The organism is Polaribacter filamentus, from assembly GCF_002943715.1.
Taxonomy (GTDB): domain Bacteria; phylum Bacteroidota; class Bacteroidia; order Flavobacteriales; family Flavobacteriaceae; genus Polaribacter; species Polaribacter filamentus.
In genome coordinates this window covers 2307501-2365171 of record NZ_MQUA01000013.1, presented here as the reverse complement: position 1 = coordinate 2365171, position 57671 = coordinate 2307501, and the positions used below count along the sequence as shown (strand labels likewise).

The window sequence follows — 57671 nt, the reverse complement described above, 5'->3', positions numbered from 1 at the left end:
CTGAAATCTTGTGGGTCCTGTATTCTTCTTTTATGACAATCGGAATTTGAGGAAGAAGTTCTTCTTCTTGGTTCTTCGTTTTTGCTTGTTCACTATTTGCCTTTTGCTTTTCGCTATTGGAAGTTTGTTCTTTGCCAAAGGCTAATGGCTTATTACTAATAGCCAACAATATTTCTTCACGAATCACTTTTCCAGAAGCACCTTTGCCAATAATAGCAATTACTTTACCTACAAGAATTCCTGCTTTTCCTTGGTTTCCTGCTTTAATATCGCTAGCAATTGATTCGTTTTCAACAATTACTTTTAGAACTGCATCTTTAATAGAATCTTCGGATATCGTATTATCGTCAAAATACTTTTTATAATCAAAAGTTCTGTCTTTTAAGTATGAAGTAATTCCGTTTTGAACCAAAACAGAAGTAATTTTATCATCTTTAAATAATTGAAAAATTTCAGTTAAATGTTTAATGCTATGAATATTTGCATATTCATCTGCGCCAATATTATTTACCAAAGTTTTGGCAACAAAAGAAGGATCATTAACTATAGTGTTAATAGCAATAAAAGTTTCAGAACGTAAAGAATCCGCAGTAAAAAACTTAGCATCTTGCGGTAAAACGCCACCTTTTATCAGAATAGATTCTACTGCAAAAGGCAAAGAACTTACATCAACTTTAATACTTTCTACAACTTGCTTAATGTTTACAAAAGGCAAATCTGGCTCAGAAATAAAACGATAATCCGCTTCAAATTCTTTTGTACGCATGGTTTTGGTTTGCTTTAAATCGGCATCCCATAAAACCGTTGTTTGCTCTGGTCTAAATTCTTTATGTGCTATGTAATAATTTAATTGTTTTTCAATTTCTTCCTTCAACGCATCCACCATAAACTTAAACGAATTCAGGTTTTTAATCTCTGTTCTCGGATTTAAATTATAAGTATGTTTTTTTCGAAGTGATACAGAAACATCCGATTTAAATTCCCCTTTTTCAAGATTTGCTTCGGATATTTTTAAGTTTTGAACAATTCTCTGAATATATTGTGCATAGGTTGATGCATCTTCGATATGACGAATACAAGGATCTGTTACAATTTCGATTAACGGCACACCTGCTTTGTTAAAATCGACCAAAGAAATTTTCTTTTCGTGCATCAATTTTGCCGCATCCTCTTCTATATGAACTTGCGTTAAACTCACTGTAAACTGCGAGCCATCATTTCTAAAACAAGAAACTTCACCATCCGGAATTACAGGATTATGAAACTGTGTAATCTGAATATTTTTAGGGTTATCCGGGTATTCGTAATGTTTACGATCCCAAGAAATTACCTCATTTGAAAAAGTAGATTTTACTGCTTTTCCAAAATAAATTGCCTTTGTAATCGCTTCTTTATTTATAGAAGGCAAAACACCCATTTGTCCTGTACAAACAGCACATATATTTTGATTAGGCTTTTCTATTTCTTGATTTGCGCAAGAACAGAATAACTTCGATTTTGTATTTAAACGAACGTGTGTTTCAAGACCTATAACTAATTCTAAATCGTGTTTTTTTAATAAATCATTTAAGTGCTCCAATTCCATTATATCGTATCTTTTAAGAAGTTAGCAAACTTCAAAACGAGTTCGTCATTATTTTTTGCAGCCGTAATTTGCAAGCCTGTTGCTGTTCCTTGCGGAATTGTTAACGTTGGTAATTGCCCTAAACTAAAACCAACGGTATATGCATCCGATAAATACATTGCTAAAGGATCTTTTAAACTATCGCCAATTTTAGGCGGTTTATTTGGGGTAACTGGCGATAAAATGATATCAACTTCTTTAAAGTCTTTTTCAAAATTCTCGGCAATTTGATTTCTTAAATTCAATCCTTTTAAATAGATTTCATCAGAAAAACCTTGCGATAACACTTGATTTCCACCAACAATTCTACGTTTTGTTTCTTCGGAAAAGTTTTCTGAACGCGTTATTGAATACGTGTCTTTTAAATTCTCACCTTCAATTCTTTGTCCGTAATTTGTACCATCTAATCTTGATAAATTAGAAGCAGTTTCTGCCATTGCCAGTGTGTAATAAGCAGAAACTAAGGTGTCAGCTTCAAAGAAATCGAGTTCTTTGACCTGAATTCCTGTCGCTTTTATTTTTTCGATGGATGCTAAAAAGTCTGATTTTATCTCAGGGTCAATTGCATCAGTTTCTATAAAGTTTTTAAAATATCCAACCGTTTTTATTTCATCCGCATTTAAAACAGCCGATGCTGAAATTGATTCTGATGAATAGCTAGTTTGATCTTTTACATCTTTGCCACTCATCACATTTAAGACAAGTCTAATATCTTCAATGGATGTTGTAATTGGGCCAACACAATCTGTTGAGGATGCATACGCCATTAAACCAAAACGAGAAACTCTTCCGTAAGTAGGTTTAAATCCGAAGACATTATTATATCCTGCAGGTTGACGAATTGAACCTCCTGTATCTCCACCAATTGAAAAAACGGTAAAGTCTTTTGCAACGTTTACAGCAGATCCTCCACTTGATCCACCTCCAACTAAATCGGTATTTGCAGCATTTTTTACAGCTCCGAAAATCGTGTTTTCAGAGGATGAACCGTGTCCAAAGCTATCGCAATTTTCTTTTACTAACGGAATTGCGCCAGCATCTAACAATTTTTGAATGGCAGTTGCTGTGTACGGAGATTTGTAGTTTTTTAGTAAATCTGAGCTTGCGGTAGCTAAAGTGCCTTGCAACATGTAGACATCTTTAATTCCGAAAGGAATTCCTTCTAGCAAACTAATATCTTCTCCGTTTTCAATTCTAGCATCCACTTTTTCAGCTAAGCCTAAAGCTAGTGTTTCTAAAAGTGAATTGACGGTATTGTGTGTGTTCGATTTTAATAAATCTAATCTGTCTTGTATCAATTTTGTACAAGTTATCTCTTTGTTCCTCAATTGCTGATGAATCTTGTGTATTTGCGACTCCATAACTATTCTTCTATAACCTTAGAAACAACTAAATAGCCATTTTTTTCTTTCGGAAAGTTTTCAATAATGAGTTGTTTTTCGACGATCGGACTATCAATAACAATATCTTCTCTTAAATCATCTAAAGAAACCGCATTACTATGATTTTTATTAAAAGAGTTACTATTTGTTGAATTGGCATTTTTAATTGCTTCAAATAATTTATTCACAGACTCAGATGGCTGCGCTCCTTTAATACTAGACAAAATGTCTACAGTCATAATTTTACTCATCCTTTTCTTGTTTTAGTTTACATCAAAACTTCAAGGGGGCAAAACTACAAAAGTTTTGACTCTGATTAAAGTACAATATAAAGAAAAAACACCAATAATTTAAGTTATAAATCATTGGTGCGTTAATTAATTCAGTAAATTCAAATCAAACAAATGTTTGTGCTACAAAAAAACGATTTTTTATTCTTTTTCGAAATAGAATTCGTTAAATATGTTATAGTTTATAACTAATTAATATAATTTAGTATGTAGATGTAATGTAAATTGGTTTTTTTTAGAAGATTTGTTTTTCATTGTAAATTAATATAAAAAAGTTAAAATAAATTTGTTCAAGTAGAATTTGCTTTCTACATTTGTAGCCAAATGAAAAAACAACTAAACATATGGTGGTGGAACTCTCTTAATTCATAAGTGAGAACTAAACCTATACGTAAAAAATATAAAAAAGGCTTATCTCACGATAAGCCTTTTTCAATTCTATAAAATGAAAAAAACACACTTTAAAACAATTTTTAAAACGAAAATAGCAGATACAGTGACACCTGTAGGCTTGTATTTGCGATTTAGAGATAAATTTGCAAATACACTTTTGTTAGAAAGTTCTGATTATCATAGTAAAGAAGAAAGTTTTTCTTTTATCGCTATTGAACCAATTGTAACCATGAAAGTTGACGATTATCAGTTTACGGTTTCTCATAAAGGAACACAAATCGATGCGCAACCAATCGATAAGAATTTTTATCAACTATTTGATAAATTTACAAATTCAATAGATTTAGAGTGTCCGGCGGAATTAAAATCATTTAATGGTTTATATGGATATACAACATTTGATTCTGTTCAATATTTTGAGAATATTAAATTCACAAATAAGAAAGCACCTTCTGCGATTCCGGAAATGCAATACAGTTTCTATCGATTTATTATCGCCATCAATCATTTTAATGATGAAATGACGTTGATAGAAAATATCGAAGAAGGCACAGAATCTCGTATTAACGAAGTTCAAACGATTATAGATGCGCAAGCATTTAATACACAGAAATTTGAAATTGTTGGCAAAGAAACGTCAAATGTAACCGGCGAAGAATTCAAAGAGTATGTGGTAAAAGCAAAATCGCATTGTAAAAGAGGTGATGTTTTTCAGTTGGTATTGTCACGCCAATTTCAGCAAAAATTTAAAGGAGATGAATTTAACGTCTACAGAGCATTGCGTTCTATAAATCCTTCGCCATATTTGTTTTATTTCGATTATGGTTCTTTTAAATTAATGGGTTCTTCACCAGAAGCACAGATTAAAATTTCTGAAGGAAAAGCAACGATCAATCCAATTGCTGGTACGTTTAGAAGAACGGGTGATATGGCAGAAGACAGAAAGTTGGGTAAAAAATTATCCGAAGATAAGAAGGAAACTGCAGAACACGTAATGTTGGTCGATTTGGCGAGAAACGATTTAAGTAAACATGCTGATAATGTTACCGTTGAGGTTTTTAAAGAAGTACAATATTTTAGTCATGTAATTCATTTAGTTTCTACGGTGAGAGGAAAAATTAAAGGAAATCCCATCGAAATTGTTGGTGATACTTTCCCAGCCGGAACCTTAAGTGGTGCGCCAAAATACAAAGCGATGGAACTAATTAACAAATATGAGAATCAAACACGAGGCTTTTACGGAGGCGCTGTTGGCATTATCGGTTTAGACGGTTCTGTGAATTTGGCAATTGCCATTCGTTCGTTTGTAAGTAAAAATAATGTATTGTATTCGCAAGCAGGTGCAGGAATTGTTATTCATTCTGATGAAGAAAAAGAATTACAAGAAGTAAATAATAAGTTAGCAGCGTTAAATAAAGCGTTAATTTTAGCAGAGAATATTTAGGGCGTTCAAGCGGGCTTTTCACTATATCTTTTTATTTTAAAAAGAAAATAAAAAGGATGCCGTTTCAATCCCTAACGCAAATTGAGATTTAAGTTATTACGAGGAGTTTTTCCGACGAAGTAATCTCTTAATTAATAAACAGATTGCCACAGCAAATGAAAAATTTGCTTCGCAATGACAATTAGAAAGAAATATGAAAATATTAATTTTAGACAATTACGATTCGTTTACCTATAATCTTGTTCACATGGTAGAAAAAATTACAGGAAATTATCCTGCAGTTTTTAGAAATGATGAAATCAGTATTGAAGATGTAAATAATTATGATGTAATTATGCTATCGCCAGGACCCGGAATTCCTGATGAAGCAGGAATTTTAAAGGACGTCATTAAAACCTACGCAGGCGTAAAACCAATATTTGGAGTTTGTTTAGGTTTACAAGCAATTACAGAAGTTTTTGGTGGGAAAATCATCAACCTAGATAATGTTTTTCACGGAGTTGCAACGGAAATGAGGGTCTCAGACCCTTCTGCCATTATTTTTAAAGATGTTCCAGAAACATTTTTAGCAGCACGGTATCATTCTTGGGCAGCAACAGACGAAAATTTTCCAGAAGAAATACAAGTAACAGCAAGGGATGAAGATGGATTAATTCAGGCAATTGAACATAAAATATTTCCAATTTCGGCAGTACAATTTCATCCAGAATCTATTTTAACAGATGTTGGTGAGCAGTTATTAAGAAACTTTATAAATAGTATTAAAAAGTAAGCAAACAAAACGTTGATAAACTTTAGAGGTAACTTTGCATAATAGTATTGGTGTCTTTAAATTTTTAGAATTCAATTTAAATGAAAGCAATTTTAAATAAATTATATAATCACGAAAGATTGTCCAAATCTGAAGCAAAGCAAGTGTTAATAGATATTGCTGCAGGGAACTATAATGATGCACATTTAGCGTCATTTATGACGGTTTTTATGATGCGCCCAATTACGGTTGATGAACTTTCTGGTTTTAGAAATGCACTAAAAGAGTTGGCCATAAAAGTAGATTTATCAGATTATAATACCATTGATATAGTTGGAACAGGTGGCGACGGAAAAGACACGTTCAACATCTCAACCTTAACTTCTTTTATCGTTGCAGGAACTGGTCAAAAAGTAGCAAAACACGGTAATTATTCGGTGTCTTCACAATCTGGTTCTTCGGATATGTTAGAAAGTTTTGGATACAATTTTACGAATGATGAAGGTATTTTGAGAGAACATTTAGAGAAAGCAAATATTTGTTTTTTACATGCTCCAAAATTTCATCCAGCAATGAAAGCGGTTAGTGCAACAAGAAAAGCATTGGCGTTAAAAACGTTCTTTAACATGTTAGGACCTTTGGTAAATCCGAGTTCGCCAAAAAATCATCTATTAGGAACTTTTAATTTGGAAATTGCGCGTTTGTACAATTACATTTTACAAGAAGAAGATATTAATTACGGAATTATTCATGCCTTAGACGGCTATGATGAAATATCCTTAACAAGCGGATTCAAGTTTTTCACTAAAAAAGGAGAACAAATTATAAACCCGGAAGATTTAGGACAAAAAAGAATTCAACAGGCAGAAATTTTTGGAGGAAATTCGGTTGCAGATGCTGCTAAAATTTTTAAATCAATTTTAGAAGGAAAAGGCACCGAAGCGCAAAATAATGTGGTGCTAACAAATGCTGCGTTTGCATTAACAATTGTAGATGAAACAAAGTCTTTTGAAACTGCTTTTGAAGAAGCAAAAGGGTCGCTTTTAGGATTGAAGGCAAAAGAGTGTTTATATAAATTAGTAAGTTTATAATTAAAACGTCATAACGAACGAGGTTAAGAGTGAAGTAATCTGTTAATTTAAAAAGATTGCTTCGTTTCTCGCAATGATAAAAAAAATGGCAAAGAAGAAAAATAATTTAATTCTAATTATTCCAGCTTTTCTATTGATGGGAATGGCACTAGGAATTCAGACTCAAAGTGTGTTAAAACAATCAATTATTGGTTTGATCGTGGGTATAGTTGTTTACTTTTTTTTGAGTTACAGAAATAAGAAAATAAATAGTAATAAATAAAACGTCATTCCGAAGGAAGCATGACTGAAGAAACCTTTCGATTAAAATGAACAGGTTGCTTCGTTCCTCGCAATGACAGAAGAAATAAGAAATGACAATACTAGATAAAATAATCGCATTCAAGAAAAAGGAAATTGCTAAGATAAAAGCAGAAGTTCCTGTTCAGAAATTAGTGCAAAGTCCTAGTTTTAGTAGAGCAACTTTTTCATTAAAAAAGTCTTTATTAGAAGTTGGTTCAACCGGAATTATCGCTGAATTTAAGCGTCAATCACCCTCCAAAGGAATCATCAATGACACAGCAACAATTGCTGAAGTTACCAATGGATATTTAGACGCAAATGTGGCAGCGCAATCTATTTTAACGGATACTTCTTTTTTTGGAGGAACGATGGCAGATTTGATGGAAGCTAGAGTGATCAATCAACAAAAACCAATTTTAAGAAAAGATTTTATTGTTGACGGATTTCAAATTGTGGAAGCGAAAGCAATAGGAGCAGATGTAATTTTATTGATTGCAGCTTGTTTAACATCCGCAGAATTAAAAAACTACGGAAACCTAGCAGCAGATTTAGGAATGGAAGTTTTATATGAAGTGCATACACAAGAAGAATTAGATAAAATTAACGATTTAGATAATAAAATTATAGGAATCAATAATAGAAATTTAAAGACTTTTGAAGTTGATTTAGAACATTCAATTAAGTTGGCAAGTCAGATTCCAGATTCATGTATTAAAATTTCAGAAAGCGGAATTTCTGATCCAAGAATTATTATGGGATTAAAAGAATATGGTTTTCAAGGATTTTTAATTGGTGAAACGTTTATGAAAACGGAGGACCCTGGTGGAGCTTGTATGGAATTTATTAGTCAGATTAGATAGAAAAAAGTGTACCTGTTTAATTGTTGAAAAGTAGCTTCAAAGAAAACACAATTTTAGAGTTTGAGTAAACACAATAATACAGTTAAACAAATAAAAGATTAAACAATATTCATAATGAAGTTAAAGGTTTGTGGAATGAAATACGCAGAAAATATCCAACAAGTTGCAGCATTGCAACCTGATTATCTGGGCTTTATTTTCTATGAAAAATCAAAAAGAAACTTTGAAGGTATTATTCCGGAACTCCCAAAATCAATAAAAAAAGTTGGTGTTTTTGTAAATGAGTATTTAGAAATTTTAGTTTCGTTGGTAGAAGAATATCAATTGGATGCGGTTCAATTACATGGCGATGAGTCTGTAGAATATGTAAAAGAACTACAAATTCAATTATCAGAAAGAAGAGCTCTATTTATTGAAGAAAATAAACATCAGAAAAAGGAAAAGAATAAACATTTTATTTCTGATGAAAAAGTGGAAATTATTAAAGTATTCGGAATTAAAGATGAATTTGATTTTGATGTTTTAAAACCGTATTTAGACTTTGTAGATTACTTTTTATTTGATACCAAAGGAAAAGAAAGAGGAGGAAATGGCGTACAATTCGATTGGAAAGTGTTAGAAAAATATCCTTTTGAAAAACCATTCTTTTTAAGTGGAGGTATCGGTTTAAGTGATATTGAAGAAGTTGAAAAAATAGTGAATTCAGATTTACCTATTTATGCATTGGATGTAAATAGTAAGTTTGAAAATGAACCAGGAGTTAAGAAAATAGAAGAAATAAAGAAATTTAAAAAAAGTTTAACGGTTTAATTGTTTGAGACGTTTAAACAAATCAATAGTTACACGATTACACAAATAGGAGAGATATGAAATCAAAATTTCAACCAGATGAAAACGGATATTTTGGACAATATGGAGGCGCATTTATTCCAGAATTACTGTATCCAAATGTAAAAGAATTAGCGGATAATTACGTGCAAATTATCCAGTCTGAGGAGTTTCAAAAAGAATACAAATCTTTATTAAAAGAGTATGTTGGTAGACCAACACCTTTGTATTTAGCAAAAAGATTATCTGAAAAGTATGGTGCTCACATTTATTTAAAACGTGAAGATTTATGTCATACAGGAGCTCATAAAGTGAACAATACGGTTGGGCAAATTTTAATAGCTCAGAAATTGGGGAAAACTAAAATTATTGCAGAAACAGGAGCAGGGCAGCATGGAGTTGCTACGGCAACAGTTTGTGCGTTAATGGGCCTAGAATGTACTGTTTTTATGGGCGAAAAAGACATTGTTCGTCAAGCACCAAACGTTGCTAGAATGAAAATGTTAGGTGCAAAAGTGGTTCCTGCTACAAGCGGAAGTAAAACCTTAAAAGATGCAACAAATGAGGCAATTCGCTATTGGATTCAGCATCCAGAAACGTTTTATTTAATAGGTTCTGTTGTTGGGCCAGCGCCGCATCCAGATATGGTAGCGCGTTTGCAAGCTATTATTTCTGAAGAAATGAAATGGCAATTAAAAGAGAAAACGGGTAAAGAAAATCCGGATACAATTATTGCCTGCGTTGGTGGTGGAAGTAATGCTGCGGGTGCTTTTTATCATTATTTAGATGATGAAGATGTAGAGTTAATTGCTGTGGAAGCAGCTGGTTTAGGAGTTTATTCGGGCGAAAGTGCTGCTACTTCTCAATTAGGACAAGTAGGAATTATTCATGGAAGTAAAACCATTTTAATGCAAGATGAATATGGGCAAATTGTAGAACCGTACTCTATTTCTGCAGGTTTAGATTATCCGGGAGTTGGGCCTTTACACGCTTTTTTATATGAAACTAAAAGAGCTAAATTTATGAGTGCTACAGACGACGAAGCACTAGAAGCTGCTTTTGAGTTAACTAAAATAGAAGGAATTATTCCTGCCTTAGAAACTGCACACGCCTTAGCTGTTTTATCAAAAATTAAGTTTAGAAAAGACCAAGTTGTAGTGGTGAATTTATCGGGTAGAGGAGATAAAGATTTAGAAATATATATAAAACATTTAAAAGAATAATGAACAGTAACTTAGTATATATTGAAAAAGAATTAGCCGGTTCAAGGAATGAATTAAAAAATCATTCTCTGTATAAAAAGTTGCATACTCTAGAAGATGTGCAAGTTTTTATGAGTCTTCACGTTTTTGCAGTTTGGGATTTTATGTCACTTTTAAAAGCATTACAAGTAAATTTAACCTGTGTATCCATTCCTTGGATGCCAGTTAAAAATGCGGAATTAGCTCGTTTTATAAATGAAATTACGGTAGCAGAAGAAAGTGATTTTGATGCCCATGGAGTAATTAAAAGTCATTTTGAAATGTATCTAACTGCTATGCAAGAAGTGAATGCAGACCCAGGTAAAATGAACGAATTTATAAAAGTGTTACAAGCAAACACTTCTGTTGAGAAAGCATTGGAAAATTTGGAGATTCCTAATGAAGTAAAAGAATTTGTTAATTTTACCTTTGATACCATAAAAACAAATAAAAGTCATTTAATTGCTTCTGCATTTACTTTTGGTAGAGAAGATGTAATTCCTGATATGTTTATTAATATTATAGAGAAAGCTTCTTTGGATAACAATAAATCCTATGACAGTTTTATGTATTATTTAAATAGACATATTGAATTGGATGGCGATGAACACGGACCTTTATCCTTAAAAATGATTACTGAATTATGTGGTAATGATGCACAAAAATGGACGGAAGTTTTAGAGACTGCAAAAAAAGCATTGCAATTAAGAATTAACTTGTGGAGTTCTATTGAACAACAAATAATAAATAGAAATTAAAATTATTGATATGAACTCAATACAAGAATTATTTCGAAAAAAAGATAAAAATTTATTATCTATTTATTTTACTTGTGGATATCCAAAATTAGATGATACTTTAAAAGTCATTTCAGGGTTAGAAAAAAGTGGAGTAGATTTCATTGAAGTTGGCTTGCCGTATTCTGATCCTTTAGCAGATGGGCCAACAATTCAAGAGAGTAGTCAAAAAGCCTTAGAAAACGGAGTTAATTTAGACATTATTTTTGACCAATTGTTAAGTATTAAAGAGACTAATAAAACACCTTTGGTTTTAATGGGGTATTTAAATCAATTGTTAAAATATGGCGAAGATAGATTCTGTAAAAAGATGATTGTATGTGGTATTGACACTTTAATTATTCCTGATTTACCCATGGTAGAGTTTGAAAATCACTATCAAGAATTATTTGATAAATACGGAATTACAAATATATTTTTAATCACTCCTCAAACATCCGAAGAAAGAATTAGAAAAATAGATGCTTATTCGAAAGCATTTATTTATGTAGTCGCATCCTCTTCTATTACTGGCGCAAAAGGAGAAATTTCGAGCAATCAAATAGCTTATTTTGAGAGAATTAAGGCAATGAATTTGCAAAGTAAATTAATTATTGGTTTTGGTATTTCTGATAAATCAACCTTTAATACAGCTTGTAACTATGCGCACGGAGCAATAATTGGTTCTGCATTTATTAAGAATTTGGGAATGAATGGAGTCGATAAAATTAATGATTTTATAAAGCCAATTATTTCGTAGACAAAAAAAAAGCGAAACTTCTAAGTTTCGCTTTTTTTTTATCTTAAATTTTTAGTTTACGCTAAATAGTTTGATATCAAAAATTAAAACTGCTCCGCCTGGAATTGTACCTCTTCCGTTAGCACCATAACCTAACTGATAAGGAACTATTAAAATTCCTTCTCCGCCTTCATTAAAAAGTTGCAAACCTTCTGTCCAACCTTTAATTACTTGATTTAAGTTCGCAGTAAATCCGTTGGGATTTTGGTCAAAAACAGCACCATCTAAAAAATAGCCTTTATAAGCAACAGTAACATTTGCACTGCTATTAGTTGGTCTTTTTCCTGTACCTTGTTTTGTAATTACATAATACAAACCAGTACTAGTTTTTTGAGCATTTAAATTATTATCCGCAATATATTTTATAATATCTTCTTCCGTTTGAAGTTCAAAGTTCGTGTCGTTTTTTGAACAGGATATAAACAGAAGTAACGAGAAAAATAAATAGCTATATGATTTCATGTGGGTCTTTATAATTTTAAGCGAATATAAAAGAAATACAAATCATTTTATAATTTTAAAAAAGAAAGTATTCACAATTTTATTTTATATTGTGGTATCAAATAAAAAAAACATGGAATTACCAAAAAGAGCTGGAGAAGGACCTTTGCCAGTTGAGTTAGAACAAGGAAAAAACTATGCTTGGTGCACTTGTGGATTGTCTGAAAACCAACCATTATGCGATGGGAAACATAGAGGTTCAGGAATGAGTCCAAATGTGTTTACAGCAGAAAAAACAGAAACAAAGTATTTATGCGCTTGTAAAGTAACTAAAAATCAACCTTTTTGTGACGGTTCTCATAAATAGAAAAGACGGTCATTCCTAATTTATTAGGAATGACAATTTCTTTATTTAGAATATACTTTTTCACCGTTTAAAAAAGTTGAGACAACGTTAGTTTTTGGAATTTTACCACCGTCAACGCTCATGATATCTTGATTTAGAATTACAAAGTCAGCAAATTTACCAACTTCAATAGAACCTTTTTCTTGTTCTTCAAAATTAGAAAATGCAGCCCAAATTGTCATTCCTCGCAAGGTTTCCTTTCTAGACAATGAATTTTCCATTTGAAAACCATCCTCAGGAAAATTATTCAAATCTTTTCTATAAGTCGCGGAATAAAATGTTAAAAACGGATTTACCTGCTCTACAGGGAAATCTGTACCCAAAGCAATTTTTCCGTATTTATTTAATAAAGTTTTATACGCATAAGCGCCTTTCATACGTTCTTTACCAATTCTAGCTTCTGCCCAATACATATCTGAAGTTGCATGAGTTGGTTGCACAGAAGGCAAAATATTATCAAAGTCCTGAAAATCTTTTGTTGATATAATTTGAGCATGTTCAATTCGCCAACGTCTATTTTTGGTATCCTTCAAAACTTCTTTATACGTTTTTAGCATCCAAGTATTTGCAGAATCGCCAATAGCGTGCGTATTCATTTGAAATTCTGATGCAGCAATTTGTCGCGCAATTTCTCGATATCTTTCTGGCGCATAAATTAAGGCTCCAAAATGATTTTCTCTATCGGTATATGATTTTCGCATTGCAGCTCCTCTAGATCCTAAAGCGCCATCGCCATAAATTTTAAAAGAACGCACATTTAAACGATCCGTTTTTGTAATTCCTTTTTTGATATAGTAGTCAATTTGTTCTTGTTTATCTCCAGAAATCATTGCATAAATACGCATTTTTAATTTGTTTGATTTTTGCAAATCATCAATTAACTCAATTGTATTTCTATCTAACCCTGCATCATCAACAGTCGTTAATCCGTAAGAAAAAGCTATTTTTTGAGCGTCTAATAAACCTTGAATTGCTTCTTTATTCGAAGTTTCAGGAAACTTGATAAAATCCATAGCAGCATCAATTAAAACACCTGTCATTTTGCCGTTTTGGATAATAATTTCGCCCCCAGTAACTTTCGTGTCTGTTGTAATTCCGGATAAATCAATGGCAGCCTGATTTACCAACAAAGCGTGACCGTCAACTCTACGAACAGCTATCGGAGTTGTTGGAAATAATTTATCTAACTTTTCTTTTGTAGGAAATTCTTTTACATCCCAATCATTTTGATCCCAACCTCTACCAGAGATAAAAGTTGCATTTTTTTCTTTTTGAAAAGCAACAATTTTGTCTAAAACTTCGTCATAACTTTTAGTACCCGTTAAATCTACCTTTTGTTGTTGCAAACCCAATCCATAAAAATGGCAATGCGCATCAATAAGACCGGGAACAATGGTTTGATTTTTCGCATCAACTACATTGTCTGATTTGTAGTTTTCTTGAATTTCTTTAGTCGTACTAATTGCAATAAATTTACCGTCTTTAACGGCAAATGCTTCGGCGTTTTCAAATTTCTCATTAACTAGATATGTGTTAGAATTTATTACGATTAAATCCACTTTTTCTTTTTGACAAGAAACTAGTATTGCAGAGAATATAAAAAGAATAAAGATTTTTTTCATGTGTTGATTTATTAATTTAGGTACATTAAATAAGATAAATACATCAATAAAAATTGAATAGGTATTCGGATAATTGCTAATTTCTTAGAACCAATGGCTGGTTTTTCTTTTAATAAGTCCCAAATATGAATAGGAAGAAATAATGTCATTAATATAAAAATGCCTAATGCCGCATTTTTAAATGTTTGGTCAAAAAACAAACTAATTCCTAAGAGAAACTCTATGGCTCCAAAAACATAATTAACCATTCGTTTTGGTAAAAAATTTGGAATAAACTTGTTAAAGAATTTCGGTTTTTTGAAATGCATAAATCCTGCGTAGCAGAAAAAAGCACCAAAAATAATTTTAAGAATTAGCATAGAAACGTCCATTACATTAAGGTTTTAAAGCCGTATTGCTGTATAAATATTTGTCCATTAAATAAATAATACTTGCCATAGAAGCACTTCCTAATTCAAGTTCACGTTTGTTTACTTTATCAAAAGTATCATTACTTGTATGATGATAATCGAAATAGCGTTGAGAATCTGGTTTGTAACCAACTAAGGTTACGTTTTCTTCTTTTAATGGGCTAATATCGGCACCAGAACCACCTTTGTCTAAATCATGCAATCCATACGGCGATAATAATTTTTTCCAGCTTTGTAATAATTGGGTGTTTACTGTATTTCCATCAATAGAAAAACCTCTTGGAGTATGACCTCCAAAATCAGATTCTAAGCCAGCAATATGGTTTTCTTTGTTCATTTTTGATAATGCTGCATATTCTTTTGCACCTCTCGTTCCGTTTTCTTCATTCATAAAAAACACAATTCTTAGCGTATTTTTTGGTTTGATGTTATTTTTTTTGAACAAATAAGCAACTTCTAAAGATTGTACAATTCCGGTTCCGTCATCATGAGCGCCTTCACCTAAATCCCAAGAATCTAAATGACCACCTACAACCACGAAGTTTTCTGGAGTTTCGATTCCTTTAATTTCACCAACAACATTAAAGGAAGGTGCATCTGGCAATGTTTCACAACTTTGCTTAAAATAGAACTGTAAACTAGGGTTTTCTTTTAAATCTTTACTTAAAATATTCGCAGCTTTGCTGCTAATTGCAGCAGTAGGAATGTACTTTTCAATTGGTAAATCGCCATAACTCATGGTTCCTGTATGCGGAAAATCGTCAATAGAATTTGTCATAGAACGCACAATTACACCTTTTGCACCAAATTCTCCACAAACTGCAGCCCCATTTACTCGTTGATCTACACAACCACCGTAAGCGCTTGATGTGTTTATTAAAGTGTCATCAAATGGACGATTGAAAAACACAATTTTTCCTTCCATTTTGTTTCCTAAAGCTTTGGCTTCCTCTAAACTTTTTACTTCAATTACCTCTGCTAAAATTCCGGATTCTGGTGTGGCAATAGAAAAACCTAGAGCACAAATCGGTACATTTTTTTGCATTCCGTTTAACGTGTAAGTAGCAATTTCTTTTTCACCTCGCACCCAATGAGGAACCATAACAGGTTGCAACCAAACGGAATCTAAACCGACTTCCCTCATGATTTTTTCTCCCCAAATAACGCTTTTTGCTGCGCCTTCCGAGCCCGATAAACGCTGACCAATATTCTGAGTTAAATCTCGCAACCATTCATATGATTTTCCATCAGTTAAAGCGGAGTTGAATAAGGTTTTAATATTTGTAGAATCAATTATCTCTTCGGATGAAAGTACATCAGAATTTATTGTTCTTTCTTGCTTTTGGGCGCAAGAAAATAGAAGGATTGACAAAGAAGATAGAAATATAAGTCTTTTCATTATGTGGTTCGTTTTTTGAAAGTATAAAGCTACAAAAATCTAATGAGAAACTGGTGAATTTAAAAATGAAGGTGATCATCATGTCTGACTGAGCTACGTCCATGAAAACGTATTTTAGAATTATTTAAGTGTACTCTATTTTTTAAATGAGGTTCCATAAAGACCATACCTAAAGTAGCATTCGATAAGGTTTTGTTGATTAATGTTTTTGCTGCTGGTTTAGAGAATCTTGAATCTTTAGAATTAGAGCCAAGATTGAGGTGTTTTGTAAAATTATATTGCCAAAAACCGTCTTGCTTGCAAGTTAAGGATTCATTTGTTTCTCCTTTTCTTGGTTTTAATAAAATACCTTAACCACTTATTGACGGTTTTAAATTTGAGATTTTTTTATCTTTATCCTCATATATAAATGAAATGTCTATTTTTTTCATCACTGTAACTTAAATGGGGCAACGAAGGAAATCCATCAAAAAAAGGAAAATTAGCATCTAAATAAATAAGGCTAATATCTGATAATTCTTTAGAAACCTTTATAGAAATATCATTTAAAACAGACTGCATTTTTTGGGGTTACATAGTTTCTATTAAAAAGTAGGGTTATAAAACTATGCGCTTTAATTCTGTTAGAATCTTCAATTTTTATGCGGCCAAAAAAAGGAGTAATATTTGGACCAATTAAAAAAGTAAAGGAGACCTATAAAGTAAGAAAGAAAAACATCCTTTTAAGTCTATATTTCGATCTTTTATTTGATACAACTAAAAAAGAAACAACATAAATAATTCTACCAATCTAACTTAAAATAGTTAGTGAGATCAAAAGTAGTAAATGAATAATGACCTTTATTACAACTTTAAATTTCATTTAAAATCTTGCCAACTTCAGCTAAAATAACATTGTATTTTCTTTTATTTTGCGAGGTCATCGCTGTTATTTCGGATGCCATTTCTGTTAAGATTTCTTTAGCGTTTTCCTTTTTATTTCTTCTGATTAAAAATTTAGACAATTCTAATCTTTCTGCGTAATTCGAGTACCTTTTATCAACTTTTTTTAGCTGAATTTCAGCATCATCGAACAGATCTTTTTTCTCTAAAGCCAAACCATAATAATAAATAGATTCTCTAAATTCTTTATTGATGTCTATTTTGTTGGCATATGAAATAACTTTATCAAAATTAGCTGTTTCAAAATAACAATGTACCAATTTATTTATAGTGTACGGGTCGTCTTTAAAATTTCCTTCTAGTGCTTTTTCGTAATATAAAATAGCATTTTTATGATCTTTATTTTCAAGATAAGCGTTCGCTAAATTTATTTTGGATTGAAAGGTATCCGAAAACTCCAGTTCCTTGGCTAGATCTTTAATCTTTTTTGTAGGATTTATAATCGTAGTAATTTCTTCTGTAATAGCAGTTACATCTTGTTTGTTAATAACTTGAGTGAATATATAAATAATACACCCAATTAAAGGAAGAAAAAAGATGATAAAGTACCAATAATAAGGACTCCTGTTTTTATAAGCATGATAAATGCAAAAAATTTGGAAACCAATGGTTAAATAATATATAAACATTTTACAAAGATAATAAAGTTGTTTTATGAAAAGAATTAAAAATCAAACTTATATGCAATGCCACCTAATGCTTGGAAACCCTGTACATCAAAGTTTGCAAAACGCTGGTAATTGTTGTTTAAAACATTGTTTAATTTTAGGAAAGCAGAAAACGTATCATTAAAATGATAACCACCATTTAAATTCACATCAATAAAAGAAGACAAAGTTTGCAAACCATTTGCACTAGAAGGATACGCTGCGCTGTATAAAAGATCTTTTCTTTCGTTTATATAAAAAATATTGGAAGTCGCATACCAATTATTGGTTTTATATTTAACTACAAATGAAGTTTGAAAGGTTGGTAAATTCCATGCTTTTGTTTGATTTGTCATCGAAAAATTATCAAATTGAATGTTCGTGGCAAACGTAATTTTCTTTGTATAATCGTACTCTAATTCAGCAAAAATTGAAGTTGTTCTTACATCATCATATACCACATTAAAAGAGTTTCCATATTCATACCCTCGCAAAGGAACCCCATTTGAAGTAGTATTTATGCCGTCTGATTTTGAGTTATTTCTCAAAAACAAAGGTTTATCATCTTCCTCTTTCAAACTTGCAGAAACATTAAAATTGATGTCGTTATTTAGATTTCCGTTTAAACCAACAAACGCCTTGTATTTCTCTGAAGTTTGCGTCATAAACAACGTAGGAGATATGTAAGGATTTTGTTCGGAAAACTGTTTGTATGTGTTTGTTTTTAAATCGCCAGTAATTCCTCCATAAATAGTTAAAAACTCCTCAATTATAGGTTTTTGAATGTGAACATCTGGATAAATTAAAAAGTTATTTACACTATTTTCTGTATCAAAAGAACCGAATATTTTCGCCCCTAATTTTAGAGAAAACCCACTAAAAGTTGCTTTATATTCAGGGTTTATTTTTGCAGTAAAAATAGAATACTTTAATTCATTTTGAGTTGCATAGTTATTTTTGAACTTTCCCTTTAAGAGTTCTAAACCCGTTTTTACGGTAAGATTATTTAGCTGATTATAAATAATATTTAAAGGCAAATCTAAATTCGTGTCAAAATTAAGTACTACTTCGCTGCTGTTTAAAGCATCAGAAAAATAGGAGATAGAGAGGGTGCTTTTATCTAAATAAGCATCTAAAAAATTAATTTCACCCAAAACATTAAAATAATTATAGGTCTGTTTGGCATCAATCAGATCAATCGTATTTTGAGCAAAATTATTGTTTGGTAAACCATACCAATTGTATTGATTTCTTTCTGAGTTTAAACGCACTTTCCAATCAAAGTAACGCTCTTCTTTTTTATAAAAAACAGTTGCTAAAAAATTTGAAAAATCACTATCTAAAAGTGTGTTTTCAATATTATCAAAAGATGCAACATACTTTGTATAGAAACCAAATTCACTTTCAAAACGAGTGCTACTATTTATGTATGCTTCAAAATAAGGCGATGTATAATTACCAAAACCTGCCGCAATATAATTGTTAAAAAGTCGCTCTTTTACACCAACATCGACACCCTTTACAACGCCCGTTTTGGGAATAAAAGTAGAGGCAACAGGAGCAGAGAAAATGTTATAAGTCAACTTTTTCTTTTTACTCTTATCTAATAATTGTAAGATTGGGTTTTTTTTAATTTTACTAGCATCTGAAATCTTAGGATTGTATTTCGTTTCTACTTCAACAACCTCAGTTTTAACCGTATCTCTCTTTACAGGTTGTACTTTTTCTGTGGTTCTTTTTTGGGCAGAAAGATTTAAAATGCCGAATAAAAATAAAAGTATAAGACAGCCTTTTTTCATTTTTTAATTTTTTGGGATGATTGAATTGTTAGTTTTGGCTTCGTTTTCTTTTATTTTGGTCAACTCAATTTGAGCCTCTTTTACAATATCTTTATATTGAGAAAAGTTTTTAATTACATTCTCTAAGATAAAAGTAGCTTGATAAGCATCTTCTAAACTGTAGTAATTTTTACCCATAATTACATAACTTTTTACGCCCCAATATTTGTAAGCAGAGTAATCTGCAATTAATTCTTGAATAACTTTGTTAGACGCTTCATACTTTTGTTGCTGATTTTTAAAGAATGAATTGTAGTATAACGTTTCTGCTTTTAACTCGCCAGTTGCATTTTTTTCAATTACACTATAATATTCTTGGGCAGTAACAAAATCTTCCGTTTTAATAGAAGAACGGGCAATAATTGTTTTTGCATCTTCTATTAAATAATTTTTATCCTTATTTATAGACAATACTTTTTTGGCATAAGAAATTGCTTTCGCATATCCCTTGGTTTCATAATACCCTTTCATTAAATTACTTTGTGCAAACTGTACGTTTTCAACAGCATAAGCTTCTTGTTCTAATCTTTCTAACAAAGGAATTGCATCCTCAAAATTTTGTTTTTCTAAATAAATTTGCGATAGTTTTGCCAAAGCATCTTCGCTATATTCTGATACGCCAGCTTTTAAAACTACTTTATAATTTAGAACTGCGGCCTCAAATTGTTTGTCTTTGAATAATAAGTCTGCTAAATAATAGTTAGCTTTTAAACTGTGAGTTCCTTTCGGGTATTTATCTAGGTATTTGTTTAGGGTAACAATAATTCCGGAAGTATTTTTACCTTCAAAATATTTTCTTTCCGCAATTACAAAAGTTGAGTTATCTAAATCATCTTCAGATACGTTGATAAAATCTAATTTTTTAACCCAAGCAACATATTCATCTAAATTATCTTCATCTAAATAAATATTTTTCGCATTATTTACGGCTTGAAGTGCATCTGGAGTATTTGGGAATTTTTGCACCGTAAGTTTAAATTTATCAAGTGCTTTTTTATTCTGAGTATCGCTGTAATACAACAAACCTTGTCTCACTAAAGCTTTTGGTAAGAAAGAACTTTTAGGATGATTGGCTAATAAACGCTCATACGCTTGATGCGCCTTTTCATTGTTTTTAATTTTGATATATGTATTTGCCAATTGAAACAATGCGTCATCCTTTAAAGAAGAGGATTTAAAATCATTTACAACACTTGTTAGGGCTTTTATTTTTTCATCACTTTCATCTCTAAAACCATGACTCATTCCTATTTGATACTGAGCATAATCTGCATCTGTACCTAAGCTTTTAACAACAATTTGATACGAATTGATAGCGTCTGCATAATTTCTTGTAGCAAAATAACTATCTCCTAAGCGGACGAAGGTATCCTCATTTATCATTTTATCCGATGGCTTATCAGCTAAAAATTGATTAAACGAACTAATTGCTTTGGTATATTCTTTTAATTTAAAATAGCTGTAACCAAGATTGTAATCAATCAAATAAAATTCTTTTTTATTCGATTTTAAAAGTCTTTTTGTGGATGTAAATTTAGTGATTGCCTCCTCGTAATTTTCTAATCGAAATAAAGTTTCAGCTTCCCAATAATGCCCTTTTTCATAAATTTCTACATCTTTAGATTCTTTACTTTTTACAAAATAAGAAAGTGACTCCTGGTATTTACTATCATTAAATAATTGAGTTCCTCGGTACAAAGAAACTTCGGAAGTTAAAGCTATATTTTCAATAGAATTTTTCTTTTTCAAATAATCTAAAGCGCCTTGATAATCTTGCTGATGTATAAATGCAGAAACAACTAATTCATTTATTTCTTTATAGGCTGATGAGTTTGGATATTTCTTTAAATAATCTTGTAAAACATCAGAAACATTTTGAAAAGGATTACCAGCTTCATAACTTAATTTCGCATAATTTAAAGCGGCATCTTCTTGGACTTCAAGATTAAAAGACATTTCACTCGCCGTTTTAAAAGCATTTAAAGCTTCTGTTTTTTTATCAATATTTAGATAACATTCTGCTAAATGATAATAGGCATTTTGTGAAACCGCATTTTTTTCGTCTATAATTTTGTTAAAATAAGTAATGGCATTTGCGAAATCATTTTGTTTGTAAAAAACATATCCTAATTGATAATAATCAGTATTCGTCCATTTTCCACTTTGGCCGGTGTAGGCTTTTAAATAAGGAATTGCTTCCGAATATCTTTTAAGGTTAAAATAACTTTCACCAACAATTTTAGAAATTTCAGAAATATCTTTTTTCCGAGATGTTTTTAAAAGTTTTGGTCCAACTTCTATACAACGTTCAAATTTTCCCATTTTAAAACTGATGTCTAATAGGTAATAAGAGATTTCCGCCTTGTAAGATGCATTATCAGCAATTTCTTTTAAAGTAGATTCTGCAATTCCGTAATCTTCTAATTTATAAGCAATAAATCCAAAATAATACCTTGAGTCATTGCCATATTTAGCATCATTTATTAAAGGTGAAAACTTGCTTTTGGCCAATGATAAGTTATCAGTTACTAATAAACTGTACCCCATTTTAAAGTTTAATTCCTTTTGATTGTCTTCAGAAAGTAAATCAACATTTACTTTATCATACCATTTTAAAGCATAAGAAGCTTTTTTGTTTGCGAAATAATAGTTGGCAACATTAAAAAAGGCTTTGTTTTTTTTGTTGCTTGTTGGGTTTTCGGCAACAAAATCTAATACTTTTTGATCTGCATTTGTTTGATTCAACTTTACTGCACACATGGCGTCATAATAAGAAGCATCCGCCTTTAGGCTTGAGCTTGTGGCTGCATCTACTTTTGTTTTTTCAAATATTTTTTGAGCAGCAGCGTACGCTTTGTTATTATATAAAATTAAAGCATCATTAAAATCTGCAGTAAAATTTACATCTGCAATAGTCTGCTGAGAAAAGACAGTAAAAGCCGTTAAAAAACAGCATACCATTAAGAAATGTTTTTTCACAAAACGAATTTTCATACAATTGAATTTGTTATAGTCTAATTAACGAATATTTTTTAAATTTGTTTGATTAAAAGGATAAATATTCAATAATAGTTTACATCAAATGTAAGAATACTTATAATTTATTGCTATAAAATCAACAGAAACTTATAAGTTTGTACAAAGAATTATTTTTATGGAAAAACCAGTTTTACATTTAGAAAATGCAGATATTTATCAAAGAGATAATTTGGTTATATCCAATGTGAATTTGACTATTAATAAAGGAGATTTCTATTATTTAATTGGTAAAACCGGAAGCGGAAAAAGTAGTTTAATGAAAACTTTGTACGGAGATATTCGATTGCAAAGTGGCACAGGAATGATTGTAGATTTTGATTTAAAAGATTTAAAGGATAAAGAAATTCCGTTTTTAAGAAGAAAAATCGGAATTGTTTTCCAAGATTTTAAATTATTGAACGATACAACCGTATTTGGAAATTTAGAATTTGTTTTAAAAGCTACAGGCTGGAAAAATAAAGTAGAAATAAAACAAAAAATTAATGAGGTCTTAGAGAAAGTTGGTATGCAATCTCAATATTACAAAATGGCTTTTGAACTTTCTGGTGGTGAGCAACAAAGAGTAGCCATTGCAAGAGCTTTGTTAAATGATCCTGAATTAATTTTGGCTGATGAACCTACTGGTAATTTAGATCCAAAAACATCTTTAGAAGTAATGCACCTTTTAAATGAAATTCATAAAAGTGGCAAAACAATATTAATGGCAACGCATGATTATCAGCTAATTGTGAAGTTTAAACACAAAACGCTAAAAGTAGAAGCCGGAGAGTTATTTGAAGTTTCACAGCAAGTTAAGTCTGAATGATTTCAGTTTTAATACCAACATATAATTACAATGCTTACAATTTAGTAGCAGAAATTCATCAACAACTTATAAAATCAAACATTAATTTTGAGATTATTTGTTTGGATGATGGTTCGAATTGGCAACACAATAATTTGAATGAGAAAATAAACACCTTATCATATTCAAAATTTGAAATACTACCAAATAATATTGGTAGAAGTGCCATCAGAAATCTACTAGCAAAAAAAGCAACGCATGATTGGCTATTGTTTTTAGATGCTGACGTAATTCCGGTTAAAAGTGATTTTATAGCGACCTATTATAGACAGATTTCGAAAAATGGTTCTGTTTTTTGTGGAGGAATTGCCTATGAAGATCACTCAAAAAACAAAAGTTTTCTTCGCTATAAATATGGTAAAAAACATGAAGAAGTAGCTTTGGAAAAGAGGATAAAAGAGCCTGATAAATACTTTTTTACAGGAAATTTTTTTATCAAAAAGATAGTTTTTGATAATGTTCAGTTTGAAGAAAAATTGATAGAATATGGTCGTGAAGATTTATTGTTTTCAATAGGTTTATTAGAAGATAAGTTTGCAATAGCGCATTTAAATAATGAAGTCTATCATTTAGGTTTAGATGAAAATAACGTTTTTATAGCGAAAACAAAAAAAGCAATGGAGAATGTCATTTTCTTAGAAAAAGAAGGGTTTTTAGAAAATGAAAAACAGAAATTATTGAAAATTGTTCAATTATTGACATTCCTAAAAATGAATTTCCTTTTGATAAAATGGTATCCTATTTTCGAGAGAAAAGCAGAAAAGTTATCTTCTGTATGGTATTTGAATCTTTTAAAGGTTAGTTATGTCTGTTATTTGAAAAAGAAGGCAAATGGATAGAAAAGAAATTTCGAGTTTAATTTATCAGAATTTAGTTCAAAATAAGGAAGAAATTCGTCAGCAATTTTTAAGCAATAAGGAACAGATTGGGTTCTTTTATGTGGATGATTTACTTCCAAAAGAAGTAGCGTTAAAAATACATGCTTGTTTTCCGAAAACTAGTGAAACTATCCAAAGAAAAAGCTTACGTGAACAGAAGTTTACTGCTTTTCAAATGAATATATATGATGCTTTATTGGAAGAAGTTATCTACGCTTTTCAAGAACCTGAAATTGTAACATTCATCTCCGGAATTTTTGATTTAGAGGCTGTTTATCCTGATGAAAATTTATATGCAGGCGGACTTTCTTTAATGAAAAAAGATAATTTTTTAAATCCGCATTTAGATAATTCTCATGACAAAGACAGAAATAAATGGCGAGTTTTAAACCTTTTATATTATGTAACGCCAGATTGGAAATTAGAAAATGGTGGTAATTTAGAGGTCTGGCCAGACGGATTAAAAGAGAAGCAAATTACTATAGAAAGTAAGTTTAACAGACTTGTGGTAATGGCGACACATCAAAAATCTTGGCATTCTGTGAGTAAAGTTGAAATAGAAAATACAAGATGTTGTGTTTCTAATTATTATTTTTCTGATTCCCCTTTGCTTGCTTCAGACTCTTTTCATGTTACTACCTTTAGGGGAAGACCAAATGAGAAAGTGAAAGATGCTATTTTAAAAATTGATAATAATTTGAGATCTATGGTGCGTACAGTTTTTAAAAAAGGTATTAGAGAAAATCCACATAAATATAAAAATAATCATTTTAAATTTTTGAAAATATTTTGGAGCGTTATTTTTTCATGATCCCAAGTTAATTCTTGTTTTGCTTTTAAGATGGACTCGGAATACTCATTTTTCAGCATCGTCTGTATTTGGTAAGCAAGGGCTTGTGGAGTTCTTAATTTTATAATTTCACCAACCTTATATTTTATTACAATTTGTTTCATTTCAGGTAAATTAGAAACTAGAATTGGAATTTCTGCTTGTATATAATCAAAGATTTTATTAGGCAAAGCATATCTGTAATTTAAGCCTAAATCTTCTTCTAAACTCAAACCAATATCCGCCAAGGGCGTAATTTTCTGCAACTCACTAGGTAGTAATTTGCCTAAAAAATGGACTTTATTTTCTGTTAATTTATTTTTACTTCTTTCTTTTAAATTGGTGTAAATATCTCCATTACCAGCAATAATTAGTAGGTGATTTTCTAAATATTCCATAGCGTCGATCATCAATTCTAAACCACGACCAATATTTAAAGCTCCTTGATAAATTATGATTTTTTTGTCATCCATAGAAAAAGGTAATTTGCCAACTTCAACTTTCTTAAAGGTTGGTAAATTTCTTACAATCTTAAAATTAGTAGCATATCTTTCGTTATAATAATCAGCAATACTTTTACAAACAGTATAGGTGTTTTTAAGTTTTGGGAGTAGTAATTTTTCTAAAGAAGACCAGAATTTTTTCACAAAAGGACGATGAACTAACTCCGGAATTTCAGGAAATAATTCGTGACTATCATAAACCAGTTTCTTGTTTTGAAGCACACTAACGGCATAATTTGCAAAAAGAGAATCTAAATCATTTGAAAGTAAAATATCTTTTTTTGAAAAAAAAAGGAGTAAAAAAATTCTAAAATTATATTCAGCATAAAACAAAAAACCTTGATTAAAAAGTAGTTGTATTCTTTTGGTTTTATAATCTCTACTTATCGGAATGCTGTTTTTTAACTTTCTACCAATTAAAAGGACCCTATAACCATCATTTAACAAAGTAGTACAGACTTTATCTACTCTTTGATCTGTAGATAAATCATTCGTTACGGTTACAAGAACTCTTTTCAAATTAAATATTTTCTTGCAATAGTAAAAATAAAAACCCATTCTTCAAAGAGAAGTGGGAAATTGCTTTAAAAAAGAATGATAAGACGAATCCTATCAAAGTTACGGTCGTTTAGTTTTTAAATAGCTTACAAAATTTAAAGACTAATTTTTGGATATTTTAATAGAGCTGGTAATAGTAAAATAAAGCAATAAAAAGAAAAATTAGTTAAGCGTTTTTATAGTGGAGCAAAAGGGAGTAAAGTCGAACTTTTTTGGGGAAGATTTAATAAAGTTAGAATTTTAAGCCTAATGTTTTGGAAAGTCTTTGCGAATAAAGTAGATTAATAAAATTATAACTACGATTTCGTGTGTCTTGTGTTATGATGTTTAAATAAAAGCCATTCTAAATTGTTCAAAGTCATTAAGAAATAATTAGCATCTATTAAAAATTCCAGAATTAATCAATATTTTTTATTTTTTATAAATTTAAAGATATTTCCATTGTGGAACTAATAAAGTTAAAGTGTAATTTTTTTTCATTTTTAATTGTAATTTCCAATATTAAAACTAAATAAGTGTTTGAAAACTGAATAAATAAGTCTAAAGGCTGACCAATGCACATTACATATGCATTAACTAATGATTACAAACCGACAAAGTCATTATCTGCAAAAAGAAAATCTGAATAACTGCAAGAAACGGCCAAAAAGCACTATGAGTTGAAGCCTATGAACAAATTCTTGCTCGATAATTTTAAAGTTAACCATTATTTATTTGACAAACTTTACATTAATAGAATTGAAGATGATTAGTACACCAAAAATTCGTATCCGTTAGTTTTATCTTATATGGTTTAAGAATATTTATAGCTTATATGTGCGAGTCGACGAGTGCTTAAGTAGAATATTGATATTTATTCCATACTGAAAAGAAAATACTTAAATGCGTATATATCATCTCAAGTAAAAATTTTAATAAATCAGAAGCTAATCAGAAAACAAATGATTTCATTTTTTATGAATCTGTAAATTATTTTTACACAGATTAAAGAGTATTAAAATCCATCACCAGGCTTTGTTGGAGAAGAAGCTTGTGCTTTTTGAGGGTTTAATACTAAATAGGTTCCAAGTGCAGTTAAAGCAGCATACTTGCTGTAAGATCCAATCTTTTTTAAAGCATCTTTACGTGAAATATCTTGAGAATTATTCTCTATTTTTTTTTCAATGTGATTTGAATTATAAAATGTATAATGGGTTATTCTAAAATTATTTTCTTATTTAATGTACCTTCTACTGTTTCTAACTGAACAATGTAAATGCCTTTTGCTAATCTTGGTAAAGAAATATCTTGCATACCATTAGATTCAAAAGCAGAATTTAAAACTTGTTTTCCAAGTAGATTAAATAATTTAACAGAAGCTTTCCCTTGCTGTAAACCAACTATTCTTAAAGAATTATGTACTGTAAAAACACTTACATTATCTAAAGTAGCATCAGCAATACTAAGCACACTTTTAGCTGTATGAAGATAAAAACGTCCAACACCATTTATAATTGATGTTGTAGTAATTTTATAAGATGCATTTAACGCGTCTAAGCGTGTAAATGTATTTTCTTCTTTGTCTTCTAAGAATACTTTAATGTCTTCTGGTAAATTTTCTAATCTTGCAGAGAACTCTAAAGCACTGCCAGGTTCAGCAATTACTCCTACAGGTACAATCATGTTCTCAAAATTGTTATCTGGTAAAGACTGAGTTCCTAAGTTTCTTCCAGAACCATTTGCAACCACTTGTGTGAATATTGAAAATTTATTAGCGAAACCTCCAAAGATAGAACTGTCATATCCATTGTCAAAACCTGTTGTAGCCCCATCAATATAAAAGATAGATGCTGTTCTACTTAGCTCTCCGTTACTTAAGGTAAGCGCTACTTCTGGTCTAATAGTTGTTTTTTGGAAAGTATCTGAACTATGACTTTGCATACTCTCGTTAATACTAAAACTACCTGTTTGTGCTGCCGAGACAAAAAAGGCTTGACCTGGCGCAATTTCTAAGTCGTTTAGTAGGTTTTTTTCAATATAAGATTCTGATAATAGATCCCATAACCATACCGTTTTTTCCGAGAGTAAGGTTTCAATGTTAACTTCTTCTAACATTTCTTTTACTGATACAGATGCCAAATAAGGATTCCCGATCAAGTTTAAGCCATTGGTATTATAAGACAAAGTAAAACGCGCATCAGCATCATTAAAAGCTCCTGTAAAAACGACATCTCCTGCTGTATTTAATTTTACTGCATGACCTTCTCCTGATACAAAGTTTCCTGTTCCACTTGCGCCAGATTGGTAGTAAGACCAAGCTTTTGTACTATTATCGTAATCAGCAAAACCAACATTATTTTCAGTACCTGTTGCTAGATTTGAAGCAGTTACAAAAGCATCCTTATCTTGACCAACTACTGGTGAAGAAATTAAGTACCAGTTAGTGGTACGGATCGTTCTTGTATAACTAATTAAGCCAGTAATAGTTCCATCAGAAATGAGAGAAGCACCATCCGTAATAGACATACTATTAACATTTAAATCACCCGAAATATCTATCGCTGCACCTGGAGGAATTATAATATCATTAGTTGCATTAGGGACCGTATTAGAAGACCAGTTTGCAGGGTTGTTATAGTTATTGTCAACAGCTCCCGACCATGTAGGGGGTGAATATTTTTTGATCATCGGAAGATATCTTCCTGATGTTATGTTCCATTCAGTCCAGGCGGCTGTAGCCCCCCGTTTCCATCAACAGAAATGTCTGGATGGATTGCATTTACCCCCAAGGTTGACAATGTCATTACTGCCGACCAAGAAGCTGTTGTAGGGCTGTATAATTTGGACTGGATTCTTTGATGTAAACCATCTGTTCTTTGCCAAACCACTGCTATAGTTCCTTTATCATCCATGGCTATTGATGAAAGATCAGCACTTTTACCAGGAGTTGTTAAGGCTGTGGAATTCCATGTGGTTTTATCCACCATTATGGACGCGTATATAACATTGTGATTCTCATTTACACCCCACCAAGTTACAGCAGCATTTTCACCTTTAAAAACCACACGAGGCGCTGTCAGTTCTGTAGAAGCATTTAGTGAGTCTTCTCCAGGGGGAGATAAATTGACCGTACTTTCAAGAGATCCATCCAAATTTCTGTAACGGGCTTTGAGGGCTCCTATGGCGCTTTGAGTTTGATCTGACACAAATGCACCTGAAGCTTGTCTCCAATACACGATCACATCACCGTTGTCGTTGATAGCTACTTGAGAAAATCCGGAATGATTAGACAAATCAGTGTAGGTTTCTAAATTACTAAAGGAAGCATCACTACCATTTCTAAATTTTCCAACAACATCAAATCGCCCAGAGTCGTCGATATCCCATTCTTGCCAAGAGATAATAACATCGTTATTATTATTGTAGTCTATAGAAGGGAGTTCCTTGATTTGAGCAGAGTCTGAAATATTAATTTCACCAACCCACGTCCCATCAACACGCTCATTAAATTTAATAATTCTATCATTATTATTATTAATCTCTAACCATACTACAGCCACATCTCCAGCGTCATTTATTACTGTATTTGGCCTCGTAGCGTATTTTTCTGAATTCCCAATAATTTGCGGTGAAGACCACTCATTATCATTATAGTTTTTATAAATCGCTGTAAGATTATTGCTGTACCAAGGCTCAATAATTATAATGGCGTCTCCTCTATCATTCATATCAACTTTATGGCTTCCAACACTTGTTTGATAAATACTTTGACTCCATGAATTATCAGTTTGTCGCGATCCATAATATAATTTTGACATTCCTGAGTTTGCGTATGCATAAGCGGCATGGTTGTTTTCAGAACTTTCTGAGGAAGCAATCGCACTAAAAACAGCTTGAGCATCTGTAGTTATGGCCCCACATTAGTCCATTCGTTAGCTGCCGTAGTTGGAATATCATTTCCTTCATAACCTGTTGTTGGAGCCTCTGAAATAATGTATTCATTTGTAATTAGCCAACTTCTAAACCCTTCAGAAAATAAATCTCCGTATGAGGGTGTTTTTAGTGAGGCTGGCTGACTTGTTAGGTACAAACTGAGGTAGGGTTGGTATTGAACTGTATATGACTCCCATGTACTCATGTACGAGTTTTCTGGTCTCGAAATATAATTTGTAACATATCCCATCGTGGTGTCTTGCAGATTTAATGAATGTTTTTGAGGTGGCCAAGTTCCTGCAATATGATTCATCCCAATAACATGTCCCATTTCATGAATTAAGACCCCAGATCCTGCTTTATCATCCAAAACGATGGAAGCACCAGTGGACTGCGTTGTATTACTGTACAAATATGTGGTTCCTACAATCCCTGTCTGATCCCTGTCTATATCTGTAATAATTAAATTGAGGTAATTTTGCTTAGCAACAGGACCACTTCCTATTTCTGCAAGCACCGTATGGGGCGACCCTGTTATAGCATGATCAGGATTGTAAAATTTTGTAATTCCTGCAAGCTCGAACCCTGGCCAATTTTCAGTATCATAAAGTTCTGAATAGGAAGCGTTTAAATCAGCTATCAATGTTTCGACATAAGTAGTGCTAACGGGCATTAGTTCTAAAGTCTCATCGTTTGTTAGTAAAATAGCATTTATTTTTATAGCCTCGGGATTGCTTAATTCGATGGCCTCAAATGTAAAAGGTAAATTTGAAGTAGATTCAATTTTTAAATTATAATAAGTGATTCCAGTGGTTCCTAAATCCCAATTATCAGCTTGATGCTCTAAATTTAAATTCCAATTGCTAGATTTAAATTTCCCATAGTTAGTTGCAATTACTTTATAGTCACCAGTAGAAGGTACAGTATAATAGATTCGTGCATTTTTATTATTTCCTCCGTCATCGTTGGTCATAATAAGATTGTCGTTTGCATCTAACAAGTAAAGTTTTGTGTCTAGGGCATCCCAAAAAGTCAGATTTGGGCTAAATTTGCAAGCATAGGGTTCTATGTTATAGAGATCAATAGTTAAATTCTCACCCTCAAGTAGTTTTAAATTCCATTCATGGACATCATTACCCACACTAAAGCTTTCTGATTTAGTATTCGTCCATTCAGTAGCCGCTGTGTCATTAAAATCATGTGTCTCGGTATACGCTGGGAAAGAGGTGTCTTCCAAGATTGTTAAATACTCATTATTAGACAAGCTTTTTAAAGTATATCCTCCTGTATCGTTTTTAAATACACCCACTTCAATTTTGTATTCTCCGTTTGGGCTGTCTGCGGGAATCGTATAAAAACTCTCAGACGGAGTGTGATTTTCATGATTTTCAACTAAATAACTACCGTCAGGTCTTTTTATGTTTACCAATGTATAAGATAATACGTTACTTTGACTAGCGGCCCCAACAGATGCTGGAGAGGTTTCTATAATTATCGAAGAATTAGTTGATTTATTGATTACCCAAGAATCAACCCCGTATGCCTTAAGATAAGAACTTACTTCAGTATCAGAAAATTGTGTTTTCGCTTGATAAGATGTTCTTTCTTGCTTAATACTATTAAGTTGATTATCCTCAGAATGAAGAATAACACCACATTGCTTTTCAGAACCGTGCATTGTAAAACCACATTGCATTGAATTTAGTTGGTGATTTTGAGCATTTAGAAAACTTGATACTAAAATAATACTACACCACAACTTTGATATATTTTTTGAACTTACTAGTGCCATTTAGATTTAAATTAATTAAATATCAAAACTAAGGAATATACTTATATAATTAACTCTAAATTTTACAAAATTCTTACTAATGTTGGATTTCATTAATTTAATCGATAGAATTCTCCGAGGCTCTGCCTCGGTGGTCAAGAGGAAAGTTTGAAAACCTGAGGTTTTCATCAAACTAAAAATTAAAGTTTTTTCCGCTTGATACCTCAATGGCTCGGCCTCGAGGTCAATGTCATTAAGTTAAGGGATTTTCATATGCTATCTTTTTGATTTTTAGTAACTTTCGGTTTCTCTCTTCTAACATATTTCCTTATATTTCTTTGATAATATCTATTGGGTCTTATAGGGACTAGTTCTTGTTTGAACAGTATTTTAATTTGCTCCACAATAGCTTCCATATCTGTATTAGAGAAAAATAAGGATACTATTTTATTCTTCAAAAAGCCATAAGATAAATTGGTGTTTATTTTATAAGTTAACTTTCTGTTTTTTGTTTGCTCTATTATTTCATCTTCTAAATCGCTGACGATTAGTGTCTGTACGTTACTAATGAATATAGCTGCATTGAAGTCTTGTAAAATACTTTGGTTGGAATAGCCTGAAAAATGCGCTACTTTTAATTTGTTTTTCAATTCATCGTAAAAAATTTCTACACCCCATCTTTTAAAATATAGTTCCTTGAATATTTTATTAGGATACTTCTTGCTATCTAATAAAGAGGTGATTAATAATTCTGTTTCTCCGCTGGGTAATTTCACACGAAGTAATCTCACTTTTATCGGGGTATTTCTATCATATTGTTTATCAGATACAACAGCGTTTTTACTTGGGAAAATTTCTACAATTTGACTTGTTTTATTACTGGCTATAAAAGTTTTAGTAACGCCACTAAAACTTGTTTTAATTCGCATCAAATAATCGATGTTTTTTATGCACTGCGTATTTATAAAATCATAAGAGGGATATCCTCTGTCATAAATAATCAAGTCGCGTGCTTTAGTTTTTACCAAATGTAGCAATCCTAAGGCCCTTTCTCCCTCTTTTTTTGGTGATAATTGACTATCTAAAACATACTTATTTAAAACATCATAGAGTACAGAAACCCTTGCTTGAACGACGCCTGTATCTGTTTGATTTTTTACAAGACCGTAAATACCTTTCAACTCATCTGTAAAGGGAAGCGTAATGGAAGAACCGTCAACTGCTAAAACTCTAAATCCATTCCATAATTTTATTCCTAGTTCATTATCGGTATAAAATTCATCAATGAGCATCTCACTTAATTTTTTAAAAACTCCTGGTTGTATTTTTTTACGACATTGCACGAAAGCACTTTTTGTAAAAGATTTTAAACTTAATAGACCGCAGTCTCGTCTTAAATGATTTACAAAGTTTTCTATTTCTATAGAAAGGCTTTTTGTTAAAAAATTCATCATAAGTAATAAGGTTGTAGAAAAGGATTGTTTTCTTGTTCTTGTAAAATCTTTTTCTGAAACTCTAAAGCTTTCTTTTAAGTTGACTACTAAAAATTTCTTTACCGATCTTTTTAAAAATAAAAATAGGTGTTTTTTTTCATCTTACATCTAATTGATTATCAGTTAAATATACGAAATTAATTTGAATATAATTAATTTAATTACCTGAATATCAGTTATTTAAATCGTTAACTTAATGACATTGGCCTCGAGGTAGTTCATTTTTCTGTTCACATAAAAATTACGGTTCAAGAAAATTTACCCAGTTTGTATGGAAATTCGTTGAGATTTAGGCAGGTCTTTCAAAATTTAATTCAAAATGCCATAAAAGATAGTGATAAAAAAAAGAAGTAATTAAGATTGGAGTAATTGAAAAAGATGAATATTTTGAGTTTTTTGTAAAAGACTATGGAATAGTAATTAAGTCAGACTATTTCGATAAGATATTTAAAGTATTTACAAAATTAGAAAGCACTAGTGCTTCATCCGGAATTGGACTTTATATTGTTAAAAAAATTGTTACGTATTACAGGAGTTCTATTTGGTTGGAGAGCAAAGAAAGTGTAGGAACTACGTTTTATTTTTCATTGCCAAAACAACAATTTACTTTCCCATTATTTAAAGAGATCTAAGTTTATCTATAAATCTTAAAAGACACCATTTTAATTTCTGCATCTTTTTAATGCGGATGCTAAAGTTCTTGTTGAAGTAGTGACTTTAGATTCTGATTTTCATCAGAATAAGAAATTTGTTACTAATAGTAGTTTAATTTTTTTGAATAGTAAATTAAAATATTTTTTATAAAAATAAAATTATTTGTTAACTTTTACGTGTTGATAAGTTATTAAAATACTGTTATTAAAAGTGTTGTGTATTTTTTTTGTAAACTTTATTCTAATTATTATTATTTAAGTTGTATATTTGAAGTATATTTAAATCTTCAAAAATAAATTTAATTACCTAAAATACAATGAAATCTCAAACTATAATTGCCCCACAAAAAATATACTCTAGAGATGAAGCTTTAAAAGCAGCACTTCAGTACTTTAAAGGCGATGAATTAGCTGCAAGTGTGTGGTTAAATAAATATGCTTTAAAAGATTCTGCGGATAACATTTATGAAAGTACTCCTAATGAAATGCATCAAAGAATTGCTTCAGAAATTGCAAGAGTTGAGCAGAAATACAAAAATCCATTAACAGAATCAGAAATATTTGAAGTGATTAAAAACTTCAAATATATAGTTCCTCAAGGAAGTCCGATGGCAGGAATTGGAAACCCCTTTCAAATTGCTTCTTTGTCCAATTGTTTTGTAATTGGTAATAATGGCGAATCTGATTCTTACGGAGGAATCATGAAAATAGACCAAGAACAAGTTCAGTTAATGAAACGCAGAGGTGGCGTTGGCCATGATTTATCGCACATTCGCCCTAAAGGTTCTCCGGTAAAGAATTCGGCATTAACATCTACAGGAATTGTTCCTTTTATGGAACGCTATTCAAACTCAACAAGAGAAGTTGCACAAGATGGTAGAAGAGGCGCTTTGATGTTGTCTGTTTCTATCAATCATCCAGATGCCGAAGATTTTATCGACGCGAAGTTAGAACAAGGAAAAGTTACGGGAGCAAATGTTTCTGTGAGAATTGATGATGCCTTTATGAAAGCTGTAAAGGCAAATGAAAAGTACACACAGAAATATCCAGTAAACAGTAAGGATCCTGTATTTACGAAAGAAATAGAAGCAACGAAAATTTGGAGTAAGATTGTACACAATGCATGGAAATCTGCAGAACCAGGAATTTTATTTTGGGATACAATTATTAACGAATCTGTTCCTGATTGTTATGCAGATTTAGGTTATAAAACAGTTTCTACAAATCCTTGTGGTGAGATTCCTTTGTGTCCTTATGATTCTTGCAGATTGTTGGCAATAAATTTGTTTTCGTATGTAGAACATCCGTTTACGAAAAACGCTGAATTTAATTTCGAATTATTCAAAAAACATATCATAATAGCTCAAAGAATGATGGATGATATCATTGACTTAGAGTTAGAAAAAATTGACGGAATTTTGGCGAAGATAGATGCAGATCCAGAGGAAGATGATGTAAAAGCAACAGAAAAGAACCTATGGCTAAACATCAGACAAAAAGCGTACGAAGGCAGAAGAACTGGCATTGGCATTACTGCAGAAGGAGATATGTTAGCAGCTTTAGGAATTCGTTATGGAAGTGAAGAGGGTAATAGTTTTTCTACAGAAGTTCATAAAGTATTAGGTATAGAAACATATAGAGCATCGGTTAATTTAGCAAAAGAAAGAGGTGCATTTTCTATTTTTGATGCAGAAAGAGAAAAAGAGAATCCGTTTATATTAAGAATAAAAGAAGCAGATAGCAAATTGTATTACGAAATGCTAGAACACGGGCGTAGAAATATCGCTTTGTTAACCATCGCTCCTACAGGAACAACCAGTTTAATGACGCAAACTTCATCTGGTATTGAGCCGGTATTTATGCCAGTTTATAAGCGTAGAAAAAAAGTGAATCCTAATGATAAAGGTTCAAGAGTAGATTTTGTAGATGAATTAGGAGATTCTTGGGAAGAATATGTTGTTTTTCATCATCGTTTTAAGCAATGGATGGAAGTGAACGGGATAGATTCTAATAAGAATTTTTCGCAAGAAGAGTTAAACGAATTGGTAAAAAAATCTCCATATTATAAAGCCACTTCTAATGATATTGATTGGGACAGTAAGGTGAAAATGCAGGGCGCAATTCAGAAATGGGTAGATCATTCCATTAGTGTTACCGTTAATTTACCGAATGACGCCACAGAAGAATTAGTTGGCAAATTGTATTTAAAAGCCTGGGAGGTTGGTTGCAAAGGAGTAACTGTTTATAGAGATGGTTCTCGTTCTGGGGTTTTAATTTCTGCGGATGAAAAGAAAGAGAGTAAAACGGCAACTTCTAGTTTCTCTAAGAAGCGTCCGCAAACATTAGAAGCAGATGTTGTTCGTTTTCAAAATCAAAAAGAAAAATGGATTGCTTTTGTTGGTTTGGTAGATGGCAGACCTTATGAAATTTTTACAGGTTTGGCTGATGATGAAGATGGAATTTTAATTCCGCGTTGGGTAGAAGACGGACTCATTATTAAAAATAGAAATGAAGACGGAACGTCTCGTTACGATTTTCAATACAAGAATAAAAGAGGTTATAAAACAACTATTGAGGGATTATCACATAAGTTTAATCCAGAATTCTGGAACTATGCAAAATTGATTTCAGGAACGTTACGTCATGGAATGCCAATTGATAAAATTGTAGAATTAATACAAAGTTTACAATTTGATTCAGAGTCTATAAGTACCTGGAAAAACGGTGTACAACGTGCGTTAAAACGTTATGTTGAAGATGGCACAGAAGTAAACGGGCATGCCTGCGAAAACTGCGATTCTGGTAATTTAATTTATCAAGAAGGATGTTTAACTTGTAAAGATTGTGGTTCTTCTAAGTGCGGATAAACGTTACTTTAAAACTTCAATAAAAAAACTCCAAATACTTTTACAAGGTATTTGGAGTTTTTTTATTGAAAGTAATTTACAAGGTTTTATCTTTTTTTATTTCGGATAAAATAAGATGCGTCATCGTATCTCCATAATTAATCAAGGTATCAATAAATTGTTGCAAATGAAGTTGGTCTTTTAAAACAGCCCTAATATGTATGTTTTGAGAACCTGTAATTCTGTATGCCTCTTTTATTTCTGAAAACTGATTAACATCTGCAATAAATAATTTAATTTTTCCGCTAAATAACTTTAGGATGATGATAACCTCTAATCCGAAACCGAGTTTAGAATAATCGACATGTAAAGAGTACGCCTTAATAACTTTTGCATCCTCTAACTTTTGAATACGTTCTCTTACGGAAGACGGAGAAAGATGAATTTTTCTACCAATATCAGCAAAAGAAGCTCTGGAGTTTTGTTTTAATTCATTGATTATTTTGTTGTCAATACTATCTATCATCGATTCGAGTGTTTTCTATGTAAAAATACATTTTATTGTTAAAATTAATGCAAGTTATTAATTGAATCAATTTCATAAACCGCAAATCTATGGATAATTTTGAATCCTTAATGAATACAAATTTCTTTAAATGAGTCTTTCAATTCTATTGGTTATTGGTTTAGGTATTTTCCTCGGATTTTTCTTTCAAACGGTTACGGGTTTTGCCGGTGCTTTAATTGCTTTACCTATCTTATTACTTGTTCTTGGTCTGCAAGATGCAATCGCTTATATTTCTATATTTTATCTTTTCTCGAGTGTGTATTTAGTTTCTCAAGAATGGAAAAATATTGACAAGAAAATTATTCTTAAGCTTAGTATCGCTACAATTATAGGAGTTGGTATCGGCATTTGGGTTTTGACTCATGGAAAACCTTTTTTTCTAAAAAAAGGGTTAGGTATTTTCATCTTATTATATGTACTATATACAATGTATGCAAAAGATAAAGTATTTAAAAAACCGAAATTAGAATTTTTAATTGGACTTGCGGGCGGTTTTTTTTCAGGGTTATTTTCAACCGGTGGACCGTTGTATGTTATTGTTGTTAAAAATTCATCGACAACAATGAAATCCTTTAGAGCTACAATGTTTGGCGTATTAGGTTTAATTACTGTTATTAGAATACCCACGTTGTATACCGCAGGTATTTTAAATATGGAACAAGTGCATTATTCTTTGTATATAATGCCGTTTTTTATACTTGCAATCTACTTAGGGAAAAAGGCATACGCTAAATTAAACGAAGTAGTTTTAAAGAATGGTGTTTTAGCATTGCTCTTTTTATCTGGTGTTATGCTGCTAATTAGGTAATATAACTTTCTAAAAAACAAAATGAATGCTACAATAAAATTAAAAACTCAGTTTGAATTCGAGTGCAAAGTTTTTTGATGGCATTGAATAATTTTATTCTGATGAAAATCAGAAACTAACACAGAAAATATAATAAAAAGTGAGTTTGGTGTTTTTAAGTAACAAAATTACCATTCAACTCTAAAAACAAAATTAGTTATTCGTTTTAGCGCGTAATTGAGTAATTGTGTCATTTTCATTTTTTGGATTTTCACAAATAAAAGAGGTGCCGGTTTGTTGTGTAAACTTATAGAATGTAGGAGTTTTAGGCGCGCCTGTAACTTTTAAATAGTGCGTGTCTTTTATAGTTACAATACTTTATTTTCTTCAAAAGAAGTTTTTTGTCCTTGTTTTGTGTAATCAATTCCTGTAAAATTATTTTACCAAGTGTAATAAGCTTGCTACTTTCTTTGTCATTTAAATGAATTCAATTTCCTACTAGAAAGGAAGGTTTTCACTTCTATTGCTTAGATCCTGTTAAGATATCACCAGAAAAAAACAAAAAGAAAAGAGTGGCAATCTCATAAAATATTTTTTGGTTTCTTAAAATATACCTATAAAAAGTGTAAATTCGCAGTCAAGAAAAGAGTAGAAGATGTTAGATAAACTAAGAATTGTTAAACAACGTTATGATGAGGTTTCTGATTTGATTATTCAGCCAGATATCATCATGGATCAAAAGCGTTATGTGCAATTAAGCAAAGAGTATAAAGATTTAGGAAGTGTTGTAGAGAAAGGGAATGAATACCAGTCTTTATTAAACAATATAGTGGAAGCAAAAGAAATTATTTCTGATGGCTCTGATGCTGAAATGACAGAGATGGCTAAGATGGAAATGGAAGAAGCCAACACTAGAATTCCTCAATTAGAGGAAGAAATAAAAGTTTTACTGATACCAAAAGACCCAGAAGATTTTAAAAATGCTGTGGTAGAATTACGTGCAGGAACGGGTGGGGATGAAGCAAGTATTTTTGCAGGAGATTTATTTAGAATGTATTCTAAATATTGTGAAAGCAAAGGATGGAAAGTTGCTACGGTAGATTATTCCGAAGGAACAAACGGGGGTTTTAAAGAAATTCAGTTTGAAGTAAATGGCGCAGATGTGTATGGAACTTTAAAATTTGAAGCAGGCGTTCATCGTGTGCAAAGAGTTCCGCAAACAGAAACGCAAGGTCGTGTGCATACTTCTGCAGCAACCTGTATGGTTTTTCCAGAAGCCGAAGAGTTTGATGTTGAGATTAACCCGAAAGATGTAAGAATTGATTTTTTCTGTTCATCAGGTCCTGGAGGTCAATCTGTAAATACCACGTATTCGGCAGTTCGTTTAACGCACCTTCCAACAGGTTTAGTGGCGCAATGTCAGGATCAAAAATCACAACATAAGAATAAAGAGAAAGCATTTAAAGTTTTACGTTCTCGTTTGTATGACATGGAATTAGCGAAAAAAAATGCAGAAGATGCATTAAAGCGTGGTTCGATGGTTTCTTCGGGTGATAGAAGTGCAAAGATTAGAACTTATAATTATGCACAAGGTAGAGTTACAGATCACAGAATTGGTTTGTCTTTATATGATTTGCCTAATATATTAAATGGTGATATTCAGCGTATTATTGATGAATTAATGATGGCAGAAAACACAGAAAAATTAAAAAGTTTAAGTGACGGATTCTAATAGATTACAATTTATATTTTACAATAAAAAAACCTCAAAATAATATTTTGAGGTTTTTTTTGAAATAATTTGGGGATAATGGGGGTATTTGAAAATAAATGTGAGTTAAATTTTAGTAAAACTTTTAATCTTAATAATAATTAAATTAATGTCGGGGGAAACATAAACTCTTTTCAAATTTAAGAAATATACAAGTACCGTACAATCCACATTTAAGATGAAATTTTAGATTCCCTATAAACAGAGAGAAGCCTCCCCAGAAATGGGGAGGCTTCTCTTTTATTTAACTTCTTTTTTAAGCTTAGTTTCCTATTAAATGTAACTCGGTAAACTCTTTATCTACAATAATAGATTGAAATACTGTAGTGTTAGATTTATCTACATCGACTACAACATTGTCAATTTGGACAGATGTAATTTTGAAAGGTAAATTGTGAAATACAATATTAAAGTTATTATAGTCAGCGTCAAACTTACCTTGTTTGTGTTGTTGTAGGATTAATTCGTTCTTTTTCCCTGTAACTTTAAACGTTCGTAAACTATATCTTCCTTTCTTGTAATCATACCCATCATGGGCGTCATCAAATAATTGAGATTTTTCTTTACCTATTTTAAAATAAACATCTAAAGTAATTTCATTAAATTTCTTTTCATCAACATATTGTTGAACAGGATATTTAGGTATTACAGCTCCTTCTTTAATAAAGATTGGCATGCTGTCTAAATCTGCATCTACCCAAACTTCTCTTCCTCCTTCAACTACTTCATCTGTCCAGAAATTATACCAATTTCCTCTAGGGATATACATTCTTCTTCCTTTAGAGTTTGGTTCTAATATTGGGCAAACAAGAATACTGTCGCCAAAAATAAATTCATCACTTCTGTAATGCGTTGCTACATCTTCTTGATCATATAAAACTAACGATTTTAAAATCGGAGTTCCGTGATTTATGTGATTCCAGAAAGCAGTATATAAATAAGGTAAAAGTTGGTATCTAATTTCTACAAACTTTCTAACGATATTTGTAATTTCAGCACCAAAAACCCAAGGTTCTTGATCTCCATGATCTCCAGAAGAATGAACTCTGCAAAATGCGTGAAAAACGCCTAACTGAATCCATCTTGCAAAAAGTTCACCTTGCGGCTGTTCAGCAAATCCGCCAATATCAGATCCAGCAAAAGAGAAACCAGACATTGCCATTCTTTGGGCTTGGTTATTCGCAATTGCTAAATGTTCCCAAGTTGCAACGTTATCGCCCATCCAAGTAGAGGTATACCTTTGTGCACCAGAATACGCAGATCTTGTAATTACAAAGGGTCTTTTTGGATATGCATATTTTTTTAAGCCATGATAGGTTGCACGCGCCATTTGCGTACCGTAAATATTGTGTGCTTTTCTATGAGAACAAGGATTGCCGTCATAATCATGACGAACATCATCTGGAAAAGATTTGTTAGGAACATCCATTACTGCAGGTTCGTTCATATCATTCCAGACACCTTTAACACCAATGTCTTCAATTAATTCTTGAAATAAACCAGACCACCATTCTCTAACTTCTGGTTTTGTGTAATCTGGAAAATAACATTCTCCAGGCCAAACTTTACCTTTCATATAGGGTCCGTCTGCACGTTTACAGAAATAATCTTTATCTAAAGCCTCTTTAAAAACATCGTATTCTAAATCGATTTTAATTCCTGGATCTATGATAACAACAGTTTTAAAACCGTCTTCTTCGAGTTCTCTTACCATCCTTTTCGGGTCAGGAAAGTGTTTTTTATCCCAAGTAAAACAACGAAAACCATCCATATAATCGATATCTAAATAAATAGCATCACAAGGAATTTTTAAGTCTCTAAATGTTTTTGTAACTTCTTTTACATTACTTTCTGGGTAATAGCTCCATTTACATTGATGAAATCCTAACGCCCATAAAGGAGGTAATGTATGAGGTTTACCAGTTAAATCTGTATAATTGGCAACTACATCTTCCATTTTTGGACCGTAGATAAAGTAGTAATTCATTTCACCACCTTGCGCCCAAAAACTAGTTACATTTCTTCTTTCGTGAGCAAAATCAAAATGTGTTTTAAAGGTATTATCAAAAAAGATACCATACGATTTGTTATCTTGTATAGCTGTATAAAAAGGAATTGCTTTGTATATTGGATCTGTATTTTTACCAAAAGCGTAAGAATCCGTTGCCCAGTTTTCAAATCGCTTGCCCTTCATATTTACTTCTACAGGCTTATCACCTAAACCGTAAAAACTTTCTGCTTTTTGACAAGTCTTGCTCATTTTTACGACATCTCCACCATATTCATAACTTTCTTCCCAATGAAAACCTATTTCATCCTCGTTGATTAGCTTTAAATCGATGGCATCATATAAACTTATTTGTAAACTTAGTTTTTCTACTTTACAAATTAATTTTGAAGTTGTAATTATATAATGAGTTTTCTCTTCGGATACTTTTAAAAAGCCGTAACCTCTAGAGGCGTGAACTGTAACTCCGTATGAAAAATCTTTTTCAAATTTTCCTGTGGTCGAATATCTAAATCTAATAACACTGTCTCTAACTACAGTTACTTGTAAAATAACATTGTTATCGGTTGTAAAATGCAGCGTATCTACATCTTTTGTGTATTTTATTATTTTTGATGGAAATAAATTTCCTTTTTGTTCTAGTTCTGTATTAACAATCATAAATATTTGATTTTTTTGACTTGTGAAAATCGTAAAACTTTGTAAAACAAGAGGTTTAATTATTTTTTTTACGAATATTTTTCAGCGTAAATGTATAACTAATGTCTAAAAAAAAATAAGTAATACTTATAGCATTTTGCTTGTTTGAAAATAATTTAGGATACTCTAGAAAAGGTCTTTATTATTTAGAAATGTAAAAAAAAACGCACCTTTTTTTAAGAATATACTATCTTTAAAGGGTGCGTTTTAATTTTATTTGTATTTAAAAGCCAACATACCCAAAGGCGGTAAGTTTAATTCTATAGAATTTTTTCTATTATTCCACTCTTTTTCATCGGATTTTAAACTTTTATTATTGAAGTCACCCGTTCCATTATAGTTTTTAGCATCACTGTTAAAAATTTCTTTCAAGGTTCCTGCTTTTGGTAACCCAATTCTATAGCACTCTCTCGGAACTGGAGTTAGATTTAAAATAACAATAACATTGTCTTTCTCATCATTTCCTTTTCGAATATAAGACATCACAGAATTTTGATGATCTCCATGATCTATCCATTCAAAACCTTCATGCGAAAATTGTTTCTGATGCAATGCAGGTTCTTTTTTGTACAATTTATTTAAATCTCTTACTAAAGATTGTGCACCTTTATGAACATCATATTCTAATAAATGCCAATCTAAACTTCCGTTAAAATTCCATTCGCTTGTTTGGCCAAATTCACCGCCTTGAAACAATAATTTTGTTCCTGGATGTGTGTACATTAAACTGTACATTAATCTTAAATTACCAAATTTTTGCCATTCATCACCAGGCATTTTACTTACAATAGATTTTTTGCCATATACAACTTCATCATGAGAGAGAGGTAGCATAAAATTTTCTGTAAACGCATAATTTAAACTAAAAGTTAAATCGTTTTGATGGTGTTTTCTATACACTGGTTCTTTTGCAAAATAATCTAAAGTATCATGCATCCACCCCATCATCCATTTCATTCCAAAACCTAAACCACCGTCATAAATTGGTCTAGAAACTTTAGGAAATGAAGTAGATTCTTCGGCAATGGTCTGTACGTCAGGAAAAGCTTCATACACAGCAGCATTCATTTCTTTGATAAAATCGATTGCTTCTAAATATTCATTTCCTCCAAACATATTTGGTTCCCATTCGCCTTCTTCTCTAGAATAATCTAAAAATAACATAGATGCCACTGCATCAACTCTTAAACCATCTGCATGATATTGGTCTAACCAAAAAATGGCATTACTAATTAAAAATGCTTTAATTTCATTTCTTCCGTAGTTGAAAATTAAACTTTTCCAATCTTGATGATATCCTTTTCTTCTGTCTGGATGCTCGTATAAATGAGAGCCATCAAAATATCCTAAACCGTGATCATCTGAAGGGAAGTGCGAAGGAACCCAATCTAAAAGTACTCCAATTCCTTTTTCGTGAAATTTATCAACCAAAAATTTAAATTCATCAGGATACCCAAAACGCGATGTTGGTGCAAAATATCCTGTTAATTGATATCCCCAACTTGGATCATACGGATATTCCATAATTGGCATAAACTCTACGTGGGTAAAATTCATGTCAGCAACATAATTCACTAATTCTTCGGCCAATTCATTGTAACTTAAAAATCGATTTTCTTCAATTTGTTTTTTCCACGAACCTAAATGCACTTCATAAACAGAAAAAGGAGCATCTAATGCATTGTTTTTCTTTCTGTTTTTCATCCACTTTTTATCTTGCCACGTATACTCATCTTCCCAAACCACAGACGCAGTTTTAGGCGGATGCTCGCATCTTCTGGCAAAAGGATCTGCTTTTTCTGTGATCACATCGTTCTCAGAACTCTGAATTTTATATTTGTAGACACTACCTTTTTTTACATTTGGTATAAATCCTTCCCAAATGCCACTGCCGTCCCAACGAACATTTAAATGATGATCGCCTTCTAACCAGAAATTAAAATCGCCAGTAACAGAAACTGCTTTTGCGCTTGGCGCCCAAACTGCAAAATAGGTTCCTTCTTCACCGTCTAAAGTTGTAATATGCGAACCAAATTTTTCGTATAAACGATAGTGTTTTCCTGCTTTGAATAAATTAATATCAAAATCTGTGAAAAGACTGAATGCTTTTGTTTTTGTCATAATTTTATGGGTTCAATATGTTAGCAATACCTTTTAACGGAATAATTGTCCATTTTGGTCTTGAATTGAGTTCGTACCCTAACTCGTAAATTGCTTTTTCTGGTAAGCAGTATTTTAATAAAAATATTCTTTCGTTTCTGTAACCTATATGTAGGTTTGCATTTTTTGTAGTTTCTACATACGTTTTCATAAAGATAGAAACCATGTATTTGTATAATAATTCACCAAATTGAAAAAGTTCTTCTTGAGTTTTTTTATATTCATCTTGATAATTAAATATCGTTGAATAAATAGCGTAATGAAAATACCGAAACAAACCTGCAACATTTCTTAATGGTGGTTGTTTTATCTTTCGATCTCTAATAGTATTTTTTGGTTCGCCTTCAAAATCTAAAACACAAAAATTATCATCTTGCATTAAACCAATGGTAATATTGGTGTTATCTGAGTCTATAATATTGATACTTCCTAAAAAAAGTGGCGTATGCTTGAACTCTTTTCTGTGTGATAAAAAACGACTCATTTCATAGTCAGGATTTTTATCAGCGTAAATTCTTCTAAAAAATTTTAAGATAAAAGCATCATTATAAATGATAGAAGTATTGCTCTGCTCAACCCCCATACCCTTTGATGTCTTGTGTTCTGGGAGTTCATAACCTTCTGTTTTATGATATTGAACCGGAGTTTTATCTACGGGTAAGGCAGAACTTATTCTTTCATACACAACTTTTCTAAAGTCTTCTAAATGAATTGCATCTATAATATAGCCTGTTTTATTTTTTATAGGTACAATCCTGTTTTTTTTAGAGACACTTTCATCCGCAACAAATGCAATTGGTAAAAAATAATGATGATAAAAAGCCTCTATAAAATTAACTTCTAGAATTAAGCCAAAATAGACTTCCTCATCTTGCTGAATTTTAAAGTATTCGGTTAATTTTATATATTTTATTTGACTAGATTTCCCTCCAAACCAGGGTTGTTTTTGTATGTATTCCTCTAAAACATCCAATAAAAAAACAGACACAAAATCTTTATCAGCTATAATTTCTTCCCAATTATTTGAGGATGAAAATATAGTAGCTTTGGAAATTGTATTTGCTTCTATGGTCATTTATTATTTGTTAATTTTAAAAATATGAAAGGGTAATGTTATATGCAATTGCACATAATTACTTTCATTATACCAATTGTAAGAATTTCTGGTAACCAAATCTATCACTTCTACTTTATGTCCATAATTTACACCTAAATCATGAAGGGGTAATTTTACAGAACCAGATTGTGAATTGCAAGCATCCAAACTGATGACTGTTAAAGTTTCGTTTGTTCTATCTTGGTTCCATTTATAAAAAGCAATTAATTGATCATTACCAGTTTCTAAAAACTTGATATTGTTTGTTTGCTGATAAGATTCGTTTTCTTTTCTGATGTTATTAATGACAGAAATCAACGTGGTTACTTTGTTTTCTTTAAACCAATCATACTGACAGAGTTGAAACTTTTCTGACATAAAATATTCCTCTTTTCCAACAATCGGAGTATCAATCATTTGTTCAAAAACAGGGCCATAAATACCAATATTTGATGATAAAGTTGCTGCTAAAGCATAACGTATCAGGTATTTAGATTCTGGTGCACCTTGCAAATGATAAGGATTAATATCTGGGGTGTTTGGCCAAAAATTAGGTCTTATAAATTCCTTTTGATCCGTCTGAGTAAGTTCGTTCATATACGCAATCAATTCGTGTTTAGCATCTCTCCAAGTAAAATACGTGTAAGATTGTGTATATCCTTGTTTAGCCAACTGATGCATTATTTTTGGTCTTGTAAACGCTTCTGCTAAAAACAGAACATCTGGATGTTTTTTCTTTACTTCCGTAACAATCCAACCCCAAAAATAGTAAGGTTTTGTATGCGGATTGTCAACTCTAAAAACGTTAATTCCGCAATCAATCCAATAAAATAAAGTATCTAAACATTCTTGCCAAAGGTTTTTGTAATCTTTGCTTTCCCAATAAATTGGAAGAATATCTTGGTATTTTTTTGGCGGATTTTCTGCATATTGCACCGTTCCGTCTGGTCTCCATTTAAACCAATCTGGATGCGCTGTAACCCAAGGATGATCTGGTGCTGCTTGCAAAGCATAATCCATGGCAATTTCAATTCCTAATTCTTTTGCTTTGGCAATTAAGTTTTTAAAATCCTCTAAAGAACCCAATTCTGGATGAATGTCTTTATGACCTCCATGTTTAGAACCAATTCCCCAAGTGGAACCAACATCTCCGTTTTGGGCAACCGTGGTATTGTTTTTTCCTTTTCTATTTACTTCACCAATGGGATGAATAGGAGGAAAGTACAAGGTGTCAAAACCCATATGTGCAATCCTTGGCAACAACCTATGACAATCATTGAAAGTTCCATGTTTTCCCTCTTCTGCTGATGCTGAGCGTGGAAAAAATTCGTACCAAGTCGAAAATCTTGCTTTTAATCGATCAACATAAACTTTATATTCTGCCGAAGTTTGGGTCAATAATTTCTTCGGATTGTTTTTAAGAATTAGGTGTAACTTTTTTGAAACAGCTTCTTTTGTTGCTTCTGCGTATGAGTTTGGATTTTTAAAGATAGAGATTAAGTGATGAAGATATTCTTTATCAACAGAATTAACGCTTGCTATGAAATCAAATAAAAGTTCTGCACCTTCTAAAAGTTCTGAATTTACATGTTGATAATCATCAATTTTTCTTTCAATTCCGTGTTGCCAGTTTAGAGCATAGTCGACCCAGCCTTCAATTTTATAGGAATAAAAACCTTGTTTTGTTGTAATAAAACTTGCGGCATATTCATCATTAGAAGTGGCATGCATTCTAGTTTCTTGCCACCTTTTTTCGGATTCGTGTTTGTATAAAATACTTGCTTGAAGCACATCATGTCCATCCACTAAAACATCTGCAGTAACATTTACAATTTCGTCTACAACACGTTTTATAAATACTGTTCCTTCATTTAATTGTGGAGCAATATTTTGTACTACAATTCTACTTTGATTTTGCATTAAATAAGTTTTGTTTTAAATAAAAAAGTAAGAAAATTCAAGTTATCCTATATTTGTTCCTTTAAGTATTGTTGCATCTTTTTTAATGACTACAATTCCGTCTTTTACTACATACGTATCTGTTTCGATGTTCTTGATATGTGTACCTCCATTAATTCTTACATCATCGCCAATTCTACAATTTTTATCAATAATACAATTGTGAATATAGCATCTGTCACCTATTCCCATAACAATTTCTACATTATTTTGAGCAATAAACTCCAAAGATTCATAAGAATCATTACCCATCATATAGGTGTTAGAGATTAGAGAGTTTTTTCCTATTCTAGAACGAATTCCAATAACAGATCTTTCAATTTTTTCAGCATGAATAATACATCCATCGCCAATAACCGCTCTGTTTAAAATAGTGCCAGAAATTTTTGATGTAGGCAAAATTCTAGGTCTTGTGTAAATTCCATTTTCATTATATAAATTAAATTTAGGAACATCATCCGTTAAACCTAAATTAGCTTCAAAGAAAGAATCTATGTTACCAATATCTGTCCAATAACCTTCATATTGATAACTTAATGTTTTATGCTTGTTAATTGCTTGAGGTATAATTTCTTTCCCAAAATCATTGGTATCTGGATTGCTCATCAACTCAACTAATAAGTCTCTATTAAAGATGTAAATACCCATTGATGCTAAGTAGTTTCTACCTTGTGCCTTCATTTCATCACCAACATCCGAAGTCCAATTTGGTAATAAATCAGCTGCTGGTTTTTCTATAAAAGAAGTAATTATATGGTCTTCATTCGTTTTTAACAAACCAAATGATGTTGCGTCTTTTGCATTTACCGGATACGTAGCAATTGTTATTTTAGCGCCGCTTTTTCTGTGTTTTTCAATCATATCATTAAAATCCATTTGATATAGTTGATCACCAGAAAGTATTAAAGCATACTCAAAATCGTTTTGTAAAAAGTGATGCATACTTTGTCTTACTGCATCGGCCGTTCCTTGAAACCAAGCATCGCTATCCATTGTTTGTTCAGCCGCTAAAACATCAACAAAAGCAGAACTAAAAAAACTAAAATGATAGGTATTTTTAATATGTTTATTTAACGATGCAGAGTTAAATTGGGTTAACACAAACATTCTTTTTATATCAGAATTAATACAATTTGAAATAGGAATATCTACCAATCTATATTTACCGGCAATTGGTACAGCTGGTTTTGATCTGTTTTTAGTTAATGGGTATAATCTTGAGCCTTGACCACCTCCTAAAATAATTCCTAATACTTTGTCGTTTATCATTTTGATTAATGTTTTAATGTTTTATATAATTCTTCTACTTGTTTTGCAATTGATATCCAATCAAAATAATCTTCAACTCTTTTTCTGCCTTTTTTAGCCATAGACCTTCTTAGTGCCGGATCATTAATTACTTTATTTACACCAGCTGCTAAATCTCTAGCAAATTTATCTGGATTTACAGGTTCAAAGGGCGCTGATGTTTGTTGTTCAACCGGAATTAAAAACCCCGTTTCTCCATGCACAACAACTTCTTTAATTCCGCCAACAGCGCTCGCAACCACAGCAGTATCGCAAGCCATTGCTTCAATATTTATAATTCCAAATGGTTCGTAGATTGATGGACAACAAAAAACATCAGCATGAGAATACAACTGAATTATTTCTTTTTTAGTAACCATTTTATCAATCCAGATTACATTTTTACGAGTTTTCTTAACCTCGTTAACAGCATTTTCCATTTCTAAGCCAATCTCTTTGGTGTCTGGCGCACCAGCACAAAGAACAATTTGAGTATCTGGATCTATATATTTTATAGCGTTTACTAAATGGATAATTCCTTTTTGTCTTGTAATTCGGCCTACAAAAAGAACATATGGTTTTGTTTTATCAATATTATAAACATCTAAAGTTGATGTTTCTGAAGTAGTAACATATTCTTGAAGATTGATACCATTATAGATAACTTTAACTTTGCTTTCATCGACATTAAAGTGTTTTAAAACATCTTCTTTAGTTTCTTGGGATACAGCAATAAGTGCATCTGCCATTTCAATTGCCGTTTTTTCTATCCAAGAAGATGCATCATAACCACGCCCTAATTGTTCTCGTTTCCAGGGTCTTAAAGGTTCTAAAGAATGGGTTGTAATTACTAACGGAATTCCGTAGCAAAGCTTCGCAATAATACCAGCAAAGTGTGCATACCAAGTATGGCAATGAACAATGTCTGCATCAATTGCGTCAGCATTCATATGTAAGCCGGTACTTAATGTTTGAAAGACAGCTTTTAGTTGTTCATTTGCATTTTCAAAGATAGCATTGTCATAAGGAAAACCTTTTACATTTAGACCCCCGTCTTTAGAATTTTGGTCCCCAAAACATCTAACTTCTACATCCATTAATTTAGATAGTTCAGTGGCTAGGTATTCTACATGAACGCCTGCGCCACCATAAACATACGGCGGAAATTCTCTGGTGTAAAAAAGGGTTTTCATAATTAATTTTGTGATTTTTTAGTTTAGCTTTTTTTAAGCTATTAAGATATAAAATAAGGAGTAAACCAACAAAATAAAAAACGAAGATTTTTATACTAATATTATTATTAACCCGTTGTGCATTTAAACAATATTGACTTTTAAATTGTTTATATTCCTATTAAAAACAAATTTGTTAATGTATTGAATGATAGTTAGTGCTGTTAATTTTGAGAGAATTCTTGTCTTAAAACCTTCAAAAGTTTTCGCATAATTATTCCGTATTTTAAACTGGTCACAAAGTTGAGAAAACAAGGTCTCAATTCGTTTTCTTTTCTTCCTAAAAATATACGTTTGTTTTTTGTAATTCTGTTGATTTTTACGCATTGGAACTTCTAATTTAATTTGTTTACTCTCAAATAAATCTAACTGATAGTCCGCACTTAGGTATCCTTTGTCCCCTAAAACCACACAGTTATTAAACTGATTTTTAATGTCTTTTAAATAATGAATATCATGTACAGAAGCTTTGCTAATATCAAAACTTTTAAACACGCCATCAATAGAACAAACAGCATGTATTTTATAGCCATAATAATGCATGTTTTGACTAGCACAATAACCTCTATTTGGGGCTGAATAAAAGTACTCTTTACAAACTTTACTTCTCCCGCTTCTTGAGAGTTTTACAATCTCCAAAGGCATACTATCTACTACATAATAGTTTTCAAACTCCGTGAACTTATTGGAGAGTTGAGTTCTTATAAATTCAATGGCAAAAAATAATTTTCGCTTCCGTTTATTGTAAACTGATCGCTCTATTTTAGCAAACAAATATTCTGGAATATCCCGAAACAACTGACATTCACTGTCTATACCCATATATTCTGCTGTTAAATTCATAGCGATTAATTCAATGTCTTTTAGTTTTGGTTTCCTGTTTTGACGTAAAAATTGTTCCTTTTCTGTAATTGTGGCTAAGACTTCTAAAATTTTATCGTAATTTGCTCTAAAGTTATTCATCGTATTTAATCGATTGATTGTCAATTAAATATACGACTTTTAATAGTCAAATGAATAACTTTTTTTAACTATTTATAATGCACAACGGGTTATTATTATTATTAGGAGAATATAAACATAACAAAAAAAGGCAAATAATATTGATAAATCAGTATTATTCGCCTTTGATAAAAAATATTGTAATGAATACGCCCTAGAAATTAACTATTTCTCTGTTTATTAATTTCATCTTGTAATTGTCTTCGTAATTTTTGTTCTCTTTCTATTGATTTTTTTCTATGATCATCAAATTCTTTTTCTATATCTAATAAATTGCTTTGAGCTTCATTTGTTAGAACATTACTTTTAGAAAATTTAAAAACAAAGAATCCTAAGCCAACAAAGAGCAAAATAATTATAAACCATAAAATTAGATTATAAGTAGTTTTATTTAAATGTGTACCAAACAAAAAAATTGAGTTCTCTTTTTGTTGCGCAGTGTCTAAATCTAATTTTGTTGTATTAAGTATAGAATTTAGTACTTCAACATTATCTCTTTCAATTTTTAATAAGTTTTCTTTTTCAGAAATAAGTTTTTTAGAGCTTTTTAAAGAATCTAGAACATTAGATTTTAATTTTTCGTATTCGTCTCTATCGATAACTTTATATGCTTGATAGGTCGTAGATATTCTATAAATTCGATCAAACTGTCTTTTTATTGAACTGTCTTCTTCAACTTCAATAGTTTCTTGAGTGTAAGCAACAAAAGAAGTAATTAAAAAAAGAAATAGTAGTAATTTAGATTTCATTTTAGTACTTTTTTATCTAGTGTAAGTTTAAGAAAAAAAACCCAAACAAATTGTTTGGGTTTTTTAATATAAGCAAGTATTATTATTTATTTAATTTTATTTACAACTGCCTTAAAAGCTTCTGGGTTGTTTACAGCTAAATCAGCTAAAACCTTACGGTTTAATTCGATTTGATTTGCTTTCACTTTTCCCATAAACTGAGAGTAAGACATTCCGTGTAAACGAGCTGCTGCGTTAATACGCACAATCCATAAAGAACGAAAGTTTCTCTTATTGTTTTTACGGTCACGGTATGCATAAAGCATTCCTTTTTCAACCGCATTTTTTGCTACCGTATAAACGTTTTTTCTACGTCCAAAGTACCCTTTTGCTGCCTTCAAGATTTTTTTTCTTCTTTTTCTTGAGGCTACTGAATTTACTGATCTTGGCATAATTTCAATGATTTTTGTAGTTGGCGGTCTTTTATAGACACTTTCTATTTTTTTATTTTAAATAGCGCAACTCCATGGTTAATAATAAAATTCCCTTAGCTAAATTATATAGCTAACTGTTGTTTGATGTTTGCAACATCTGACTTATGTACTAAAGTATCATGAGTCAATCTAAGCTTACGTTTTTTAGACTTCTTTGTTAAGATATGACTCTTAAACGCGTGCTTTCTTTTAATTTTTCCAGAACCAGTAACTTTAAATCGTTTTTTGGCACTAGATTTGGTTTTCATTTTAGGCATTTCTCCTTCGTTTTTATCTTGCTTATAAGATTGTTATCAATATTAAAAAAACTACGCTGAAACTTTCAATGTGCTTTTTCGTTATCTAATTATTTCCCTACTTTCTTTGGAGCGATAAACATAATCATACGTTTACCTTCCAATTTTGGTAATTGTTCTACTTTACCATACTCTTCTAATTCTTGTGCTAATTTTAAAAGTAAAATTTGTCCTTGCTCTTTAAAGATAATAGATCTTCCTTTAAAGAAAACAAATGCTTTTAATTTTGCGCCATCTTGTAAGAATTTAAGTGCATGTTTTTTCTTGAATTCATAGTCATGCTCATCAGTTTGCGGTCCAAAACGTATCTCTTTAATGGTAACTTTCGTTGCCTTTGATTTTAATACCTTTTCGCGTTTCTTCTGCTCATACAAGAATTTCTTGTAATCAATAATTTTACAAACAGGTGGTTTCGCCTTTGGAGAAATCTCTACCAAATCTAATTCCTGTTCTTTGGCTAACTCTTTCGCTTTCGCTAAAGGATAAACACCAACTTCAACATTATCGCCCACAAGACGAACTTCGTCAACATATTTTATTTTTTCATTAATTCTATGTTGATCTTCTTTGATTACTCTTAATGGTCTTCTCGACCTACTTCTACGTATTGCTATGACCTATAAATTTAAATTTAACATTTAGCTGTTTTACCAACCTATTTTTATTTCTTTTTGATGAATTAAAACTTCATCAAAGTACGCTCTACTTCTTTTTTCACTAAAGATACAAATTCTTCTATTGTAAATGTACCTAAATCTCCTTCGCCGTGTTTTCTTACCGAAACGGTGCCTTCTTCTTCCTCTTTTTCTCCAACTATTAGCATATACGGTATTTTACTTACTTCCGCATCTCTAATCTTTCTTCCAGTTTTTTCATTTCTGTCGTCTACGAGAGCGCGAATTTCGGAATTTTCTAACGATTCTAAAACTTTTTCTGAATATTTTTGATATTTCTCACTGATAGGCAATAAGATGACCTGATCTGGTGTAAGCCAAAGAGGGAAGTTACCCGCCGTGTGCTCTAGTAAAACCGCGATAAATCGCTCCATAGAACCAAAGGGTGCTCTATGAATCATTACCGGTCTGTGCAATTGATTATCTGCTCCTTTATACGTTAAATCAAAACGTTTTGGTAAATTATAGTCAACTTGAATGGTTCCAAGTTGCCAACTTCTGCCTAAAGCGTCCTTTACCATGAAGTCTAATTTAGGTCCGTAAAAGGCAGCTTCTCCTTCTACAATCACAAAATCTAAACCTTTGTCTGTCGCTGCACTTATAATTGCTTTTTCAGCAATTTCCCAAGTTTCAACATCACCTATATATTTATCAAGGTTTTCCATATCTCTAATAGAAACCTGTGCTGTAAAGTTTTCAAACCCTAAAGATCCAAAGACATATAAAACTAAATCGATTACATCTTTAAACTCTTGGTCTAATTGTTCTGGTGTACAAAAAATATGTGCATCATCTTGTGTAAAACCTCTTACACGAGTTAAACCATGCAATTCACCACTTTGTTCATATCTATATACGGTTCCGAATTCTGCAAAACGTTTTGGTAAATCTTTATAAGAATACGGTTTAAAGTTATAAATTTCACAGTGATGGGGACAGTTCATCGGTTTTAATAAAAACTCTTCATCCATTTTGGGAGTTTTTATCGCCTGAAAACTATCTGCACCATATTTTTCATAATGTCCAGAAGTAACATACAATTCTTTCTGACCGATATGTGGTGTCATCACCATTTCATAGCCTGCTTTTTTCTGAGCTTTCTTTAAAAAGTCCTCTAAACGACCTCTTAAAGCAGCGCCTTTTGGTAACCATAAAGGCAAACCTGCACCTACTTTGGCTGAAAAAGTGAATAATTCTAATTCTTTACCAAGTTTTCTGTGATCACGTTTTTTAGCTTCTTCTATAAGTTCTAGATACTCTGTAAGCAATTTTTGCTTCGGAAAAGTAATTCCGTAAACACGAGTTAACTGATTATTTTTCTCATCACCTCTCCAATAAGCGCCAGCAACATTTAGTATTTTCACAGCCTTTATGATTCCTGTATTAGGTATGTGGCCTCCTCTACATAAATCAGTAAAGTTGCTATGGTCGCAAAAAGTGATGTCTCCATCCGTTAAGTTTTCAATCAACTCAACTTTATATTGGTTGTTCTCTTTCTTATATAATGACAGCGCATCAGCTTTAGAAACTGAACGCATAGAAAACTCATGTTTTCCGCGAGCAATTTCTAAAAACTTATCTTCAATCTCTTTAAAATCTTTTTCAGAAATAACATCTTCACCAAGATCTAAATCATAATAAAACCCGTTATCAATAGCAGGTCCGATTGTTAATTTTGCATTCGGATGAAAACTTAAAATCGCTTCAGCTAAAACGTGCGCAGAAGAATGCCAAAAAGCTTTTTTACCTTCGTCTTCGTTAAATGTGAATAAAACTAAAGAACCATCTGTGGTTAGTGGAGTAGTAGTCTCAACGGTTGTTCCGTTAAAACTTGCAGATATAATGTTTCTAGCCAATCCTTCACTAATGCTTTTTGCAACATCAAAAGGAGTGCTATTTACAGTAAATTCCTTAATACTTCCGTCCGGTAAAGTAATTTTAATCATTAATTGTATAATTTTTGAGGATGCAAAGATATTAGAAAACAATTTTTTACACAATATATATAGGTACTTATTAAATAAGATTGTATTTTTTTTTCTGGGCGTCCCCTTTTTCAAGTCCTAAACTTGTTTCAGGATTGTATCTAGATTAATATGTACCCCATATAATATAGACTTTTAGTATAACAAGGGAGGCTTTCCATTATATCTTTTTATGCTCAATTTATTCAAGCAGCTGTTTTATATTAAAGTCAATGTAACAATTTTACAGATAGTAAAACGAGTTAAGCATAAAAAGGATGTCATTTCAATCCCTAACACGATGTATTTATAGGTTAAATAATAGACAAGGAATAAATATCTTGTAATAGAGAGTCTTTTTTTAGGTGTTATCTTAATTTGCACACCTATATATTTTGTAATTTTTTAGGTTTTATGCGTTCTTAATTTTTTAATTTATGATTTAATCTGTTGCTTTCAGACCAGATACACCAATGATGCTTTAAATTTATTAATAGGGCATTTACTTTTAGAAAGAAATAAAGTCATTAAACCTACATTGTAAGAGTATTCTTTTCTTATGAAACTTCAAAAAAGTAGTTTAATTGGCATTAAATACAGATGAGTTTAAAAATATTAAAAAAAGTTTAAAAATATTTCATACGTTAATAGGTTCAAAACAATCAAGTTAGAAGGGTTTGAAAAATAACTTTAAAAAAAGAGTAAAAAAATAGTTGTGAGATTAAAAACTGAATGTATATTTGCACCCGCTAACAGAAATATTACTTTATTAGTTTAGTTCATTGAGAGTTTGTAGTGGTTGATTAAATTACAATTTTAAGCGAATAAGAAATTAAGTTTTTATTTTAAATTAATATTTAAAAAACTTTATTTTTTTCTTGTCAGTTTAGAGAAAGTTTATATATTTGCACCCGCTAACAAATACGGCAAAAAAGTTCAGAGAGATTTTGGAAAGGTTTAGAGATAAATCGTCTAGTTCGAGTCTAGTATTTCTACAAAATTAGGGATTATTGTGGTGTTATAAGCATCATTAATATACTTTAAAAGTTCATTGAAAATATTGAAATTGACAGCGTAAACAAAGAGTAGAATAACCATGTTTAGATTTATTTAGACAAAAATTCTTTTGAAACTTATTCATTCATATTATTTAAAATATACAATGAAGAGTTTGATCCTGGCTCAGGATGAACGCTAGCGGCAGGCCTAACACATGCAAGTCGAGGGGTAACAGGGAGCTTGCTTCGCTGACGACCGGCGCACGGGTGCGTAACGCGTATAGAACCTACCTTTTACAGGGGAATAGCCTTTAGAAATGAAGATTAATGCCCCATAGTATTGTAGACTGGCATCAGTTTACAATTAAAGATTTATCGGTAAAAGATGGCTATGCGTCCTATTAGTTAGTTGGTAAGGTAACGGCTTACCAAGACATCGATAGGTAGGGGTCCTGAGAGGGAGATCCCCCACACTGGTACTGAGACACGGACCAGACTCCTACGGGAGGCAGCAGTGAGGAATATTGGGCAATGGAGGAGACTCTGACCCAGCCATGCCGCGTGTAGGAAGAATGCCCTATGGGTTGTAAACTACTTTTATACAGGAAGAAACACTGGTATGTATACCAGCTTGACGGTACTGTAAGAATAAGGACCGGCTAACTCCGTGCCAGCAGCCGCGGTAATACGGAGGGTCCAAGCGTTATCCGGAATCATTGGGTTTAAAGGGTCCGCAGGCGGTCAATTAAGTCAGAGGTGAAATCCCGTCGCTCAACGACGGAACTGCCTTTGATACTGGTTGACTTGAGTCATATGGAAGTAGATAGAATGTGTAGTGTAGCGGTGAAATGCATAGAGATTACACAGAATACCGATTGCGAAGGCAGTCTACTACGTATGTACTGACGCTGAGGGACGAAAGCGTGGGGAGCGAACAGGATTAGATACCCTGGTAGTCCACGCCGTAAACGATGGATACTAGTTGTTGGGCAATAGCTCAGTGACTAAGCGAAAGTGATAAGTATCCCACCTGGGGAGTACGGTCGCAAGACTGAAACTCAAAGGAATTGACGGGGGCCCGCACAAGCGGTGGAGCATGTGGTTTAATTCGATGATACGCGAGGAACCTTACCAGGGCTTAAATGTAGTCTGACAG

General features: G+C 31.7%; 45 protein-coding genes, 1 rRNA gene and 1 pseudogene (2 of these 47 cut by a window edge). 18 read left to right on the top strand and 29 right to left on the bottom strand.

Annotated features, from left to right (window positions below; genetic code table 11):
• The 3 genes in view from gatB/aspS to BST83_RS12775 are tightly spaced (at most 2 nt apart) and all read right to left on the bottom strand, a layout consistent with a single transcriptional unit that may run on beyond the window.
• Positions 1-1585 carry the beginning of a bifunctional amidotransferase subunit GatB/aspartate--tRNA ligase AspS gene (gene gatB/aspS, locus BST83_RS12785; RefSeq protein ID WP_104810121.1) on the bottom strand. The gene continues 1760 nt to the left of window position 1, outside the view, so 1585 of the gene's 3345 nt are visible here — the first part of the coding sequence; it begins with the start codon at positions 1583-1585; the stop codon falls past the left edge of the window.
• The gene (locus BST83_RS12780; RefSeq protein WP_104810120.1) at positions 1585-2985 is read right to left on the bottom strand and encodes an amidase family protein; all 1401 of its coding nucleotides are present in this window, start codon (positions 2983-2985) and stop codon (positions 1585-1587) included. The genes gatB/aspS and BST83_RS12780 overlap by 1 nt, the downstream gene beginning before the upstream one ends.
• Before the next feature lie 2 nt (positions 2986-2987).
• Positions 2988-3257, bottom strand: a complete 270-nt coding sequence (locus BST83_RS12775) for an Asp-tRNA(Asn)/Glu-tRNA(Gln) amidotransferase subunit GatC (protein WP_205853584.1) — start codon at positions 3255-3257, stop codon at positions 2988-2990.
• A 484-nt stretch (positions 3258-3741) separates the two neighbouring features.
• On the opposite strand from BST83_RS12775, the gene BST83_RS12770 reads away from it, so the two are divergent.
• The 9 genes from BST83_RS12770 to trpA all read left to right on the top strand — a co-directional run bounded on the left by BST83_RS12770 (position 3742) and on the right by trpA (position 11722).
• Complete coding sequence (locus BST83_RS12770) at positions 3742-5133, top strand: anthranilate synthase component I family protein (RefSeq protein ID WP_104810118.1); 1392 nt, start codon at positions 3742-3744, stop codon at positions 5131-5133.
• A 193-nt stretch (positions 5134-5326) separates the two neighbouring features.
• Positions 5327-5905, top strand: coding sequence for an anthranilate synthase component II (locus BST83_RS12765; protein WP_104810117.1), 579 nt, complete (start codon positions 5327-5329; stop codon positions 5903-5905).
• 80 nt (positions 5906-5985) lie between these two features.
• Positions 5986-6975, top strand: coding sequence for an anthranilate phosphoribosyltransferase (trpD, locus tag BST83_RS12760; protein ID WP_104810116.1), 990 nt, complete (start codon positions 5986-5988; stop codon positions 6973-6975).
• Between the two features lie 85 nt (positions 6976-7060).
• Positions 7061-7237, top strand: a complete 177-nt coding sequence (locus tag BST83_RS19925) for a hypothetical protein (RefSeq protein ID WP_170062789.1) — start codon at positions 7061-7063, stop codon at positions 7235-7237.
• A 91-nt stretch (positions 7238-7328) separates the two neighbouring features.
• The gene (trpC, locus tag BST83_RS12750) at positions 7329-8117 is read left to right on the top strand and encodes an indole-3-glycerol phosphate synthase TrpC (RefSeq protein WP_104810114.1); all 789 of its coding nucleotides are present in this window, start codon (positions 7329-7331) and stop codon (positions 8115-8117) included.
• Positions 8118-8231: 114 nt separating this feature from the next.
• Positions 8232-8927 carry a phosphoribosylanthranilate isomerase gene (locus BST83_RS12745; protein ID WP_496559616.1) on the top strand — a complete coding sequence of 232 codons (696 nt, stop codon included), beginning with the start codon at positions 8232-8234 and terminating at the stop codon, positions 8925-8927.
• Positions 8928-8983: 56 nt separating this feature from the next.
• Positions 8984-10168 carry a tryptophan synthase subunit beta gene (gene trpB, locus BST83_RS12740; protein WP_104810112.1) on the top strand — a complete coding sequence of 395 codons (1185 nt, stop codon included), beginning with the start codon at positions 8984-8986 and terminating at the stop codon, positions 10166-10168.
• The gene (locus BST83_RS12735; protein WP_104810111.1) at positions 10168-10944 is read left to right on the top strand and encodes a DUF3050 domain-containing protein; all 777 of its coding nucleotides are present in this window, start codon (positions 10168-10170) and stop codon (positions 10942-10944) included. The genes trpB and BST83_RS12735 overlap by 1 nt, the downstream gene beginning before the upstream one ends.
• A 10-nt stretch (positions 10945-10954) precedes the next feature.
• Positions 10955-11722, top strand: a complete 768-nt coding sequence (gene trpA, locus BST83_RS12730; protein ID WP_104810110.1) for a tryptophan synthase subunit alpha — start codon at positions 10955-10957, stop codon at positions 11720-11722.
• A 51-nt stretch (positions 11723-11773) separates the two neighbouring features.
• Here trpA and BST83_RS12725 read toward each other — a convergent pair whose 3' ends face one another.
• Positions 11774-12223 carry an FKBP-type peptidyl-prolyl cis-trans isomerase gene (locus BST83_RS12725; protein ID WP_104810109.1) on the bottom strand — a complete coding sequence of 150 codons (450 nt, stop codon included), beginning with the start codon at positions 12221-12223 and terminating at the stop codon, positions 11774-11776.
• A gap of 112 nt (positions 12224-12335) precedes the next feature.
• On the opposite strand from BST83_RS12725, the gene BST83_RS12720 reads away from it, so the two are divergent.
• Positions 12336-12569 (top strand): CDGSH iron-sulfur domain-containing protein, encoded by a 234-nt coding sequence (locus BST83_RS12720; RefSeq protein WP_104810864.1) that lies wholly within the window; start codon positions 12336-12338, stop codon positions 12567-12569.
• Positions 12570-12610: 41 nt separating this feature from the next.
• On the opposite strand, the gene BST83_RS12715 is transcribed toward BST83_RS12720, so the two are convergent.
• The 7 genes from BST83_RS12715 to BST83_RS12690 form a co-directional block, all read right to left on the bottom strand.
• The gene (locus BST83_RS12715; protein ID WP_104810108.1) at positions 12611-14230 is read right to left on the bottom strand and encodes an amidohydrolase; all 1620 of its coding nucleotides are present in this window, start codon (positions 14228-14230) and stop codon (positions 12611-12613) included.
• Between the two features lie 11 nt (positions 14231-14241).
• The gene (locus BST83_RS12710) at positions 14242-14601 is read right to left on the bottom strand and encodes a DoxX-related protein (protein ID WP_104810107.1); all 360 of its coding nucleotides are present in this window, start codon (positions 14599-14601) and stop codon (positions 14242-14244) included.
• Between the two features lie 4 nt (positions 14602-14605).
• Positions 14606-16039 carry a M20/M25/M40 family metallo-hydrolase gene (locus BST83_RS12705; RefSeq protein ID WP_104810106.1) on the bottom strand — a complete coding sequence of 478 codons (1434 nt, stop codon included), beginning with the start codon at positions 16037-16039 and terminating at the stop codon, positions 14606-14608.
• 399 nt (positions 16040-16438) lie between these two features.
• The gene (locus tag BST83_RS19920) at positions 16439-16600 is read right to left on the bottom strand and encodes a hypothetical protein (protein WP_170062788.1); all 162 of its coding nucleotides are present in this window, start codon (positions 16598-16600) and stop codon (positions 16439-16441) included.
• 290 nt (positions 16601-16890) lie between these two features.
• A complete protein-coding gene (locus tag BST83_RS12700; protein ID WP_104810105.1) occupies positions 16891-17610 on the bottom strand; it encodes a hypothetical protein in 720 nt (239 codons plus the stop codon).
• A gap of 35 nt (positions 17611-17645) precedes the next feature.
• Positions 17646-19427 (bottom strand): hypothetical protein, encoded by a 1782-nt coding sequence (locus BST83_RS12695; protein ID WP_104810104.1) that lies wholly within the window; start codon positions 19425-19427, stop codon positions 17646-17648.
• Between the two features lie 3 nt (positions 19428-19430).
• The gene (locus tag BST83_RS12690; RefSeq protein ID WP_240614748.1) at positions 19431-22460 is read right to left on the bottom strand and encodes a tetratricopeptide repeat protein; all 3030 of its coding nucleotides are present in this window, start codon (positions 22458-22460) and stop codon (positions 19431-19433) included.
• Positions 22461-22620: 160 nt separating this feature from the next.
• Between BST83_RS12690 and BST83_RS12685 the strand changes: the two genes are divergently transcribed.
• From BST83_RS12685 to BST83_RS12675, 3 genes are read left to right on the top strand one after another with little or no spacing between them, the layout of a single operon-like run.
• On the top strand, positions 22621-23310 hold the full coding sequence (locus BST83_RS12685; protein WP_104810102.1) for a cell division ATP-binding protein FtsE: 690 nt from the start codon (positions 22621-22623) through the stop codon (positions 23308-23310).
• Entirely contained in the window at positions 23307-24188 is an 882-nt protein-coding gene (locus tag BST83_RS12680; RefSeq protein WP_104810101.1) for a glycosyltransferase family 2 protein, read from the top strand. The genes BST83_RS12685 and BST83_RS12680 overlap by 4 nt, the downstream gene beginning before the upstream one ends.
• A complete protein-coding gene (locus BST83_RS12675; RefSeq protein ID WP_104810100.1) occupies positions 24181-25038 on the top strand; it encodes a 2OG-Fe(II) oxygenase in 858 nt (285 codons plus the stop codon). Before BST83_RS12680 ends, BST83_RS12675 begins: the two co-directional genes overlap by 8 nt.
• On the opposite strand, the gene BST83_RS12670 is transcribed toward BST83_RS12675, so the two are convergent.
• The 5 genes and pseudogenes from BST83_RS12670 to BST83_RS12650 form a co-directional block, all read right to left on the bottom strand.
• The gene (locus BST83_RS12670; RefSeq protein ID WP_170062787.1) at positions 24993-26078 is read right to left on the bottom strand and encodes a glycosyltransferase; all 1086 of its coding nucleotides are present in this window, start codon (positions 26076-26078) and stop codon (positions 24993-24995) included. The genes BST83_RS12675 and BST83_RS12670 overlap by 46 nt on opposite strands.
• A 1233-nt stretch (positions 26079-27311) precedes the next feature.
• Positions 27312-28784: a T9SS type A sorting domain-containing protein gene (locus BST83_RS12665; RefSeq protein ID WP_104810098.1), complete on the bottom strand. Its 1473-nt coding sequence runs from the start codon at positions 28782-28784 to the stop codon at positions 27312-27314.
• A gap of 20 nt (positions 28785-28804) precedes the next feature.
• Positions 28805-29914: a hypothetical protein gene (locus BST83_RS12660; protein WP_146092171.1), complete on the bottom strand. Its 1110-nt coding sequence runs from the start codon at positions 29912-29914 to the stop codon at positions 28805-28807.
• A gap of 89 nt (positions 29915-30003) precedes the next feature.
• The gene (locus BST83_RS12655; protein WP_104810096.1) at positions 30004-31821 is read right to left on the bottom strand and encodes a zinc metalloprotease; all 1818 of its coding nucleotides are present in this window, start codon (positions 31819-31821) and stop codon (positions 30004-30006) included.
• A gap of 248 nt (positions 31822-32069) precedes the next feature.
• Positions 32070-33320 (bottom strand): annotated as a pseudogene (locus BST83_RS12650) (IS4 family transposase); the annotation flags it as partial.
• Positions 33321-33646: 326 nt separating this feature from the next.
• Between BST83_RS12650 and BST83_RS20725 the strand changes: the two are divergent.
• Positions 33647-33925 (top strand): ATP-binding protein, encoded by a 279-nt coding sequence (locus BST83_RS20725; RefSeq protein ID WP_367889194.1) that lies wholly within the window; start codon positions 33647-33649, stop codon positions 33923-33925.
• Between the two features lie 338 nt (positions 33926-34263).
• Positions 34264-36813 carry an adenosylcobalamin-dependent ribonucleoside-diphosphate reductase gene (locus BST83_RS12640; RefSeq protein ID WP_104810095.1) on the top strand — a complete coding sequence of 850 codons (2550 nt, stop codon included), beginning with the start codon at positions 34264-34266 and terminating at the stop codon, positions 36811-36813.
• Between the two features lie 76 nt (positions 36814-36889).
• Here BST83_RS12640 and BST83_RS12635 read toward each other — a convergent pair whose 3' ends face one another.
• On the bottom strand, positions 36890-37318 hold the full coding sequence (locus tag BST83_RS12635) for an Lrp/AsnC family transcriptional regulator (RefSeq protein ID WP_104810094.1): 429 nt from the start codon (positions 37316-37318) through the stop codon (positions 36890-36892).
• 130 nt (positions 37319-37448) lie between these two features.
• Between BST83_RS12635 and BST83_RS12630 the strand changes: the two genes are divergently transcribed.
• Both BST83_RS12630 and prfA read left to right on the top strand, forming a co-directional pair.
• On the top strand, positions 37449-38168 hold the full coding sequence (locus tag BST83_RS12630; protein WP_104810093.1) for a sulfite exporter TauE/SafE family protein: 720 nt from the start codon (positions 37449-37451) through the stop codon (positions 38166-38168).
• A 634-nt stretch (positions 38169-38802) separates the two neighbouring features.
• Positions 38803-39879 (top strand): peptide chain release factor 1, encoded by a 1077-nt coding sequence (prfA, locus tag BST83_RS12625; RefSeq protein WP_104810092.1) that lies wholly within the window; start codon positions 38803-38805, stop codon positions 39877-39879.
• A 301-nt stretch (positions 39880-40180) separates the two neighbouring features.
• Here the strand turns inward: prfA and BST83_RS12620 are convergent, their stop codons facing one another.
• The 12 genes from BST83_RS12620 to thrS all read right to left on the bottom strand — a co-directional run bounded on the left by BST83_RS12620 (position 40181) and on the right by thrS (position 55499).
• Entirely contained in the window at positions 40181-42586 is a 2406-nt protein-coding gene (locus BST83_RS12620) for a glycoside hydrolase family 31 protein (RefSeq protein ID WP_104810091.1), read from the bottom strand.
• 252 nt (positions 42587-42838) lie between these two features.
• Positions 42839-44746: a 1,4-alpha-glucan branching protein GlgB gene (gene glgB / locus BST83_RS12615; protein ID WP_104810090.1), complete on the bottom strand. Its 1908-nt coding sequence runs from the start codon at positions 44744-44746 to the stop codon at positions 42839-42841.
• A gap of 4 nt (positions 44747-44750) precedes the next feature.
• Positions 44751-45860 (bottom strand): hypothetical protein, encoded by a 1110-nt coding sequence (locus BST83_RS12610; RefSeq protein ID WP_104810089.1) that lies wholly within the window; start codon positions 45858-45860, stop codon positions 44751-44753.
• 3 nt (positions 45861-45863) lie between these two features.
• Complete coding sequence (locus BST83_RS12605) at positions 45864-47801, bottom strand: alpha-1,4-glucan--maltose-1-phosphate maltosyltransferase (RefSeq protein ID WP_104810088.1); 1938 nt, start codon at positions 47799-47801, stop codon at positions 45864-45866.
• Positions 47802-47843: 42 nt separating this feature from the next.
• Positions 47844-49109 (bottom strand): glucose-1-phosphate adenylyltransferase, encoded by a 1266-nt coding sequence (locus BST83_RS12600; RefSeq protein ID WP_104810087.1) that lies wholly within the window; start codon positions 49107-49109, stop codon positions 47844-47846.
• A 5-nt stretch (positions 49110-49114) separates the two neighbouring features.
• Positions 49115-50320, bottom strand: a complete 1206-nt coding sequence (gene glgA / locus BST83_RS12595) for a glycogen synthase (RefSeq protein ID WP_104810086.1) — start codon at positions 50318-50320, stop codon at positions 49115-49117.
• A 123-nt stretch (positions 50321-50443) separates the two neighbouring features.
• Positions 50444-51322, bottom strand: a complete 879-nt coding sequence (locus BST83_RS12590; protein WP_104808411.1) for an IS982 family transposase — start codon at positions 51320-51322, stop codon at positions 50444-50446.
• Between the two features lie 200 nt (positions 51323-51522).
• On the bottom strand, positions 51523-52110 hold the full coding sequence (locus BST83_RS12585; protein WP_104810085.1) for a hypothetical protein: 588 nt from the start codon (positions 52108-52110) through the stop codon (positions 51523-51525).
• An 86-nt stretch (positions 52111-52196) separates the two neighbouring features.
• Entirely contained in the window at positions 52197-52541 is a 345-nt protein-coding gene (gene rplT / locus BST83_RS12580; RefSeq protein ID WP_104810084.1) for a 50S ribosomal protein L20, read from the bottom strand.
• Between the two features lie 104 nt (positions 52542-52645).
• Complete coding sequence (gene rpmI, locus BST83_RS12575) at positions 52646-52840, bottom strand: 50S ribosomal protein L35 (RefSeq protein WP_104810083.1); 195 nt, start codon at positions 52838-52840, stop codon at positions 52646-52648.
• An 89-nt stretch (positions 52841-52929) separates the two neighbouring features.
• The gene (gene infC / locus BST83_RS12570) at positions 52930-53451 is read right to left on the bottom strand and encodes a translation initiation factor IF-3 (RefSeq protein WP_262503079.1); all 522 of its coding nucleotides are present in this window, start codon (positions 53449-53451) and stop codon (positions 52930-52932) included.
• Between the two features lie 107 nt (positions 53452-53558).
• Positions 53559-55499: a threonine--tRNA ligase gene (gene thrS, locus BST83_RS12565; protein ID WP_104810081.1), complete on the bottom strand. Its 1941-nt coding sequence runs from the start codon at positions 55497-55499 to the stop codon at positions 53559-53561.
• 1177 nt (positions 55500-56676) lie between these two features.
• Between thrS and BST83_RS12560 the strand changes: the two genes are divergently transcribed.
• A 16S ribosomal RNA gene (locus tag BST83_RS12560) occupies positions 56677-57671 on the top strand; it runs 523 nt beyond the window's last position.

Bases quoted from the DNA above. Each gene is read 5' to 3' on its own strand.
- BST83_RS12620 (WP_104810091.1), bottom strand. From the start codon at position 42,586: ATGATTGTTAATACAGAACTAGAACAAAAAGGAAATTTATTTCCATCA.
- BST83_RS12660 (WP_146092171.1), bottom strand. From the start codon at position 29,914: ATGTCAAAATTATATTATGGATCGCGACAAACTGATAATTCATGGAGT.
- BST83_RS12630 (WP_104810093.1), top strand. From the start codon at position 37,449: ATGAGTCTTTCAATTCTATTGGTTATTGGTTTAGGTATTTTCCTCGGA.
- BST83_RS12600 (WP_104810087.1), bottom strand. From the start codon at position 49,109: ATGATAAACGACAAAGTATTAGGAATTATTTTAGGAGGTGGTCAAGGC.
- prfA (WP_104810092.1), top strand. From the start codon at position 38,803: ATGTTAGATAAACTAAGAATTGTTAAACAACGTTATGATGAGGTTTCT.
- rpmI (WP_104810083.1), bottom strand. From the start codon at position 52,840: ATGCCTAAAATGAAAACCAAATCTAGTGCCAAAAAACGATTTAAAGTT.
- BST83_RS19920 (WP_170062788.1), bottom strand. From the start codon at position 16,600: ATGCAGTCTGTTTTAAATGATATTTCTATAAAGGTTTCTAAAGAATTA.
- thrS (WP_104810081.1), bottom strand. From the start codon at position 55,499: ATGATTAAAATTACTTTACCGGACGGAAGTATTAAGGAATTTACTGTA.
- BST83_RS12775 (WP_205853584.1), bottom strand. From the start codon at position 3,257: ATGAGTAAAATTATGACTGTAGACATTTTGTCTAGTATTAAAGGAGCG.
- BST83_RS12605 (WP_104810088.1), bottom strand. From the start codon at position 47,801: ATGCAAAATCAAAGTAGAATTGTAGTACAAAATATTGCTCCACAATTA.
- BST83_RS12590 (WP_104808411.1), bottom strand. From the start codon at position 51,322: ATGAATAACTTTAGAGCAAATTACGATAAAATTTTAGAAGTCTTAGCC.
- BST83_RS12665 (WP_104810098.1), bottom strand. From the start codon at position 28,784: ATGATCAAAAAATATTCACCCCCTACATGGTCGGGAGCTGTTGACAAT.
- BST83_RS12780 (WP_104810120.1), bottom strand. From the start codon at position 2,985: ATGGAGTCGCAAATACACAAGATTCATCAGCAATTGAGGAACAAAGAG.
- BST83_RS12685 (WP_104810102.1), top strand. From the start codon at position 22,621: ATGGAAAAACCAGTTTTACATTTAGAAAATGCAGATATTTATCAAAGA.
- BST83_RS12715 (WP_104810108.1), bottom strand. From the start codon at position 14,230: ATGAAAAAAATCTTTATTCTTTTTATATTCTCTGCAATACTAGTTTCT.
- BST83_RS12765 (WP_104810117.1), top strand. From the start codon at position 5,327: ATGAAAATATTAATTTTAGACAATTACGATTCGTTTACCTATAATCTT.
- BST83_RS12585 (WP_104810085.1), bottom strand. From the start codon at position 52,110: ATGAAATCTAAATTACTACTATTTCTTTTTTTAATTACTTCTTTTGTT.
- BST83_RS12710 (WP_104810107.1), bottom strand. From the start codon at position 14,601: ATGGACGTTTCTATGCTAATTCTTAAAATTATTTTTGGTGCTTTTTTC.
- trpC (WP_104810114.1), top strand. From the start codon at position 7,329: ATGACAATACTAGATAAAATAATCGCATTCAAGAAAAAGGAAATTGCT.
- BST83_RS12610 (WP_104810089.1), bottom strand. From the start codon at position 45,860: ATGACCATAGAAGCAAATACAATTTCCAAAGCTACTATATTTTCATCC.
- BST83_RS12635 (WP_104810094.1), bottom strand. From the start codon at position 37,318: ATGATAGATAGTATTGACAACAAAATAATCAATGAATTAAAACAAAAC.
- BST83_RS12675 (WP_104810100.1), top strand. From the start codon at position 24,181: ATGGATAGAAAAGAAATTTCGAGTTTAATTTATCAGAATTTAGTTCAA.
- trpB (WP_104810112.1), top strand. From the start codon at position 8,984: ATGAAATCAAAATTTCAACCAGATGAAAACGGATATTTTGGACAATAT.
- rplT (WP_104810084.1), bottom strand. From the start codon at position 52,541: ATGCCAAGATCAGTAAATTCAGTAGCCTCAAGAAAAAGAAGAAAAAAA.
- BST83_RS12655 (WP_104810096.1), bottom strand. From the start codon at position 31,821: ATGGCACTAGTAAGTTCAAAAAATATATCAAAGTTGTGGTGTAGTATT.
- BST83_RS12770 (WP_104810118.1), top strand. From the start codon at position 3,742: ATGAAAAAAACACACTTTAAAACAATTTTTAAAACGAAAATAGCAGAT.
- BST83_RS12680 (WP_104810101.1), top strand. From the start codon at position 23,307: ATGATTTCAGTTTTAATACCAACATATAATTACAATGCTTACAATTTA.
- trpD (WP_104810116.1), top strand. From the start codon at position 5,986: ATGAAAGCAATTTTAAATAAATTATATAATCACGAAAGATTGTCCAAA.
- BST83_RS12700 (WP_104810105.1), bottom strand. From the start codon at position 17,610: ATGTTTATATATTATTTAACCATTGGTTTCCAAATTTTTTGCATTTAT.
- BST83_RS12705 (WP_104810106.1), bottom strand. From the start codon at position 16,039: ATGAAAAGACTTATATTTCTATCTTCTTTGTCAATCCTTCTATTTTCT.
- BST83_RS12725 (WP_104810109.1), bottom strand. From the start codon at position 12,223: ATGAAATCATATAGCTATTTATTTTTCTCGTTACTTCTGTTTATATCC.
- BST83_RS12745 (WP_496559616.1), top strand. From the start codon at position 8,232: ATGAAGTTAAAGGTTTGTGGAATGAAATACGCAGAAAATATCCAACAA.
- glgA (WP_104810086.1), bottom strand. From the start codon at position 50,320: ATGAAAACCCTTTTTTACACCAGAGAATTTCCGCCGTATGTTTATGGT.
- BST83_RS12640 (WP_104810095.1), top strand. From the start codon at position 34,264: ATGAAATCTCAAACTATAATTGCCCCACAAAAAATATACTCTAGAGAT.
- BST83_RS12735 (WP_104810111.1), top strand. From the start codon at position 10,168: ATGAACAGTAACTTAGTATATATTGAAAAAGAATTAGCCGGTTCAAGG.
- glgB (WP_104810090.1), bottom strand. From the start codon at position 44,746: ATGACAAAAACAAAAGCATTCAGTCTTTTCACAGATTTTGATATTAAT.
- BST83_RS19925 (WP_170062789.1), top strand. From the start codon at position 7,061: ATGGCAAAGAAGAAAAATAATTTAATTCTAATTATTCCAGCTTTTCTA.
- BST83_RS12690 (WP_240614748.1), bottom strand. From the start codon at position 22,460: ATGAAAATTCGTTTTGTGAAAAAACATTTCTTAATGGTATGCTGTTTT.
- BST83_RS12720 (WP_104810864.1), top strand. From the start codon at position 12,336: ATGGAATTACCAAAAAGAGCTGGAGAAGGACCTTTGCCAGTTGAGTTA.
- trpA (WP_104810110.1), top strand. From the start codon at position 10,955: ATGAACTCAATACAAGAATTATTTCGAAAAAAAGATAAAAATTTATTA.
- BST83_RS12695 (WP_104810104.1), bottom strand. From the start codon at position 19,427: ATGAAAAAAGGCTGTCTTATACTTTTATTTTTATTCGGCATTTTAAAT.